Annotated in this window: 54 protein-coding genes and 1 pseudogene (1 of these 55 cut by a window edge); 26 read left to right on the top strand and 29 right to left on the bottom strand. The window is 64.2% G+C overall.

Going from position 1 to position 55,849, the window contains the following annotated elements:
• The 3 genes and pseudogenes from FFS12_RS16735 to FFS12_RS16745 form a co-directional block, all read left to right on the top strand.
• Nucleotides 1-1,111, top strand: a pseudogene (locus FFS12_RS16735) (calcium-binding protein); the annotation flags it as partial.
• 369 nt (nt 1,112-1,480) lie between these two features.
• The gene (locus FFS12_RS16740; RefSeq protein WP_171011907.1) at nt 1,481-1,993 is read left to right on the top strand and encodes an Lrp/AsnC family transcriptional regulator; all 513 of its coding nucleotides are present in this window, start codon (nt 1,481-1,483) and stop codon (nt 1,991-1,993) included.
• 231 nt (nt 1,994-2,224) lie between these two features.
• Nucleotides 2,225-2,428: a DUF2788 domain-containing protein gene (locus FFS12_RS16745; protein WP_137888466.1), complete on the top strand. Its 204-nt coding sequence runs from the start codon at nt 2,225-2,227 to the stop codon at nt 2,426-2,428.
• 109 nt (nt 2,429-2,537) lie between these two features.
• On the opposite strand, the gene FFS12_RS16750 is transcribed toward FFS12_RS16745, so the two are convergent.
• A complete protein-coding gene (locus tag FFS12_RS16750) occupies nt 2,538-3,107 on the bottom strand; it encodes a pseudouridine synthase (RefSeq protein ID WP_171011908.1) in 570 nt (189 codons plus the stop codon).
• Nucleotides 3,108-3,266: 159 nt separating this feature from the next.
• Between FFS12_RS16750 and FFS12_RS16755 the strand changes: the two genes are divergently transcribed.
• Nucleotides 3,267-4,304, top strand: coding sequence for an MBL fold metallo-hydrolase (locus tag FFS12_RS16755; protein WP_137888470.1), 1,038 nt, complete (start codon nt 3,267-3,269; stop codon nt 4,302-4,304).
• 80 nt (nt 4,305-4,384) lie between these two features.
• Here the strand turns inward: FFS12_RS16755 and amn are convergent, their stop codons facing one another.
• The 5 genes from amn to FFS12_RS16780 all read right to left on the bottom strand — a co-directional run bounded on the left by amn (nt 4,385) and on the right by FFS12_RS16780 (nt 11,394).
• Nucleotides 4,385-5,857: an AMP nucleosidase gene (amn, locus tag FFS12_RS16760; protein WP_372239476.1), complete on the bottom strand. Its 1,473-nt coding sequence runs from the start codon at nt 5,855-5,857 to the stop codon at nt 4,385-4,387.
• A gap of 137 nt (nt 5,858-5,994) precedes the next feature.
• On the bottom strand, nt 5,995-6,342 hold the full coding sequence (locus FFS12_RS16765) for a DUF3703 domain-containing protein (RefSeq protein WP_137888475.1): 348 nt from the start codon (nt 6,340-6,342) through the stop codon (nt 5,995-5,997).
• A gap of 164 nt (nt 6,343-6,506) precedes the next feature.
• On the bottom strand, nt 6,507-8,156 hold the full coding sequence (locus FFS12_RS16770) for an acyl-CoA dehydrogenase family protein (RefSeq protein ID WP_137888477.1): 1,650 nt from the start codon (nt 8,154-8,156) through the stop codon (nt 6,507-6,509).
• Nucleotides 8,153-8,794: a TetR/AcrR family transcriptional regulator gene (locus tag FFS12_RS16775; protein ID WP_137888479.1), complete on the bottom strand. Its 642-nt coding sequence runs from the start codon at nt 8,792-8,794 to the stop codon at nt 8,153-8,155. Before FFS12_RS16775 ends, FFS12_RS16770 begins: the two co-directional genes overlap by 4 nt.
• A 209-nt stretch (nt 8,795-9,003) precedes the next feature.
• Nucleotides 9,004-11,394, bottom strand: a complete 2,391-nt coding sequence (locus tag FFS12_RS16780) for a hybrid sensor histidine kinase/response regulator (protein WP_137888481.1) — start codon at nt 11,392-11,394, stop codon at nt 9,004-9,006.
• A 320-nt stretch (nt 11,395-11,714) separates the two neighbouring features.
• Between FFS12_RS16780 and FFS12_RS16785 the strand changes: the two genes are divergently transcribed.
• From FFS12_RS16785 to FFS12_RS16800, 4 genes are all read left to right on the top strand, one after another.
• Entirely contained in the window at nt 11,715-12,512 is a 798-nt protein-coding gene (locus FFS12_RS16785; protein WP_137888483.1) for a hydroxymethylpyrimidine/phosphomethylpyrimidine kinase, read from the top strand.
• Entirely contained in the window at nt 12,509-13,153 is a 645-nt protein-coding gene (gene thiE, locus FFS12_RS16790; protein WP_137888485.1) for a thiamine phosphate synthase, read from the top strand. The genes FFS12_RS16785 and thiE overlap by 4 nt, the downstream gene beginning before the upstream one ends.
• Nucleotides 13,154-13,213: 60 nt before the next feature.
• Nucleotides 13,214-14,497 (top strand): glutamate-1-semialdehyde 2,1-aminomutase, encoded by a 1,284-nt coding sequence (gene hemL, locus FFS12_RS16795; RefSeq protein ID WP_137888487.1) that lies wholly within the window; start codon nt 13,214-13,216, stop codon nt 14,495-14,497.
• A gap of 219 nt (nt 14,498-14,716) precedes the next feature.
• Nucleotides 14,717-15,265, top strand: a complete 549-nt coding sequence (locus tag FFS12_RS16800; protein WP_137888489.1) for a tetratricopeptide repeat protein — start codon at nt 14,717-14,719, stop codon at nt 15,263-15,265.
• Between the two features lie 58 nt (nt 15,266-15,323).
• Here the strand turns inward: FFS12_RS16800 and FFS12_RS16805 are convergent, their stop codons facing one another.
• A complete protein-coding gene (locus tag FFS12_RS16805) occupies nt 15,324-15,647 on the bottom strand; it encodes a DUF1820 family protein (RefSeq protein WP_119952446.1) in 324 nt (107 codons plus the stop codon).
• Nucleotides 15,648-15,776: 129 nt separating this feature from the next.
• Here FFS12_RS16805 and miaB point away from each other — a divergent pair, with 129 nt between their 5' ends.
• The 5 genes from miaB (at nt 15,777) to lnt (ending at nt 21,200) form a co-directional block, all read left to right on the top strand.
• A complete protein-coding gene (gene miaB, locus FFS12_RS16810) occupies nt 15,777-17,132 on the top strand; it encodes a tRNA (N6-isopentenyl adenosine(37)-C2)-methylthiotransferase MiaB (RefSeq protein WP_137888491.1) in 1,356 nt (451 codons plus the stop codon).
• An 88-nt stretch (nt 17,133-17,220) separates the two neighbouring features.
• On the top strand, nt 17,221-18,231 hold the full coding sequence (locus FFS12_RS16815; protein WP_137888493.1) for a PhoH family protein: 1,011 nt from the start codon (nt 17,221-17,223) through the stop codon (nt 18,229-18,231).
• Complete coding sequence (gene ybeY / locus FFS12_RS16820; RefSeq protein ID WP_137888495.1) at nt 18,224-18,679, top strand: rRNA maturation RNase YbeY; 456 nt, start codon at nt 18,224-18,226, stop codon at nt 18,677-18,679. The genes FFS12_RS16815 and ybeY overlap by 8 nt, the downstream gene beginning before the upstream one ends.
• Nucleotides 18,680-18,723: 44 nt before the next feature.
• Nucleotides 18,724-19,563, top strand: a complete 840-nt coding sequence (locus FFS12_RS16825) for an HlyC/CorC family transporter (RefSeq protein WP_137888497.1) — start codon at nt 18,724-18,726, stop codon at nt 19,561-19,563.
• A gap of 116 nt (nt 19,564-19,679) precedes the next feature.
• Nucleotides 19,680-21,200 (top strand): apolipoprotein N-acyltransferase, encoded by a 1,521-nt coding sequence (gene lnt, locus FFS12_RS16830; protein WP_137888499.1) that lies wholly within the window; start codon nt 19,680-19,682, stop codon nt 21,198-21,200.
• A 139-nt stretch (nt 21,201-21,339) separates the two neighbouring features.
• Here lnt and FFS12_RS16835 read toward each other — a convergent pair whose 3' ends face one another.
• Nucleotides 21,340-22,101, bottom strand: coding sequence for a YdcF family protein (locus tag FFS12_RS16835; RefSeq protein ID WP_137888501.1), 762 nt, complete (start codon nt 22,099-22,101; stop codon nt 21,340-21,342).
• 25 nt (nt 22,102-22,126) lie between these two features.
• On the bottom strand, nt 22,127-22,561 hold the full coding sequence (locus FFS12_RS16840; protein ID WP_137888503.1) for a hypothetical protein: 435 nt from the start codon (nt 22,559-22,561) through the stop codon (nt 22,127-22,129).
• Nucleotides 22,562-22,764: 203 nt separating this feature from the next.
• Here FFS12_RS16840 and leuS point away from each other — a divergent pair, with 203 nt between their 5' ends.
• The 5 genes from leuS (at nt 22,765) to FFS12_RS16865 (ending at nt 28,779) form a co-directional block, all read left to right on the top strand.
• Nucleotides 22,765-25,371, top strand: a complete 2,607-nt coding sequence (gene leuS, locus FFS12_RS16845) for a leucine--tRNA ligase (RefSeq protein WP_137888505.1) — start codon at nt 22,765-22,767, stop codon at nt 25,369-25,371.
• A gap of 99 nt (nt 25,372-25,470) precedes the next feature.
• Nucleotides 25,471-26,082 (top strand): LPS assembly lipoprotein LptE, encoded by a 612-nt coding sequence (gene lptE / locus FFS12_RS16850; RefSeq protein WP_137888507.1) that lies wholly within the window; start codon nt 25,471-25,473, stop codon nt 26,080-26,082.
• Between the two features lie 42 nt (nt 26,083-26,124).
• Nucleotides 26,125-27,162, top strand: coding sequence for a DNA polymerase III subunit delta (gene holA, locus FFS12_RS16855; RefSeq protein ID WP_137888508.1), 1,038 nt, complete (start codon nt 26,125-26,127; stop codon nt 27,160-27,162).
• 92 nt (nt 27,163-27,254) lie between these two features.
• A complete protein-coding gene (arfA, locus tag FFS12_RS16860; protein ID WP_119952457.1) occupies nt 27,255-27,416 on the top strand; it encodes an alternative ribosome rescue factor ArfA in 162 nt (53 codons plus the stop codon).
• 61 nt (nt 27,417-27,477) lie between these two features.
• Entirely contained in the window at nt 27,478-28,779 is a 1,302-nt protein-coding gene (locus tag FFS12_RS16865) for a lytic murein transglycosylase (RefSeq protein ID WP_137888510.1), read from the top strand.
• 72 nt (nt 28,780-28,851) lie between these two features.
• Here the strand turns inward: FFS12_RS16865 and lipA are convergent, their stop codons facing one another.
• The 12 genes from lipA to FFS12_RS16925 form a co-directional block, all read right to left on the bottom strand.
• Nucleotides 28,852-29,829, bottom strand: coding sequence for a lipoyl synthase (gene lipA / locus FFS12_RS16870; RefSeq protein WP_137888513.1), 978 nt, complete (start codon nt 29,827-29,829; stop codon nt 28,852-28,854).
• Nucleotides 29,826-30,479 carry a lipoyl(octanoyl) transferase LipB gene (lipB, locus tag FFS12_RS16875; protein WP_137888515.1) on the bottom strand — a complete coding sequence of 218 codons (654 nt, stop codon included), beginning with the start codon at nt 30,477-30,479 and terminating at the stop codon, nt 29,826-29,828. Before lipB ends, lipA begins: the two co-directional genes overlap by 4 nt.
• Nucleotides 30,479-30,751, bottom strand: a complete 273-nt coding sequence (locus tag FFS12_RS16880) for a DUF493 domain-containing protein (protein ID WP_137888517.1) — start codon at nt 30,749-30,751, stop codon at nt 30,479-30,481. The genes lipB and FFS12_RS16880 overlap by 1 nt, the downstream gene beginning before the upstream one ends.
• Nucleotides 30,752-30,843: 92 nt before the next feature.
• On the bottom strand, nt 30,844-32,004 hold the full coding sequence (locus tag FFS12_RS16885; RefSeq protein ID WP_137888519.1) for a D-alanyl-D-alanine carboxypeptidase family protein: 1,161 nt from the start codon (nt 32,002-32,004) through the stop codon (nt 30,844-30,846).
• Nucleotides 32,005-32,167: 163 nt separating this feature from the next.
• Nucleotides 32,168-33,187, bottom strand: a complete 1,020-nt coding sequence (locus FFS12_RS16890) for a septal ring lytic transglycosylase RlpA family protein (RefSeq protein ID WP_137888521.1) — start codon at nt 33,185-33,187, stop codon at nt 32,168-32,170.
• Entirely contained in the window at nt 33,187-34,197 is a 1,011-nt protein-coding gene (mltB, locus tag FFS12_RS16895; RefSeq protein ID WP_137888523.1) for a lytic murein transglycosylase B, read from the bottom strand. The genes FFS12_RS16890 and mltB overlap by 1 nt, the downstream gene beginning before the upstream one ends.
• 29 nt (nt 34,198-34,226) lie before the next feature.
• Nucleotides 34,227-35,330 (bottom strand): rod shape-determining protein RodA, encoded by a 1,104-nt coding sequence (gene rodA, locus FFS12_RS16900; protein ID WP_171011909.1) that lies wholly within the window; start codon nt 35,328-35,330, stop codon nt 34,227-34,229.
• Nucleotides 35,331-35,368: 38 nt separating this feature from the next.
• Complete coding sequence (gene mrdA, locus FFS12_RS16905; protein ID WP_137888528.1) at nt 35,369-37,258, bottom strand: penicillin-binding protein 2; 1,890 nt, start codon at nt 37,256-37,258, stop codon at nt 35,369-35,371.
• 16 nt (nt 37,259-37,274) lie between these two features.
• On the bottom strand, nt 37,275-37,742 hold the full coding sequence (rlmH, locus tag FFS12_RS16910; RefSeq protein WP_137820118.1) for a 23S rRNA (pseudouridine(1915)-N(3))-methyltransferase RlmH: 468 nt from the start codon (nt 37,740-37,742) through the stop codon (nt 37,275-37,277).
• Nucleotides 37,743-37,766: 24 nt separating this feature from the next.
• Nucleotides 37,767-38,126 (bottom strand): ribosome silencing factor, encoded by a 360-nt coding sequence (gene rsfS, locus FFS12_RS16915; protein ID WP_137820147.1) that lies wholly within the window; start codon nt 38,124-38,126, stop codon nt 37,767-37,769.
• A 52-nt stretch (nt 38,127-38,178) separates the two neighbouring features.
• A complete protein-coding gene (nadD, locus tag FFS12_RS16920) occupies nt 38,179-38,823 on the bottom strand; it encodes a nicotinate-nucleotide adenylyltransferase (RefSeq protein ID WP_137888530.1) in 645 nt (214 codons plus the stop codon).
• Complete coding sequence (locus tag FFS12_RS16925) at nt 38,823-40,088, bottom strand: glutamate-5-semialdehyde dehydrogenase (RefSeq protein WP_137888532.1); 1,266 nt, start codon at nt 40,086-40,088, stop codon at nt 38,823-38,825. Before FFS12_RS16925 ends, nadD begins: the two co-directional genes overlap by 1 nt.
• A 313-nt stretch (nt 40,089-40,401) precedes the next feature.
• Here FFS12_RS16925 and FFS12_RS16930 point away from each other — a divergent pair, with 313 nt between their 5' ends.
• A complete protein-coding gene (locus tag FFS12_RS16930) occupies nt 40,402-41,631 on the top strand; it encodes an alpha/beta fold hydrolase (protein ID WP_137888534.1) in 1,230 nt (409 codons plus the stop codon).
• A 95-nt stretch (nt 41,632-41,726) separates the two neighbouring features.
• Here FFS12_RS16930 and FFS12_RS16935 read toward each other — a convergent pair whose 3' ends face one another.
• Entirely contained in the window at nt 41,727-42,581 is an 855-nt protein-coding gene (locus tag FFS12_RS16935) for a class I SAM-dependent methyltransferase (RefSeq protein WP_137888536.1), read from the bottom strand.
• A 63-nt stretch (nt 42,582-42,644) separates the two neighbouring features.
• On the opposite strand from FFS12_RS16935, the gene FFS12_RS16940 reads away from it, so the two are divergent.
• Both FFS12_RS16940 and FFS12_RS16945 read left to right on the top strand, forming a co-directional pair.
• Entirely contained in the window at nt 42,645-43,391 is a 747-nt protein-coding gene (locus FFS12_RS16940) for a DNA-3-methyladenine glycosylase (protein ID WP_137888538.1), read from the top strand.
• On the top strand, nt 43,388-44,704 hold the full coding sequence (locus FFS12_RS16945; RefSeq protein ID WP_137888540.1) for a bifunctional DedA family/phosphatase PAP2 family protein: 1,317 nt from the start codon (nt 43,388-43,390) through the stop codon (nt 44,702-44,704). Before FFS12_RS16940 ends, FFS12_RS16945 begins: the two co-directional genes overlap by 4 nt.
• A gap of 29 nt (nt 44,705-44,733) precedes the next feature.
• Here the strand turns inward: FFS12_RS16945 and FFS12_RS16950 are convergent, their stop codons facing one another.
• The 3 genes from FFS12_RS16950 to FFS12_RS16960 form a co-directional block, all read right to left on the bottom strand.
• Complete coding sequence (locus tag FFS12_RS16950) at nt 44,734-45,324, bottom strand: LON peptidase substrate-binding domain-containing protein (protein ID WP_137888542.1); 591 nt, start codon at nt 45,322-45,324, stop codon at nt 44,734-44,736.
• A 70-nt stretch (nt 45,325-45,394) separates the two neighbouring features.
• Nucleotides 45,395-46,111, bottom strand: coding sequence for an LrgB family protein (locus tag FFS12_RS16955; protein ID WP_137888544.1), 717 nt, complete (start codon nt 46,109-46,111; stop codon nt 45,395-45,397).
• Nucleotides 46,108-46,470: a CidA/LrgA family protein gene (locus FFS12_RS16960; RefSeq protein WP_137888546.1), complete on the bottom strand. Its 363-nt coding sequence runs from the start codon at nt 46,468-46,470 to the stop codon at nt 46,108-46,110. The genes FFS12_RS16955 and FFS12_RS16960 overlap by 4 nt, the downstream gene beginning before the upstream one ends.
• A 294-nt stretch (nt 46,471-46,764) precedes the next feature.
• On the opposite strand from FFS12_RS16960, the gene FFS12_RS16965 reads away from it, so the two are divergent.
• The 5 genes from FFS12_RS16965 to FFS12_RS16985 all read left to right on the top strand — a co-directional run bounded on the left by FFS12_RS16965 (nt 46,765) and on the right by FFS12_RS16985 (nt 50,938).
• Entirely contained in the window at nt 46,765-47,220 is a 456-nt protein-coding gene (locus FFS12_RS16965; protein WP_137888548.1) for a MaoC family dehydratase, read from the top strand.
• A 150-nt stretch (nt 47,221-47,370) separates the two neighbouring features.
• On the top strand, nt 47,371-49,113 hold the full coding sequence (locus FFS12_RS16970; protein WP_137888550.1) for a C13 family peptidase: 1,743 nt from the start codon (nt 47,371-47,373) through the stop codon (nt 49,111-49,113).
• A gap of 31 nt (nt 49,114-49,144) precedes the next feature.
• Nucleotides 49,145-49,786: an oxidoreductase gene (locus FFS12_RS16975; protein ID WP_137888552.1), complete on the top strand. Its 642-nt coding sequence runs from the start codon at nt 49,145-49,147 to the stop codon at nt 49,784-49,786.
• Nucleotides 49,787-49,878: 92 nt separating this feature from the next.
• Nucleotides 49,879-50,196: a DUF5629 family protein gene (locus FFS12_RS16980; protein WP_137888554.1), complete on the top strand. Its 318-nt coding sequence runs from the start codon at nt 49,879-49,881 to the stop codon at nt 50,194-50,196.
• 130 nt (nt 50,197-50,326) lie between these two features.
• Entirely contained in the window at nt 50,327-50,938 is a 612-nt protein-coding gene (locus tag FFS12_RS16985) for a class I SAM-dependent methyltransferase (RefSeq protein WP_137888556.1), read from the top strand.
• An 87-nt stretch (nt 50,939-51,025) separates the two neighbouring features.
• Here FFS12_RS16985 and FFS12_RS16990 read toward each other — a convergent pair whose 3' ends face one another.
• The 4 genes from FFS12_RS16990 to FFS12_RS17005 form a co-directional block, all read right to left on the bottom strand.
• The gene (locus FFS12_RS16990; RefSeq protein ID WP_137888558.1) at nt 51,026-51,313 is read right to left on the bottom strand and encodes a YceK/YidQ family lipoprotein; all 288 of its coding nucleotides are present in this window, start codon (nt 51,311-51,313) and stop codon (nt 51,026-51,028) included.
• A complete protein-coding gene (ubiX, locus tag FFS12_RS16995) occupies nt 51,306-51,935 on the bottom strand; it encodes a flavin prenyltransferase UbiX (RefSeq protein ID WP_137820102.1) in 630 nt (209 codons plus the stop codon). Before ubiX ends, FFS12_RS16990 begins: the two co-directional genes overlap by 8 nt.
• 256 nt (nt 51,936-52,191) lie before the next feature.
• Nucleotides 52,192-53,544 (bottom strand): UDP-N-acetylmuramate:L-alanyl-gamma-D-glutamyl-meso-diaminopimelate ligase, encoded by a 1,353-nt coding sequence (mpl, locus tag FFS12_RS17000; RefSeq protein ID WP_137888560.1) that lies wholly within the window; start codon nt 53,542-53,544, stop codon nt 52,192-52,194.
• A 398-nt stretch (nt 53,545-53,942) separates the two neighbouring features.
• Nucleotides 53,943-55,849, bottom strand: the 3' portion of a protein-coding gene (locus tag FFS12_RS17005; RefSeq protein WP_137888562.1) for a sigma-54-dependent Fis family transcriptional regulator. Its footprint extends 19 nt past the window's final position; the window shows 1,907 of its 1,926 coding nt (coding positions 20-1,926); the start codon falls outside the window, past its right edge — the gene reads right to left on this strand; it ends in the stop codon at nt 53,943-53,945.

The raw sequence follows: 55,849 nt of genomic DNA on the forward strand, positions 1-55,849 counted from the left end.
GGCCAACACGCTGAACGGCGGCGCCGGCATCGACACCCTGATCGGCGGCCTGGGCAATGACACCTATGTCGTCGACAACACCGCCGACGTGATCAGCGAAACCAGCACCCTGACCACCGAGATTGACAGCGTGCAATCGTCGGCGACCTTTACCCTTGGCGCCAACCTGGAGAATCTGACGCTAACCGGTGCCGCCGTTATCAACGGCACTGGCAACACGCTGGCCAATACCCTGACCGGCAACAGCGCGGCCAACGTCCTGAGTGGTGGCACCGGCATCGACACCCTGATCGGCGGCCTGGGCAACGACACCTATGTCGTCGACAACGCCGCCGACGTGATCAGCGAAACCAGCACCCTGAGCACCGAGATCGATAGCGTATCGTCCTCGGTGAACTGGACCCTCGGCGCCAACCTGGAGAAGCTGACGCTGACCGGTGCCACCGTTATCAACGGCACCGGCAACACGCTGGCCAATACCCTGACCGGCAACAGCGCGGCCAACGTCCTGGATGGTGGCGTCGGCATCGACACCCTGATCGGCGGCCTGGGCAATGACACCTATGTCGTCGACAACGCCGCCGACGTGATCAGCGAAACCAGCGCCGTGAGCACCGAGATCGATAGCGTGCAATCGTCGGTTAGCTGGACCCTCGGCGGCAACCTGGAGAACCTGACGCTAACTGGCACTACAGCCATCGATGGCACCGGTAACGGCCTTAACAACACGATTATCGGCAACTCGGCCGCTAACGTGCTGACGGGCGGCGGCGGCCTCGACAAGCTCACCGGCGGCAGCGGCGCCGACCGCTTCGACTTCAACGCATTCAGCGAGATGGGCGTGAGTACCCTGCGCGATGTCATCAACGACTTCAAAACTGTTGAGGCGGACAAGATCGACCTGTCGACCCTGGATGCCAACCTGGTAACCACCGGGGACCAGGCCTTCACCTTCATTGGCTCGACGGCATTCAACGCGACCGACGCCACCGGCCAGGTGCGCTTTGCCAATGGCATCTTGTACGGCAGCAATGATGCTGACGCGACGGCCGAGTTTGAAATCCAACTGATAGGCGTGACGACACTAGGCACGACCGATCTGATTGCTTAACTAAGGCCTTCTAAAGCGCCCTTATCCCGCCCCATGCAGGATAAGGGCAATCTTAGGCCGTTAAGGCAAATCAGGACTTGTAGTAGAAAAAGAAAAAGGGAGGTCAGCTGACCTCCCTTTTTCTTTTTCTACTTTCCCGGCAAAGCTCTTGCCGCTTTTCTCGCCGGCCTGGTTGGGCCATGCGGACCCGGGGGCCGCTGCGATCCGGTGGGATCGGCGGCTTCGACACGCCTGATTGGGCGGGCCGGGTGGACGCAAGGTCCGGGCCGTGAAACTGAGGTAAAGCTTAGGCCTATTGGTGCAGCAGCGGATTGCTAAAACTGCTCAAAAAGCACTTACTTGCGCAATCTTTAACTATCAAAGCACTATATGCCGCATATCGATAACAGCAGAGTGGCCGCCATGAACAAACTTGATCGTTACGACCTCAATATCTTGGCTGAACTGCAACGCGACGCGCGCATCTCCAACCAGGAGCTGGCCGAACGCATCGGCCTCTCGCCCTCGCCCTGTTCGCGGCGGGTCAAGCAACTGGAGGACGACGGCTATATCCTCCGCCAGGTGGCGCTGCTGGATCGCAAGAAGCTCGGCCTGACGCTCACCGCCTACGTGCATATCGGCATGGATCGGCACACGCCGGAGCGTTTCGAGCATTTCGAGTCGGTGATCAACCAATGCCCGGAAGTGCTCGAATGCAGCCTGGTGACCGGCATGGATGCGGATTACCAGCTCAAGGTGGTGGTGCCGGATATGGATCACTACCAGAAATTCCTGCTCGGCCAGCTGACCCGCATCGAGGGGGTGTCCAGCGTGCGCTCGAGCTTTGTGCTCAACCAGGTGATCTCCAGCACCCAACTGCCGCTGCAGCACTTGCGCAGCTAACCAACCAGAGGCCCTGTGACGTAAGCGCGCAGGCCGACGAAGTCCCGGCGACGGCAGGGCGGCATCGCGTATAATTGCCGCCGTTTTGCAGCACCCCCGCGTGGCCCCGCCATAAGAGCTAACGCTCACACAACAACAGCCAGGCTGCTCTATATAAGAGAGGCCTGCTCGCCCGCCCCGCCGTTGCCAGCCCGAAGCTGGCGTTGTCTATGCGTATTGCTGGAGGTCGCGATGGAACCGGAAATGGTTGAAGAGTGGATGATGATCATCCTGGTCGGCGGCCTGGTGGCCTTTATGGCGTTTATCGTCTGGGATCTGGCAAAGAAGTCCAAAGCCGGCCGCTACGGCACCATGGTGTTGTTTCTCGCCCTGGGCCTCGGGGTGCTCGGCTTTGTGATCAAGACCTTTGTCATCGCCGGCATGGAAGGCATGTAGGCTGCGGCCGCATCCGCACTTATCGTAGGCTGGGTAGAGTCCATAGGACGAAACCCAGCACCCGATTAGCTGAATTTCGCTACGCGCTACCCAGCCTACCTCGGCCGCCTCAATCCAGCCACGCCGGTACCGCCTTCCACTCACCCAAGCCCAGGCCATCCAGGCTCCAGGGGCCGATACGCACCCGCACCAGGCGCAAAGTTGGCAGGCCGACTGCCGCCGTCATACGCCGCACCTGGCGGTTGCGCCCCTCACGGATCACCAGTTCCAGCCAGGCGGTCGGCACGCTTTTGCGAAAGCGCACCGGCGGGTTACGCGCCCGCAGTTGCGGCTCAGCCAACTGCCGGGCTTCGGCCGGCAGGGTCGGGCCATCGTTCAGCTCGACTCCGTCACGCAGGCGCTGTAGCTGCTCCGCCGTCGGCTCGCCCTCCACCTGTACCCAGTAAGTCTTGGCCAGCTTGTGCTTGGGGTCGGCGATCCGCGCCTGCAATTGGCCGTCATTGGTCAGCAGCAACAGACCCTCGCTGTCGCGGTCCAGGCGCCCGGCCGGGTAGATGCCGGGCAGCGGGATGAAATCCTTCAGGGTTGCGCGGCCTTCGCCGTCACTGAACTGGGTCAGCACGTCGAAGGGTTTGTTGAACAGGATCAACTGCGGCTCCGCCGGCGGCGCTTTGGCCACCCGGCGTGGGGCGGCGGGCTTGCCCTGGGGTTTCGCGGCAGGATGACGAGGGGCGGAACGCGGTGGACGGGCCATGATTACAAAAGGTGTCGGGGCACAGGCAAAAGTGAGCGGCCATGCTAGGTTGAGCAGCATCCTCACGGCAAGAGTAAAGCCGCCATGCCCCGTACCTTGCGACCGACTTGGTTGCTCAACCTGCTGACGCTGCTCGGCTGCAACGGCACAGCCCATCGAGGCCCGGCGTCCGACCATTTCGACGGTGCACGCTTTCACAACCTCGAACCCACGCCGCATAAAAGCTTTGCCAGCTTTATGAAGTGGCAACTCAACAGCCCGCGGACCAAGTGGATCGAGCAACCCGGACCCGCCGTGCCGCCCGCGGTGCAGGAACGGGTAACCGGCGCGGAGTTGCACGTCACCTATATCAACCACGCCACCTTGCTGATCCAGCAGCACGGGCTGAACATCCTCACCGACCCGGTCTGGTCCAAGCGGGTCAGCCCGTTCAGCTTTATCGGTCCGAAGCGCCACCACCCGCCGGGGCTGAGCCTGGATCAGTTGCCGCCGATCGACCTGATTCTGGTCAGCCACAACCATTACGACCACCTGGATCTGCATAGCCTGCGCCAGTTGGCCAAACGCTTCCCCGGCGCCAAAGTGGTGAGCGGCCTGGGCAATGGCGGGCTGATCCGCCAAACCGGTTTCACCGAGGTGGTCGAAGTGGATTGGTGGCAGTCGCTACCCCTGAACCCCGAGCTGACGCTGCATGCGGTGCCGGTGCAGCACTGGTCGGCGCGCACGCGCGCCGATACGAACCAGACGCTGTGGCTGGGCTTCGTCCTGCAATCGGCGCAGGGGCCGCTGTTATTCCCCGGTGATAGCGGTCTCGGCCCGGAATTCCAGCTGATTCGTCAGCGCTTCGGCCCGTTGCGTTTCGCCGCGCTGCCGATTGGAGCCTACGCGCCGCGCTGGTTTATGCGCGACCATCACATGAACCCGGATGACGCGGTGCAGGCTCACCGGCAGTTGGCCGCGCAGAACAGCATGGCCATCCACTTCGGCACCTTCCACTTGACCGACGAGGGCCAGTTCGCCCCGCCAGCCGAACTGGCCAAGGCGCTCGCGCAGTGGCAAGTAGCGCCGAGCGACTTCCGCGTGCCGACGCCCGGCGAGCAATGGCGGGTGCCGCCGTTGTAGGCGCGGGCCATGCCCGCGAATGCGCAAGCGGCGAAACCCGCCGAAGCATCGCGGCCATGGCCCGCTCCTACAGGGGCCAATTAGCGGAACGGTGGCTCGTCGAAGCTGCGCAGCTTGCGCGAATGCAGTGAGTTGAGCTGGTTACGCAGCAGCTCCAGGGCGGCGATGCCGATATGCAAATGTTGGGTCACCGCCCGCTCATAGAACGCCCCGGCCGCGCCGGGCAGTTTGATTTCGCTGTGCAGCGGCTTGTCCGACACGCACAGCAAGGTCCCGTAGGGCACCCGCAAGCGATAGCCCTGGGCGGCGATGGTGCCGCTCTCCATGTCCACCGCCACCGCCCGCGCCAGGTTGATCAACGGCCGCTCCTGGGCCCAGCGCAGCTCCCAGTTACGGTCGTCGTAGGTCAGCACGGTGCCGGTGCGCAGGCGCCGTTTCAGCGCCTCGCCACGCTCGCCGGTGATGGTCGCCGCGGCTTCCTGCAAGGCCATCTGCACCTCGGCCAGGGCCGGAATCGGGATGTTCGGCGGCACCACCCGATCGAGGATGCCGTCGCGGCGCATATAGGCGTGGGCCAACACATAGTCGCCGATGGTCTGCGATTGGCGCAGGCCGCCGCAGTGGCCGATCATCAGCCAGCAGTGCGGGCGCAGCACGGCCAAATGGTCGGTGATGTTCTTCGCGTTGGACGGGCCGACGCCGATATTGACCAGGGTCACGCCATGCCCGTCGGTGGCGATCAGGTGGTAGGCCGGCATCTGATAGCGGTGCCAGACCACGCCATCGATGATCGCCTGCGCCTCATCGTTATCCATGCCACGCTCGATGAGCACATTGCCGGGCAGCACCATGCGCACGAAGCGTGGGTCTTCATTCAGCAGAGTCAGGCCGTGGCGAATGAACTGGTCGACGTAACGGTGGTAGTTGGTCAGCAAAATCCACGGCTGCACATGCCGCCAGTCGCTGCCGGTGTAATGCACCAGCCGGCGCAGGGAGAAGTCCACCCGCGCCGCATCGAACAGCGCCAGCGGCAAGGGGTCGATGCTTTCCCAGTCGTAGAGACCGTCGGCGATGCCATCCGAGGCCGCCGACAGATCGGTGCTGGGGAACACCCGCGCCAACTCCGCCGCCGTCACTCCGGAGCCGGCGAGCTCATCGCCCTGCTCCACCACATAGGGATAGGGGATGTTCTGCTGGCTCACGCCGACCTCGACCTGCACGGTGAAATCGCTCATCAGCGGGCGCAATTGCTCCAGCAGATAGTTACGAAACGCCCCCGGATGGGTGACGGTGACGCTATAGGTGCCCGGCACCTGCACCTTGGCGTAGGCGCGCACGGTAGTCGGCACCTCGCCCTGGCACAGGTAGGTCAGGCGCAGTTCCGGGTAACGGAACAGGCTGTGCTGGCTGGCGTCGGGTTTGATGCGATCTTTCAGGTAATTCTTGAGGGCTTGGCTCAGCCCGCTGGTGGCCCGCTCGTGCAGGGCGGCGAGCCGGTCTACCGCCTCTTCGGCGGTATGGGCGACAACAAAGGCTTCGGTGTTGCTGGTCACGGTGGGCATTCCTGTCTGATCACGCAGATTTCTATCTTGCCTGCATCGTCGGCAAAGGCATACCCGCATGCCTGACCTATGTAGGAGCGCGCACCGCGAGCGATTGGGCCTCGATTGATCGCGAGCAGAGCTCGCTCCTATAAAAGCTCGACCGGCTTTTGCAGAACCTTACGCAAATCCTCCGGCAACGGCTGCGCAGTCAGCGGCCCGACCCGGCGGGTGCCCGGATTGCCCAGGGGATAGAGGCCCAATAGCGAGCCCAGACTGCCGGGCAGACGCAGCAGCTGGGCGGCGACTTCCGCCCAGTCGCGCTGGCGCCAGGCCCAGCCGAGTAGCCAGAGATGGCTGGCGAGGTGCTCGCTAAAGCCGGGCTGGCCGAGGATATGGGCGCGCTCCAGATGACGCAGCTCGCGGCCGGCATCGCCCCGCGCGCGCCACAACTGGGCGAGCAGGCGCTCGTGATGAAAGGCTTGTTGACGGGTCATAAGGACACCTCCTGAAAGTCGCAGGCGCCATGCTGCAAGCCTGGGGCGGCCCCGAGGTCAAGCGCCCTCTCCCCAACCGCTCGCAGGGCGGACATGCCGCCGCTCGGCTTATCCGCCGACAGGGCCCCAGGCGGACAAGGCTTTGCCCTGTCCACCCTGCGGGTCTAGACCAAGTGCGGGGTCGCCCGCGCCACCAGCGCCGCGACCTCCACGCCGCGCGGCAGGGTGCCGTAGACCCGCCCGCCAGAGCCCAGGCGGCTGGCGATAAAGGCATCGGACACCACGGCATTACCGGCCTCCAGCAGTAGCTTGGCCTGCAAGGCGACAGCCACGTCCTCGGTCAACTGGCGCGCGCGGTATTGGATATCGTCGGTGTCGCGGAAGGCCGCGTGCAACTGGTCGATATGCGCCTGCAAACGGGCATCGCCATGCCCGTCGCCCAACTCGACAAACAAGGCGTCGAGCACGCCGGGCTCTTTCGACAGGACGCGCAGCACGTCCAGGCACTGCACGTTGCCCGAACCTTCCCAGGTGGAGTTGACCGGCGCCTCACGGTACAACCGTGGCAGGATGCTGTCCTCGACATAGCCGGCGCCGCCCAGGCACTCCGCCGCCTCGTTGATCATCGCCGGGGCGCGTTTGCAGATCCAATACTTGCCGACCGCGGTGACCAGGCGGGCGAACTTGTCTTCTTGATCAAGGTGGGCATGGTCCAGGGCCCGGCCCATGCGCATCGTCAGGGCCAGCGCCGCCTCGCTTTCCAGGGCCAGATCGGCCAGCACGTTCTGCATCAGCGGCAGCTCATTGAGAACCCGACCGCCGACCTTGCGATAGGCGCAGTGGTGCGCGGCCTGGGTCAGCGCCTGGCGCATCAGGGCGCTGGAGCCGACCATGCAGTCGAAGCGGGTCAGCGCCACCATCTCGATGATGGTCGGCACTCCGCGCCCTTCCTCGCCGATCATCCAGGCCAGCGCGCCGCGATATTCGACCTCGCTGGAGGCATTCGACCAGTTGCCCAGCTTGTTCTTCAGGCGCTGGATATAGAACTCGTTGCGCGTGCCGTCCGGCCGATGCCGTGGCAGCAGGAAGCAGCTCAGGCCCTTGTCGGTCTGCGCCAGGGTCAGGAAGGCATCGCACATCGGCGCCGAACAGAACCACTTGTGCCCGACCAGCTCATAGGCCTGGCCTGGCCCGGGCATGCCGAGCGGATGGGCGTGCGTGGTGTTGGCGCGCACATCGGTGCCGCCCTGCTTCTCGGTCATCGCCATGCCGATGGTGGCGCCGCTCTTCTGCTCGATCGGCAGGTTGCGCGGGTCGTACTGGGTCGAAAGGATCTTCGGCAGCCACTGCTCGGCGATCTCCGGCTGCAACTTGAGCGCCGGTACGCTGGCGTAGGTCATGGTCAGCGGGCAGCCGCTGCCGGCCTCGGCCTGGCTATGCAGGTAGCTCAGGCCGGCGCGGGCCACCTGGGCGCCGGCACGGGGATCGGTCCAGGGCAGCGACGGCAGACCGTGCTCGATGGCGGTACGCATCAGCTCGTGGTAAGCCGGGTGGAACTCCACCAGGTCGATGCGATGGCCGTAGCGATCGTGGCTCTTGAACACCGGCTTGTTCTCGTTGGCGAGAAAACCGGCGGCCATCAGCGGCCCGCCGGCCAAGGCGCCATAGGTGTCCAGGCGCTGCTCGGCCCAGCCGCCCTGGTAGCGGCGTACCCACTCCTGCAGCGGCAGGTCGACACGGTAGAGATTGGCACCCTCCAGCGACGGCACCTGGTTGAACACTTCATGGGTTTCGGCGAACTGATGCAGGCTCATGGCAAAGATTCCTCGGCGCCCACGGCGCGCAGACAGAAGGTGACTAAGGCCTGGCTAACCGCCGCCAGTTCCAACATGGGTCGGCCGGCCTCACGCGCCGCACGGGCCGGCGGCGAGAGCGGACCCACCAGCGCTTCGGCAATGGCGCCGACCAGGCAGGCGGCGCTCAGGGCGAGGGGTTGTACGCGGAACGCGCCCACCCGCACGCCCTCCTCCAGCAGCTCGACGAACAGTTCGGCATAGGCCTCGCGGTACAGCAAGCGCTGCTCGTCCACCTCGGGGTCGACCGGCTCGGCGATCAGGGCGAAGGCCAAGCGCCGGCTGTGCCAGGCGCGCGCGGCGAACTGCCGGAGGCCCTCGGCCAAGCGCTGGTCTGGCGCACCGGGGCCGCGTAGCACCGCAGCCAGAGTGTCGACCTCATGCTGGCTGGCGCGGGCGAAGACTTCCGCCGCCAACTCGCCCTTGCCACGAAAGTGCCGGTACAGACTGCCGGTCGCAATGCCGACATCCTCGGCCAGCGCCTGCATGGTCAGGGCGGCGAACCCACCCTCGGCCACCCGTTTCAGGGCGCAGTCGAGAATGCGTTCGCGCAGTTCCAGGTCACGGTCGAGACGGGCGGTAGTCAGGCGATAGGCCATGGTCTGAATTCAGATTCATTGATGAATTCAGTGAATCACGATTCAGAGCTTGGCTAAAGTGGGATATCGGTCAAAACAGCCGCGAAAAGTCCGCAGACGAAGAGGCTCGCCAGCCAAGCTCAGACTAGAGGTCTGTACGACCAACTCATTAACTCATCCGAGCGCAGAGTCCGTTCGCTGGGTTTCGCCTCGCTCTACCCAGCCTACGCCTACGGCGGGCTAGGCGCGGCCTGGCAGAGCAGCCAGTCATGCAGCAGCGCTTGCAACGCCTCGAACTTCACCGGCTTGGCCAGGTAATCGCTCATCCCGGCCGCCAGACAACGTTCGCGGTCGCCACTATGGCTATGCGCGGTAATCGCCAACACCGGCAGCTCCCTGCAGCCCGGCAACCCGCGCAGCGCGCGGCAGGTGGCGAAACCGTCCATCACCGGCATCTGGCAATCCAGCAGCACCGCATCCACCGGTTCGCGGCGCAGCAGTTCGAGGGCCTCGGCGCCATTGTCCGCGCAGCGCACCCGGTAGCCGAGCTTCAGCAGCATGCCGCGCATCACCAACTGGTTGATGCCGTTGTCCTCGACCACCAAGACCGTGCACTGCTCGGGATGGCGCAGCGCTTGGCCCATGGCCCGGCGCGGCAACACCGGCTGCGGGCCGGGCGCCGCCAGGAACAGCGGCACTCGCAACTGGAAGCAACTGCCCTGGCCCAACTGCGACTGGTGGCTCAAGCTGCCGCCGAGCAGCCCGACCAACTGCCGGCAGATCGCCAAGCCGACGCCCAGGCCGCCGTACTCGCGAGTCATCGAGCCATCCAATTGATGGAAGCGCTGATACAGCGCGCCATCCACCGGGGTGCTGAAACCGATGCCGCTGTCGATCACCGCGACGCTCAGCGTCAGGCCATCCTTGGCCACCTCGGCGCAGTCGACGCGCAAGGTGATGGCCCCGCGGGGGGTGAATTTGATCGCGTTATCCAACAGGTAGCCGAGGCTCTGGGTCAGCTTGCCGGCGTCGCCTTCCAGGGTGTCGGGCAGGCTATCGTCCAACTCCAGGGTAAAACGCAGGCCCTGGTCCTCGGCACGCGGGGCGAATTGCGCACGCAGGCCGTCGAACAGCCCGCGCAGGCTGAACGGCTCACGGCAGGGGTAGAGTTTGCCGGCTTGCAGCTCGGTGAGGGCGAGGATGTCGTTGACCATTCGCATCATGTCGCGCGACGAGGTCGTGGCGGTCTTCTGGTATTGCTCCAACTCGACATCCATCGGCACCGTCTGCATCAATTCCAGCGAACCGATCACGCCGTTCATCGGCGTGCGCAGCTCGTGGGTGACGGTGGCGAGAAACTCATCCTTCAGGCGGTTGCTGTCGGCCAACTCCAGGTTCAGCGCCTCCAACTTACGCCCAGACTCATAGAGAATCCGCGCGCGCTCTTCCTTCATCGAGTTGATGCGGTCGGCCAGGGCCAGCGACAACAGCCCCACCTCAAGCGCGGAGCCAATCTGGCTGACGTACATGGTGAGAAAGACGTTGGGCAGATAGCCCAGCACCATCAAGCTGTTGACTATGCCGCCGAGCAGAAAGGTGCTCCAGGCGATGATGAAATAACGCGCCACCCGCATGCCACGCCGCCAGGCCAGCAAGCCGGCGGTGAACACCACCACGGTAAACAGCAGCGCCACAGAGGTCGCCAGACGCAGGGAAAAGCCATAACTGGCGGTGAGCGCCAGCAGCATCACCAGTGCCCCCAGCGCCATCATCCCGAGCAGACTGCGATCGACCCACGGACTGTGCTCCGCAGTATGCAGAAAGCTGCGGGCGAACTGACAGCCGAACAAGGCCGCCGAACCGATCAGGAAGGGTGTGGAGACATTCGCCCACCAGGGACTATTCGGCCAGAAATACTCGATACCGGCACCGTTGACCGATACCTGGTAAAGCCCAAAGGAGGCGATGTAGAAGATGTAATAGAGGTAACTGGTGTCGCGCACGCTCAGGTAGATGAACAGGTTGTAAATCAGCATCACCAGCAGCACGCCGTAGATGATGCCCAGCACATAGATGCGCGCCGGCTGCTCTTCCAGGTAGGCCGTCGGCGACCAGAGCTTCAGCGGCGCCTGGAGCGAACCCTGGCTCTGCAGACGCAGGTAGACGCGCTGCGGCTGATTCGGCTGCAGGCTGAGCTCGAACAGGTAGTTGTTCTGCTTGATCTGCCGGCTGGCAAACGGCAGCGCATCGCCGGTGCGCTGGGCCAGCTGGAAGCCGCCCCGGCCATCCGCCTGATAGAGTTCCAGATGATCGAGCGGCGGGTAGGCCAGCTCCAGCAGCCACGGCTGCTGACCGACCAAGGTTTGCGGGCGATAGGCCAGATCCAGGCGCAGCCAGAACACCGAACGCGAATAACCGGCGTTGAGTACCGGCCTATCGTGCCGACGGAAGCTGGCCTGCAGGGCTGGCGAGGTGATGTCCTCGATGCTGGCGTCGCCGCGCACATCCTCGAACAGGTCCATTTCCTGGCCCAGCACTAGGCTGCGGGTGTGCTCGTCGAACTCGACTGCGCCAGCCACCGCCGAGCACAGACAGAGGAGTAAAAAAAAGCCGTAGCGCATGCTGCCCCGCAAAGGCTTTGTCGGGCCGCGCCGGGGAGTTCCACCGCCCCTGAATGACGCCGCCGCGCAGAGCCTGGCTATTCGAATGGGGCTCACTCTAGCACAGCCGCCCGTCGGAAAAAGCCGCTCGCCATCAGGCACTTAGGCCCGCCCTCCGGCGCCTGCACGGCTACTGGCACTGTGCCTGGCCAGACGCACGGTTATGCGCCGAACACTGCCGTGTCGAACGCAGCACGGAGGGCGTCTCAGCCGGCATCGGCTCATCGACGAAGCGGCCAATCCGGGCGCAAAAAAGGTGATTAGTGATAAGCTCGCGCACCATGACTATCTATAGCTCCCGTCCCGTTGTTCTCTGCCTCTCCGGCCATGACCCCAGTGGTGGCGCCGGCCTGCAGGCCGATATCGAAGCCCTGCTCGCTCAGGGTTGCCACGCCGCGCCGGCGGTCACCGCGCTGACTGTGCAAGACACGGTCAACGTCCGCGACTTTCGCGTGCTCGACCGCGCCTGGGTGCTCGCCCAAGCCCAGGCGGTGATTGCCGACCTGCCGGTGGCGGCGGTCAAGCTGGGCATGCTTGGCTCCATCGAGATGGTCGAGACCGTACTGGAGATCATGCAAGCACTGCCTGGCGTACCGCTGGTCTGCGATCCGGTGCTGCGGGCCGGCGGCGGCGGCGCACTGGGTAAGGATGAAGTCGGCTACGCCATGCGCGAGCGCCTGCTGCCCCTGGCGACCATCGCCACGCCGAACCTGCCGGAAGCGCGGATCCTCGCCGAGCTGCCAAACGGCACGGCGGATCAGTGCGCGGAAAAACTCCTGCCCTACTGCCAGCACCTGTTGATCACCGGCGGCCATGGCGACGAGCAGCAAGTGCATAACCGCCTGTACTCGCGGGACGGCAGCCGCCACACCTTCACCTGCCAGCGCCTGCCCGGCAGCTATCACGGCTCCGGTTGCACCCTGGCCAGCACCCTGGCCGGCCGCTTGGCGCTGGGGGAAAACCTGGCCAGCGCCGTGCAGTCGGCACTGGCCTACACCTGGCGCACCCTGCGCGATGCCGAGCAACTCGGCCACGGCCAGTTCGTCCCACGCCGCCTGCCGTTGGATTTCTGTTCATGAGCCCGCAACCGACGAAGCTGCGCGGCCTGTACGCCATCACCGACAGCCAACTGCTGGCCGGTGGCAAGCTGCTGCCCTATGTCGAAGCCGCGCTGGACGGCGGCGCGCGCCTGTTGCAATACCGCGACAAGTCCACCGACCAAGCGCGCCGCTTGCGTGAGGCCGAGGCGTTGCGCAGCCTCTGTGAGCGTTACGGCGCCAGCCTGCTGATCAATGACGACGCCGAGCTGGCCGCGCGTCTGGGCGTCGGCGTCCACCTCGGCCAGGGCGACGGCTCACTCGCCGCAGGCCGCGCCCTGCTCGGTCGCCAAGCGATCATCGGCGCCACCTGCCACGCCCAGTTGGAGCTGGCCGAACAAGCCGTCCGCGAAGGTGCCAGCTATGTGGCCTTCGGCCGCTTCTTCAACTCCAACACCAAACCCGGCGCCCCCGCCGCCACCCTCGAGCTGCTGCAGCAGGCCCGTGCCCGCTTGAGCCTGCCGATCGTCGCCATCGGTGGCGTCACCCTGGAAACCGCACCGCAGCTGATAGCCCACGGCGCCAGCATGCTGGCAGTGATCCACGCGCTGTTCAGCGCCGAGAACGCCCAGGACGTCGCACGCCGCGCCCGCGCCTTCAGCGATCTGTTCGCAACTACCTGATAGCCAGTTACGGTGGCTTACGCTGCGCTAATCCACCCTACGTTTTTCGAGAGGTCCAGCATGTCCCGTTCCGAAACCCTGTTCGCCAACGCGCAAAAGCACATCCCCGGCGGCGTCAATTCGCCGGTGCGCGCCTTCAAAAGCGTGGGCGGCACCCCGCTGTTCTTCAAACACGCGATCGGCGCCTATGTGACGGACGAAGACAATAAACAGTATGTCGACTACGTCGGTTCCTGGGGCCCGATGATCCTCGGCCACAGCCACCCGGACGTGCTCGATGCGGTGCGTCAGCAGCTGGAACACGGCCTCTCCTACGGCGCGCCGACCGCGCTGGAAGTCGACATGGCGGATCTGGTCTGTTCGATCGTGCCATCGATGGAGCTGGTGCGCATGGTCAGCTCCGGCACCGAGGCGACCATGAGCGCCATTCGGCTGGCCCGCGGTTTCACCGGTCGTGACAGCATCATCAAGTTCGAAGGCTGCTACCACGGGCATTCCGACAGCCTGCTGGTCAAGGCCGGCTCCGGCGCCCTGACCCAGGGTGTACCGAGCTCTGCTGGCGTACCGGCGGCCTTCGCCAAACACACCCTGACCCTACCGTTCAACGATATCGGCGCCGTCGAGAAGCTGCTCGCCGAGGTCGGCAACGAAGTGGCGTGCATCATCGTCGAGCCGGTGGCCGGCAATATGAACTGCGTGCCACCAGCTCTAGGCTTCCTGGAAGGCCTGCGCGAGCAGTGCGATAAACACGGCGTAGTACTGATTTTCGACGAAGTGATGACCGGATTCCGCGTCGCCCTCGGCGGCGCCCAGGCTCACTACGGAGTGACGCCGGATCTCTCCACCTTCGGCAAGATCATCGGCGGCGGCATGCCGGTCGGCTGCTTCGGCGGCAAACGCGAGATCATGTCGCACATCGCCCCGCTCGGCCCGGTGTACCAGGCCGGCACGCTGTCCGGCAACCCGCTGGCCATGGCTGCCGGCCTGACCACCCTGAAGCTAATCAGCCGCCCGGGCTTCCATGCCGAACTGAGCGACTACACCCGCCGCCTGCTCGCCGGCCTGCAACAGCGCGCCGATGCCGCCGGCATCCCGTTCGTCACCACCCAGGCAGGTGGCATGTTCGGCCTGTATTTCAGCGGCGCCGACGATATCGTCACCTTTGAAGACGTGATGACCAGCGATAGCGAGCGCTTCAAGCGCTTCTTCCACCTGATGCTGGAGGGCGGCGTCTATCTAGCGCCAAGCGCATATGAAGCCGGCTTCACCTCCATCGCCCATGGCGACAAGGAACTGCAAATCACCCTGGCCGCCGCCGAGCGCGCCTTCGCGGCTTTGCGCTAGTTGCAATACCGCAGCACTGTCCACCGGCGCGCTGGTGCTGGCCTGTTTGGCTGGCTCTTGCTGGCACTCCCAGGCCCACTCCCGCGCCCCGATAGAAAAGCCGGAAAAGCCCGTAAAGACTTTGTAAGGATGGCTCCGCTTATTTCATAATGTGATGGCCGACGCGTTTCGTCGGCCGAGCATCTTGCTCGTACTGCTTTTTGAGGCGTGTCGATTTCCATGAACCGCACCGGCCGCACCCTCACCCTGGGCTGCCTGTTGCTCCTTCTCCCACTGCTCGCATCTGCCGGCGGTAACTCCTTGCTGATTCCGGCGACGAGCCGCTGCTCGCTCAACACCCTGCCCGAAGACCTGCCGCAAGCCCTGGCCGCCTGCCAACAGGCCGCCCAAACCGGCGACCCTGAGGCGGAGTTCGAGCTCGGCGAGTTCTATTACGACGGTAAGCGTACCCCGCGCGATCTGGCGCAAGCGCTGAACTGGTTCGAGCAAGCCTCACTGCAAGGCCATGCGCAGGCGCAATACCGCTTGGGGGTGATGTTCTTCCGCGGCGAAGGCGTGCCGGCCAACAATGTGCAGGCCTATATAGTGCTGAAGATGGCCGCCGTGAATGGCGCCGAAGATGCGCTGGACACCGCCGATCAGGTCGCCGCGCAGATGCCACGCGAGCAGCTGGAGATCGCCACCCAGGTGCTTGGGCAGATATTCCGCAATTACCTGCTGGAACTGCAGACCGCTGAAGGCGGCTCGCCGTTCGCGCCGTTGCCGTAATTCGTAGGCTGGGTAGAGTCCGCAGGACAAAACCCAGCCTAGAGACACCTGAAGCGGCTTACTTATCCGGCATCGGCATCGGGAAGGGCATGATATTGCTCACGCCGCGCGCTTCGCTGATCTTCGGCGTACCCAGACGCTCGACTTCGTCGATCCGCACAATCGCGTGCATCGGCACGAAACTGCGCACCACGCCCTCGAACTGCGCCTTGAGCTTCTCTTCGCTGGGATCGACCACCACCTGCGTGCGCTCACCGAAGACGAACTCCTCCACCTCCAGGAAGCCCCACAGATCACTTTGATAGATCTGCTTGGCGTACATCTCGTACACCTGGCCTTGGTTGAGGAAGATCACCTTGTAGATAGGTTCACGCTTGCTCATGGATGGCAGATAACCACGGAAGGAATTAAGGGGGCGAAATCATAGCATAGCCTCCGGGCAGGCAATGCTAGGAAGCCTGCGACTCGCCCACTATAATGCGCGGTTCTTCGAACCACCCGACGACCGCGCATGACCAAGAAGCTTTATATCGAAACCCACGGCTGCCAAATGAACGAGTACGACAGCTCGCGCATGGTCGATCTGTTGGGTGAACATCAAGCCCTGGAAGTCACTGCGCGCGCAGAAGACGCCGACGTCATCCTGCTCAACACCTGCTCGATCCGCGAGCGCGCCCAGGATCGGGTCTACTCGCAACTCGGCCGCTGGCGCGAACTGAAGCTGGCCAAGCCGGACATGGTGATCGCCGTCGGTGGCTGCGTGGCCAGCCAGGAAGGCGCAGCGATCCGCGATCGCGCGCCCTATGTCGACGTGGTGTTCGGCCCGCAAACCCTGCACCGCCTGCCGGAGATGATCGATGCCGCGCGCAGTACCCGCTTGCCGCAAGTGGATGTGTCGTTCCCGGAAATCGAGAAATTCGACCGCCTGCCCGAGCCCCGTATCGACGGCCCCAGTGCCTTCGTCTCGATCATGGAAGGTTGCAGCAAGTACTGCACCTTCTGCGTGGTGCCCTATACCCGTGGTGAAGAAGTCAGCCGACCGTTCGACGCTGTGCTGGCCGAAGTCATTCACCTGGCCGAGCACGGTGTACGCGAAGTCACCCTGCTCGGGCAGAACGTCAACGGCTTCCGGGGGGCGACCCATGACGGCCGCACTGCCGACTTGGCCGAGCTGATCCGGGTGATCGCGGCGATCGACGGGATCGACCGCATCCGCTACACCACCTCGCACCCGCTGGAGTTCTCCGACAGCCTGATCCAGGCCCACGCCGAGGTTCCAGAGCTGGTCAAGCACCTGCATTTGCCGGTGCAGGCCGGCTCCGACCGCATCCTCGCGGCGATGAAACGCAACCACACCGTGCTCGAGTACAAGTCGAAGATCCGCAGACTCAAGGCCGCCTGCCCGGGCATCAGCATTACCTCGGACTTCATCGTCGGCTTCCCCGGCGAGACTGAGAAAGACTTCGAGCACACCCTGCAGTTGATCGCCGACATCGGCTTCGACTTCTCCTACTCCTTCGTCTATAGCGCGCGCCCGGGTACACCGGCGGCCGACCTGCCGAACGAGATTCCCGCCGAAGTCAATCGCGAACGCCTGGCGCGCCTGCAGCACTTGCTGAACCAGCAAGGCTATGAGATCAGCCGACGGATGGTCGGCAGCATCCAGCGCATCCTGGTCAGCGACTACTCGAAGAAAGACCCAGGCTGGCTCACCGGCCGCACCGAGAATAATCGGATCGTCAACTTCCGCTGCGACAATCCACGCCTGATCGGCCAGTTCGCCGACGTGCAGATCGATGAGGCCATGCCCCACTCCCTGCGTGGCAGTTTGCTGGCAGAGCACGCCGCAAAACCGAGCCAAGATTAAAGCCGTAGTCGCCCGAGCTTTCACCCTCGCGCGCCCGGGGTTATCCTTCGATTTATCACCCCTGCCGACTGGCGGCTAACACACGACCTTGAACGCACCCATAGAACCGCATCGTTTCATCCTCGAACCCTTTGAGGCTCGCCGCTTCGCCAATCTCTGCGGGCAATTCGACGAGCACCTGCGCTTGATCGAGCAACGCCTGGCCATCGAAATCCGCAACCGCGGTAATCAATTCGAGCTGATTGGCCCTGCCGAACACACCCACTCCGCCGAGCAGCTGCTGCGTCGGCTGTACCGCGAAACCAACGCGACCCAGCTGTCGCCGGATCTGGTGCACCTGTTCCTGCAGGAGTCCGGCATCGAAGAGCTGAACAACCCGCGAGCCGAGGCCAGCGTCACCCTGCGTACCCGCAAGGGCATCATTCGCCCACGCGGCACCAACCAGCAGCGCTACGTCAAAGCGATCCTCAACCACGACATCAACTTTGGCGTCGGCCCGGCCGGTACCGGCAAGACCTATCTGGCCGTCGCCTGCGCGGTGGATGCGCTGGAGCGCGAACAGGTACGCCGCATCCTGCTGGTGCGCCCGGCGGTGGAAGCGGGCGAGAAACTCGGTTTCCTCCCGGGCGACCTGGCGCAGAAGATCGACCCCTACCTGCGTCCGCTGTACGACGCGCTGTACGAAATGCTCGGCTTCGAACAAGTCGCCAAGCTGATCGAGAGGCAGGTGATCGAACTCGCGCCGCTGGCTTATATGCGCGGCCGCACGCTGAACAACAGCTTCATCATCCTCGACGAGGGCCAGAACACCACGTTGGAACAGATGAAGATGTTCCTCACCCGCATCGGTTTTGGCTCCACCGCGGTCATCACCGGCGATATCACCCAGGTCGACCTGCCGCGTGGCACCAAGTCAGGGCTGACCCATGTGATCGATGTGTTACGTGACGTGCCCGGCCTCTCCTTCACCCACTTCAAGTCCAAGGACGTAGTCCGCCACCCGCTGGTGCAGCGCATCGTCGAAGCCTACGAGCACCACGAGAACCGCATGCACGGCAAGCTCGACGACGAATTCGACGCGGATGGCGACAATGCTTGAGCTAGACCTGCAAAACGCCAGCGCCGCCAGGAGCCCCAGCGAGGCCGAATTCCGCCACTGGTGCGAACTGGCCCTGCGCCAGCGCAGCGCCGACTCCGAGCTGACCATCCGCCTGGTCGATGAACCCGAAGCCCGCGAGCTGAACCACAGCTACCGACACAAGGACTACGCCACCAACGTACTGTCGTTCCCGGCCGATGTCCCCGACGAACTGCTGGATATCCCGCTGCTCGGCGATCTGGTGATTTGCGTGCCCGTGGTCGCCCGCGAAGCGGCCGAGCAAGGCAAAACGCTGGAGGCCCACTGGGCGCACCTGGTGATTCACGGCTGCCTGCATCTGCTCGGCTACGACCACATCGAAGATGAAGAGGCCGCCGAGATGGAAGGCTTGGAACAACAATTGCTCGCCGAACTGGGTCACCCCGACCCTTACGCCGGCGACGAATAGCCTGACCTCCGTCAGGCACCCGAAAGGAACACTGAGAAACCAGCATGAGCGAAGACCGATCGAGCAACGGGCAAAAATCCTGGTTGGGGAAAATCACCCAGGCCTTTGCCCACGAGCCGAAAAACCGCCAAGAACTGCTGTCGCTGCTGCGCGAAGCCCATCAAAACAAACTACTCGACAGTGAAGCGCTGGCCATAGTCGAAGGTGCGATTCAGGTCGCCGACCTGCAGGTCCGCGACATCATGGTCCCGCGCTCGCAGATGATCAGCATCAAGGCCAGCCAGACCCCCCGGGAGTTTCTCCCGGCGATCATCGAGTCTGCCCACTCGCGCTATCCGGTGATTGGCGAAAGCCTTGACGACGTCATCGGCGTGCTGCTGGCCAAAGACCTCTTGCCGCTGGTGCTGCACGACGACAACCACACGTTCAACATCAAGGATCTGCTGCGCCCGGCCACCTTCGTGCCGGAGTCCAAGCGCCTCAATGTGCTGCTGCGAGAGTTCCGCGCCAACCACAACCACATGGCCATCGTCATCGACGAATACGGCGGCGTGGCAGGCCTGGTGACCATCGAGGACGTGCTGGAACAGATAGTCGGCGACATCGAGGACGAGCACGACGTCGAGGAAGACAGCTACATCAAACCGCTGCCCAGCGGCGACTTCCTGATCAAGGCCCTGACGCCGATCGACAGCTTCAACGAGTCCTTCTCCAGCCAGTTCTCCGATGACGAGTTCGATACCGTCGGCGGCCTGGTGATGAGTGCGTTCGGCCATCTGCCCAAGCGCAACGAGGTGACCGAGATCGGCGACTACCGTTTCCGCGTACTGAGCGCCGACAGCCGCCGCATTCACTTGCTGCGCTTGACGCCGATGTCGCGCTGAACACCTGAACACCCCCTCGTCCACCGGGAGAGGGAAGCACAGCCTGTCACCCGCGCCTCTGCCGACCTGGCAGATAACCCCGTTTGGCGCTTTTACCCCAAGCCCAAGGATTGAGCATGAATTGGATCACCCGCCCGGGCTGGCCCGGCAACTTGCTGGCGACGCTGGCCGGCGCCCTGACCACCCTGGCACTCGCGCCCTTCGATATCTGGCCGCTGGCGCTGCTGTCCATCGCCCTGTTCTACCTCGGCTTGCGCGACCTCGGTCCACGTCAGGCGCTGTGGCGCGGCTGGTGCTATGGCTTCGGCCTGTTCGTCGCCGGCACCAGCTGGATCTACGTCAGCATTCACGACTACGGCGCCGCCTCGGCGCCGCTGGCGGCCTTCTTGACCCTGTTATTTTGTGCCGGTGTGGCGCTGTTCTTCGCCTTGCCCGGCTGGCTATGGGCGCGCTGGTTGCGCCGCAACGAGGCGCCGCTGGCCGACGCCCTGGCGTTCGCCGCCCTGTGGCTGGCCCAGGAGGCCTTCCGTGGCTGGTTTCTCACGGGTTTCCCCTGGCTCTACGCCGGCTACAGCCAACTGCACGGCCCACTCGCCGGGCTCGCCCCGGTGGGCGGTATGTGGCTGGTGTCGTTCGTCCTGGCACTGACGGCCGCCCTGCTGGTCAACCTGTCGCACTTGCGTACTCGCAAGCTGTTTCTCGCCATCGGCCTGGTGCTGCTGGTTGCGCCCTGGGTCGCCGGCCTCGGTCTGAAGGGCCAAGCCTGGACCGAACCCGCCGGCGCGCCCCTGAAAGTGGCGGCGATGCAGGGCAATGTCGCGCAACAGATGAAATGGGACCCCGAACAACTCAACGCCCAACTGGCCCTGTACCGCGACCTGAGCTTCGGCGCGCAGCCGGTCGACCTGATCGTCTGGCCGGAAACCGCCGTTCCCGTGCTCAAGGAGTTCGCCGAAGGCTATCTTGGCGTCATGGCGCGCTTTGCCAACGAGCGTCAGGCCGCGCTGATCACCGGGGTACCGATCCGCCAGATCGATGAGCAGGGTGCGAAACGCTACTACAACGGCATCAGCGTCATCGGCCAGGGCCACGGCACTTATCTGAAACAGAAGCTGGTGCCGTTTGGCGAATACGTGCCCCTGCAAGATCTGCTGCGCGGCTTGATCGCCTTTTTCGATCTGCCGATGTCCGACTTCGCCCGCGGCTCAGCCGATCAGCCGTTGCTCGAGGCCAAGGGTTACCAGATCGCCCCCTATATCTGCTACGAAGTGGTCTACCCGGAGTTCGCTGCCAGCCTCGCCGCGCAAAGCCAGATCCTCCTGACCGTCAGCAACGACACCTGGTTCGGCACCTCCATCGGCCCCTTGCAACACCTGCAGATGGCACAAATGCGCGCCCTGGAGGCCGGCCGTTGGATGATCCGCGCCACCAACAATGGGGTGACCGGCCTGATCGACCCGTTCGGCAAGCTGGCCGTGCAGATTCCGCAGTTCCAGCGCGGCGTGCTGTACGGTGAAGTGGTGCCGATGCAAAATCTGACGCCCTATCTCAAATGGCGCGCCTGGCCGCTAGTGATCCTCTGCGGCCTGCTGTTTGGCTGGGCCTTACTGGCCAGCCGGATGGCGAAAACCCTCTAAGAAGCTGTTCACGATCTAGTCGTAGGCTGGGTAGAGCGCAGCGACAAAACGGCAGGAAAGCCGTTTTGCACAGCTTTAGCTGCCCGCAGGGCGAGGTGCATGGATGCACCTCGTGAAACCCAGCCTACAACGCTACTCGTCAGCGATAAGCCAAGGGGTAAGCGAACAAGCCGAGCGCCTCGTTCAACAGCATGCCGCTCTGCCAAATTGCCTTGCTCTCCGGCAGCCAGCCGCCCAGCGGGCGAGCATTCGGCACGCCGATAAAACCTACCGGCGCCGCTATCACCGCGAAACCCACCCGTTCGAAACTCCAGCGTGAGCGCGGCATATGCCCGGCCTGGGTGACCAGCACGATCCGCTTGATCCCCGCGTCCCGCAACATTTCGGCGCTGTAACTGGCGTTTTCCCAAGTCGTGCGGCTCAGCCCCTCCAACCAGCGCACGCTGACGCCGAAGTCGCGAGCCAATACCTGCGCCATCAACGCCGCCTCACTGGGCGGCTGGCCGTAATGCAGGCCGCCGCTGACCAGCACCGGCAAGCCTGCCGCCTTGGCCAGGCGCGCCGCATAGCGCAAACGCTCCAGCGTCAGCGCACTGGGCTGATCGCCGCCCCAGGCCGGGTCGGCCTGTTCGCGCCCGCCACCCAGCACCACGATGGCATCGGCACGCTGCGCCAACCCGGCCCATTCGACCTCGGCCAACGCCGGCTCGCGCTCCAACGCGCGCGCCGCCCACTCCACGCTGATCGGCAAACTCATCAGCCAGAGCCCAGCGAAACCCAGCACGAAGCAGGCTGCCGCCGCACGCGGGGAGCGGCGACGCAGCCACCAGCCGACGAGCAGCAGCAACAGCAAAGCGCCCGGCGGCAGAAGCAGTTGTTTGAGAATGTAGCGTAGCGGCATCGAGCACCTCCCAGGTGCCCGCAGCCTAACGGGGATTACCGGCGCGGAAAAGCTGTGAACCACAAGTGAGGCAGGCCTGCACACCCTCCCCCGGCTGCCAATGCGCAGTCGTGCCACAGAGGGCGCAGAGTAATTTTTGCCGACGCTTGAACAGCGCTTTCGGTTTGCCCTCCAGCTTATTGCTGGCACGACCGGGTTTAGTCCAGCGCAGCGGCGTGTGTTCGAGCAGCGCCAACTCCTCGGCGGCGGCATGCCAGCCGCGCAACCAATGCAGATCGCGATCCAGGTACGCGCGAATCAACTCCAGTTCCGCCGGGCTCAGCCCGCGCAACTCCAACTCACGCGGCGGCTCCTTATGCAGGCGAGTGGCACTATCGGCCTCATCCAGCGCCAAAGCGAGGCGTTGCAGCAACCGCTCATACAGCCCACCTCGCGCATCTGCTCGCCGCAATTCGCCCATCCACTCACCTCGCGCAAGGCACGCCCCACTTCACCCCCTACTGAAAGCTTAGCGTCACGCCTTCAACCGGCTACGCGCCGCGACCAACGGCGGGCCGAGGCCAGCCCACGTGACACCCAGCATAATCAAGGTTTCCCACGGCCAAGGGCGCTCATGTATGCTACGACGTTTCCTGTAAGCCCCCTTTTTCAGCCTAAGTAGCCATGCACGAACTCTATCAGCCCCGTGAAATCGAAGCCGCCGCGCAAACCTACTGGGACGAGCAAAAGTCCTTTGTAGTCAGTGAACAACCAGGCAAAGACACCTTCTATTGCCTGTCGATGTTCCCCTACCCCAGCGGCAAGCTGCACATGGGGCATGTGCGCAACTACACCATCGGTGACGTGATCGCCCGCTACCAGCGCATGCAAGGCAAGAACGTGCTGCAGCCGATGGGGTGGGACGCCTTCGGCATGCCGGCGGAAAACGCCGCGATGAAGAACAACGTCGCGCCGGCCAAGTGGACCTACGAAAACATCGCCTACATGAAGACCCAGCTGAAGAGCCTGGGCCTGGCTATCGACTGGTCGCGCGAAGTCACCACCTGCAAACCGGACTACTACCGCTGGGAACAATGGCTGTTCACCAAGCTGTTCGAAAAAGGCGTGATCTACCGCAAGAACGGCACCGTCAACTGGGACCCAGTCGACCAGACCGTGCTGGCCAACGAACAAGTCATCGACGGCCGCGGCTGGCGTTCCGGCGCCCTGGTCGAGAAGCGCGAGATCCCGATGTACTACTTCAAGATCACCGCCTACGCGGATGAGCTCTTGAGCAGCCTGGACGAGTTGGATGGCTGGCCGGAACAGGTCAAGACCATGCAGCGCAACTGGATCGGCAAATCCCGCGGCATGGAAGTCTGCTTCCCTTACGACCAGGCGTCGATCGGCACGGCAGGCGTCTTGAAAGTCTTCACCACCCGCCCGGACACCTTGCTCGGCGCGACCTATGTCGCCGTCGCCGCCGAACACCCGCTGGCGACGCTTGCCGCCAAGGGCAATGCCGAGCTGCAAGCCTTCATCGACGAATGCAAACGCGGTGGCGTGGCCGAAGCCGATATCGCCACCCAGGAAAAGAAAGGCCTGCCGACTCCGCTGTTCGTCGAACACCCGCTGACCGGCGCCAAGCTGCCGGTGTGGGTCGCCAACTACGTGCTGATGAATTACGGCGAAGGCGCGGTGATGGCCGTGCCGGCCCACGACGAGCGCGACTTCGAGTTCGCCCACAAATACCAGCTGCCGATCAAGGCGGTGATCCGCACCAGCGCCGGCGAGCAAACCCCGGCGCCCTGGCAAGACGCCTATGGCGAGCACGGTCAACTGATCAACTCCGGCGAATTCGACGGCCTGGACTTCGCCGGCGCCTTCGACGCCCTCGAAGTCGCCCTGCTGAAGAAAGACCTCGGCCAAGCGCGCACCCAGTTCCGTCTGCGCGACTGGGGCATCAGCCGTCAGCGCTACTGGGGCTGCCCGATCCCGATCATCCACTGCGCCAACTGTGGTGACGTGCCGGTGCCGGAAGAGCAACTGCCGGTGGTCCTGCCGGAAGATGTAGTGCCGGATGGCGCTGGCAGCCCGCTGGCGCGGATGCCCGAGTTCTATAGCTGCGCCTGCCCGCAATGCGGCGCGCCGGCCAAGCGTGAAACCGACACCATGGACACCTTCGTCGAGTCCTCCTGGTACTACGCGCGCTACGCCTCGCCGCAGTACAGCGACGGCATGGTCGACCCGGCTGTGGCCAACCACTGGCTGCCGGTGGATCAGTACATCGGTGGTATCGAACACGCCATCCTGCACCTGCTCTACGCGCGCTTCTTCCACAAACTGATGCGCGATGAAGGGCTGGTCAGCTCCAACGAGCCGTTCAAGAACCTGCTCACCCAAGGCATGGTGATCGCGGAGACCTACTACCGCCTGGAAGCCAACGGCGCCAAGACCTGGTTCAACCCGGCCGACGTGGAAATCGAACGCGATGCCAAGGCCAAAATCATCGGCGCCAAGCTGAAAAGCGACGGCCTGCCGGTGGAAATCGGCGGCACCGAGAAGATGGCCAAGTCGAAGAACAACGGCGTCGACCCGCAGTCGATGATCGATGCGTACGGTGCCGACACCTGCCGGCTGTTCATGATGTTCGCCTCGCCGCCCGACATGAGCCTGGAGTGGTCGGATTCCGGCGTCGAAGGCTCGCACCGCTTCCTGCGCCGCGTCTGGCGCCTCGCCCAAGCTCAGGTTAGCCAGGGCCTGCCGGGCAGCCTGGAGCAAGCCCAGTTGAGCGATGGGCAAAAAGACGTGCGCCGCGCCATCCACCTGGCGATCAAGCAAGCCAGCCAGGATATTGGTCAGCACCACAAGTTCAACACCGCCATCGCCGCGGTGATGACCCTGATGAACGTGCTGGAAAAAGCGCCGCAAGCCTCCACGCAGGATCGCGCGCTGCTGCAGGAAGGCCTGGAAACGGTGGCCCTGCTGCTGGCTCCGATCACCCCGCATATCTGCCACGACCTGTGGCTGGAACTCGGCCATGACGGCGCGATCATCGACGCCAACTGGCCAGTACTGGACGAGTCCGCGCTGGTGCAGGACAACCTGCAACTGGTGGTCCAGGTCAACGGCAAGCTGCGCGGGCACATCGAAGTACCCGCCAGCGCTTCGCGCGAAGAGGTCGAGGCCGCTGCACGGGTGAACGAGAACGTGCTGCGCTTTACCGACGGCCTGACGATTCGCAAGGTCATAGTAGTGCCGGGCAAGCTGGTCAATATCGTCGCGAGCTGATTAAGCTCTGCAGCAGTCGGGCAGACTGCTGCAGAGAGCCTATCGAGGTGTCGCTGAGCCTTAGGCTGCAACGATGCAAATGCTTTAAGGGGAAACAAGATGATCAAACGGAATCTGTTGGTAGTGGGTCTGGCGGCACTGCTGAGTGCCTGTGGCTTCCAGTTGCGCGGCACTGGCGATACTCAGTTCGCCCTCAAGGCGCTTAACCTCACTGCCCGCAATGCCTATGGCACCACCGTCAAAGAAGTGCGTCAGGTGCTGGAAAGCAACGACGTCAAAGTCTATCCCGGCGCCCCTTACACCCTGGTTTTGGCGAAAGAAGCCGAAAACCTCCGCACCGCCAGCTACACCAGCAGCGCCCGCAGCGCAGAATATGAGCTGACCATGACCCTCGACTACGAGCTGCGTGGCGCCCAAAACCTGCTGCTGATGAGCAACCAGCTGGAAGTGCAGAACATCTACATCCAGGACGAAAACAACCTGATCGGTTCCGACCAGGAAGCCGCGCAAGTGCGCCAAGAAATGCGCCGAGAGCTGGTCCAGCAATTGGCGCAACGCCTGCAGCAGATCAGCCCAGACCAGCTCGACCAACTGCAGCAAACCGCCGAAGCCAAGGCCAAGGCCGAAGCCGAGGCGCTGGAAGCCGCACGCCAGACGGAACAAACCCAGCCGCAGCAATCGCCGCTGCAACTACCGATCAAGATTCAGTAAGCCGCGCGGGGCCGCCACTGCGGCCCCCGCTGTTTCCCGCCGATGAAACTCAACGCAGCCCAACTCGCCAAACACCTCCAGGGCCCCCTGGCGCCGGTGTATGTGGTCAGTGGTGACGACCCCTTGCTCTGCCAGGAAGCCGCCGACGCCATCCGCGCGGCGACCCGCAGCCAGGGTTTCTCTGAACGCCAGGTGTTCAACGCCGAAGCCAACTTCGACTGGGGCACGCTGCTGCAAGCCGGCGCCAGCCTCTCGCTGTTCGCCGATAAGCGCCTGCTGGAACTGCGCCTGCCCTCCGGCAAGCCCGGTGACAAGGGCACTGCCGCCCTGCTGGAATACCTCGCCCGCCCAGCGGAAGACGCGCTGTTGCTGATCAGCTTGCCGAAACTGGATGGCAGCGCGCAGAAAACCAAGTGGGCCAAGGCGCTGATCGACGGCCAACAGGCGCAATTCATCCAGATCTGGCCAGTCGAGGTCCAGCAGCTACCCCAGTGGATTCGCCAGCGCCTGGCGCAGGCCGGCCTGGCCGCCAGCCAGGCGGCGGTGGAGCTGATCGCCGCGCGCGTCGAAGGCAACCTGCTGGCCGCGGCTCAGGAAATCGAGAAGCTCAAACTGCTCGCCGAAGGTGGCCAGATCGACGCCAACACCGTACAAGCGGCGGTAGCCGACAGTGCGCGCTTCGACGTCTTCGGCCTGATCGACGCCGCACTCAACGGCGAGGCCGCGCACGCCCTGCGCACCCTCGAAGGCCTGCGTGGTGAAGGCGTGGAGACCGCCGTGATTCTCTGGGCGCTGGCCCGCGAACTGCGCCTGCTGGCCAACCTGGCGCAGCAATACAGCCAAGGCGTGCCCCTGGACAAAGCCTTCAGCCAAGCCCGCCCACCGGTCTGGGACAAACGCCGGCCGTTGGTCAGCAAGGCCCTGCAACGGCACTCCGCGGCACGCTGGGCCAGACTGCTGCTGGACGCGCAGCGCATCGATGCGCAGATCAAGGGTCAGGCAGCCGGCGACCCGTGGATCGACCTGAGCCGCCTGACCCTGACGATCGCCGGCCAACGCCTGTCGCTGCCGTCGGAGTGACCTGCCGGCACGGACGTAGCCCTGGACATTTTTTATACCAAGCCCGATGATCCGCGCGCCTGCACTGTGCAGCGCCCACAAGAGGATCGGCCATGGCCAAACACTCCAAGCACGGCCCGAACAAGGCCAAGTCCCTGGTAGCGCAACCGCTGTTCCGCTGTCGCCAGGAAAAGCCCAGCAAGGGCAAAGGTAGCTACCGCCGCGAAGCCTCCCCGTCTCACCACTGGGAGGCTTCGGTCTTTCTGGCGGCCTGAAAACCCGACACAGCCCCTTCATGTTAAGGTTGCCGCTGGCAAAAAAGCTGTGAGAGCACCGATGCTGAACCTGTCCCCGCGCGGCCTTGCCTGCGCCGCCCTGAGCCTCAACCTAAGCCTATTAGCCGCTTGCGCCGAAGCGCCAACGCAAACGTCCGCGCACTCTAAACCCGCCACCAGTGTAAGCAGCCAAGCCACGCCCAGCACACAGTCGAGCCTGCCGACCGCCACCCTGAGTTTTGCCGACTGGCGTAACCGGTTGCGCGACGAGGCCCTGGCCGCCGGCATCAGCCCGGCGCTATTCGACCGCGCCTTTGCCGGCGTCACCCTGGATCCGGCGGTACTCGCCGCCGACAGCAGTCAGCCGGAATTCACCCGACCGATCTGGGCATACCTGGACGGTGCCGTATCTGCCAGCCGGATCGCCCGCGGCCAGGCTCAGCAGGCGCAACAAGGCGCGACGCTCGAGCGCATCGAGCAGCGCTATGGCGTGCAAGCCGAAACCTTGGTGGCCATCTGGGGCATGGAGAGCGGTTACGGTAGCAATATCGGCAACAATAGCGTGATCCGCTCGCTCGCCACCCTGGCTTACGAAGGCCGCCGCCAAGGGTTCTGGCGCGACCAGCTGCTGGCCGCACTGCAGATTCTCGAACATGGCGACATCAGCCCCGAACGGCTGATCGGCTCCTGGGCAGGCGCCATGGGCCAAACGCAATTCATGCCGACCACCTATAACCAGCACGCGGTGGACTTCGATGGCGACGGTCGCCGCGACCTGTGGAGCTCGCCAGCCGACGCCTTGGCTTCCGCCGCTCACTACCTGCAAGCCTCTGGCTGGCGACATGGGCAACCCTGGGGCTTTGAAGTGCGGCTGCCGAGCGGCTTCGACTATGCCCTGGCCGACCCGGAACAGCGCCTGAACCTGGCCGAATGGGCCGCCCTTGGAGTGCAGCCGCTAAACGGCGCGACTGCACCGGCGCTGGCCGGCGAGTCGGCCACCCTGCTGCTGCCCACCGGCCATCGCGGCCCGGCCTTTCTGCTGATGAATAACTTTCGCAGCATTCTCAAGTACAACAACTCCTCGTCCTACGCGCTGGCAGTCGGCCTACTGTCCGACGGGATCCGCGGCGCCAACAGTCAAGTCGTCGCGGCTTGGCCGCGCAACGATCCACAACTGGGGCGTAGCGAGCGCATCGAATTGCAGGAACTGCTGGCTACCCACGGCTTCAACCCCGGTGCGGCCGACGGGATCATTGGCGCAAATACGCGCAAAGCCGTGCAGGCCTATCAGCAGACCTTGAAGCTGCCGGCCGATGGTTACCCGAGCCATGAGCTGCTCGATGCGTTGCGTTCGCGCCCCTAACAACCTGGGCATGACGCGGCAAACAAAAAGGGCGGCCCACTGGGTCGCCCTTTTTGTTTAGCCGTAACGCGCTTAGCTGTTCTTCGCGCCATGCGCCTGTTGATCGGCATGGTACGAAGAGCGCACCAGCGGGCCGGAAGCGACGTTCTTGAAGCCCATCTTGGTGCCTTCCTCGGCAAACCAGGCGAAGGTGTCCGGGTGCACGAAACGTTGCACGGCCAAGTGGCTACGCGACGGTTGCAGGTACTGGCCGAGGGTGAGCATGTCGATATCGTGCTCACGCATGCGCTGCATGACCTCGATCACCTCCTCGTCGGTCTCACCGAGGCCGAGCATCAAGCCGGACTTGGTCGGTACCTGCGGGACCATTTGCTTGAATTTTTGCAGCAGGTCCAGCGACCACTCGAAATCCGAGCCCGGACGCGCGGCCTTGTACAGGCGCGGTACGGTCTCCAGGTTGTGGTTGAACACATCCGGCGGCTCATTGGCGGTGATCGCCAAGGCGACGTCCATGCGGCCGCGGTAATCCGGCACCAGGGTTTCCAGCTGCACGCCTGGCGACAGCTTGCGGATCTCGCGCAGGCAGTCGACAAAGTGTTGAGCGCCGCCGTCGCGCAGGTCGTCGCGGTCCACCGAGGTGATTACCACGTACTTCAGGCGTAGGTCGGCGATGGCCACCGCCAGGTTCATCGGCTCGTCGACGTCCAACGGCTTCGGGCGGCCGTGGCCAACGTCGCAGAACGGGCAGCGGCGGGTGCAGATGTCGCCCATGATCATGAAGGTCGCAGTGCCACCGGAGAAACATTCGCCGAGGTTCGGGCAGGAGGCCTCTTCGCAGACACTGTGCAGCTTGTGCTTGCGCAACAGCTGCTTGATCCGATCGACCTCGGGGGAGATCGGCATGCGCACACGAATCCAGTCGGGTTTGCGTGGCAGCTCATCGGTCGGAATGATCTTCACCGGAATCCGCGCGACCTTTTCCGCGCCGCGCAGCTTGACCCCAGCTTCCACTTTCACCGGGCCTTTGCCCGTCAACTCTAGCGTGTTCATAGCGATTCAATTCCGCCCGTCAGGGTCGTCTGTTCAGCGTAGTCGAGGTGTTTGACGAGCTGCGCACGCAGCCGGGCACTTACCTCGGCAAATTCTATTGGACCAACCAGATCACGCAGCTGGGTCATCGCCATCCCGGCATAGCCACAGGGGTTGATCCGCCCGAACGGCTCCAAATCCATATCCACATTCAGCGCCAGGCCATGAAAGGAGCGACCGTTGCGGATCCGCAGGCCCAACGAGGCGATTTTCGCACCGTCCACATAAACCCCCGGCGCATCGGCTTTGGCTACCGCACTGACCCCATAACTGGCGAGCAGATCGATCAGGCTCGACTCGATGCGACTGACCAGCTCACGCACGCCGATATCCAGGCGGCGCACATCCAGCAATAGATAACCGACCAACTGGCCGGGACCGTGATAGGTCACCTGCCCGCCACGATCGACCTTGACCACCGGGATGTCGCCGGGGAACAGCACATGCTCGGCCTTACCGGCCTGCCCCTGGGTAAACACCGGCGGATGCTGCAGCAGCCAGATTTCGTCCGGCGTTAGCGGCCCACGCGCATCGGTAAAGTGTTGCATGGCGTGCCAGGTCGGCTCATAGGGCACCTGGCCGAGCTCGCGAAAGCCCAGGCTCGGCGGCATCAAAGCACCATATGCACGCGCCCGGTGGCACGCAGATCGCTATTGATGGCTTGCAGTTGGTCGACACCGGTGGCGGTGATCAGCAGTTGCACGGTCTGATAACGGCCATTGCGGCTATCGCGCAGCACCAGGGTGCCGGCGTCGAGATCGGGGGCGTGGCGGCCAAGGATTTCGATGACCAGATCGACAAAACCCTCGCCCGCATCGCCGATCACCTTGATCGGGTAGCGCTCGCAGGGGAATTCGATGGTTACAGCTTTAGCGTCAGTCATGATTTCAACTAAATAGTCTCGGCGAACTCGTGATTCGCAAGGGCCGCAGCCCACCCTGCTCTTATGAAGACCGGGCGGGCACTTGCCACAGGTCAGTTAAACAACCCGTAGAAGAACAGCCGAATGCTATCCCACACGCGGCGGAAGAAGCCACCTTCGTCGACCGCTTCGAGGGCGATCAGGTCGGCGCTATGCACCACGCTATCGCCCAGTTTGACCTCGATCTTGCCGATCACATCGCCTTGCTTGATCGGCGCAACCAGTTGCGGAGCCATGCTCATGCTGGCTGCCAGCTTCTTCAGCTGGCCCTTCGGCAGGGTCAGGGTCAGATCCTGGGCCAGGCCGGCCTTGACCTGACGAACGGCGCCTTTCCACACCGGCGCCTGCGCCAGTTCGGCACCCTTCTGGTAGAAGGTCTGGGTCTCGAAGAAGCGGAAGCCGTAGGTCAGCAACTTCTGGGTTTCCGCCGCCCGGGCCTGCTCGCTGGCAGTGCCGAACACCACGGAGATCAGGCGCATGCCGTCACGCACGGCCGAGGACACCAGGCAGTAGCCCGCCTCATCGGTATGGCCGGTTTTCAGCCCGTCAACGGTCTTGTCGCGCCACAGCAGCAGGTTGCGGTTGGGCTGTTTGATGTTGTTCCAGAAGAACTCTTTCTGCGAGTAGATCGCGTAGTGCGCCGGGTCTTCGTAGATGATCGCGCGGGCCAGACGCGCCATGTCATGCGCCGTGGAGTAATGCTCGGGGTCGGGCAGGCCCGTGGCGTTCATGAAGTGGCTGCCGCTCATCTCGAGCTTTTGCGCAGTGGTGTTCATCATGTCGGCGAACGCGTCTTCGCTACCGGCGATGTGCTCGGCGATGGCCACGCTGGCGTCGTTACCGGACTGAATGATGATGCCGTGCAGCAGGTCACTGACCGATACTTGGGTACCAACCTGGATGAACATCCGCGAACCACCGGTACGCCAGGCGTTTTCGCTGACAGTCACCAGATCGCTCTCGCCAATCTGGCCGCGGCGAATCTCCAGAGTCGCCATGTAGGCGGTCATCAACTTGGTCAGACTGGCCGGCGGCAAACGCTGATCGCCATTGCTCTCAACCAACACGTTGCCGCTAGCGGCATCCATCAGCACATAAGCCTTAGCCGCCAGTTGCGGTGGCGCCGGAATCACCTGCTCGGCCGCCCAGGCCGCGGGCATGACGATCAACAGGAGAAGTAGGCTCAAGCGTTGCGTAAAGGTGGTGATGTTCATCCGTCTCTCGAAGTTTCGCTAATAAAGGTCTCGCAGCAGGCGCTCTCGAAAACGCTCCCGGCGTTTTTCCTACCTCCCCCATCCCTGGAGTCGCCAGCGCCTTTGCTGCATTTCCCACATCCCTGTGGGTCACAGGCCCTTGTGGGCAAATCGGTCGAAGCCGCTACTCCGGCTTCACTAAGGTCGGCTGGCCCAGCTTAGCCAGCCGCACGCTGTCTTGCAGTTGCTCGGCTTCACCCTGCGTGTTGACCGGCCCCAGCCGCACTCGATGCAGGGTCTGTTGGTTGCGCACCACCGAGCTGATAAACACCGGCGCACTCACCGTCTCGCTCAGCTTGGCTCTGAGCAGCTCGGCAGCGTCCGGATTGGCGAAGGCGCCCACTTGGAGATACAGGCCAGAGGCTCCGACTGAAGCGTTTTTTTTTGCGTCGATCTGCACCGGCAGGACGGCCGCGGCATGCTGCTGGGGCGGCGGACTGTACTGCTCGACAGGCTGGGCGATGGGCTGGGCGATGGCTTGCACCGCCGGCTGCGGTTGGGCCTGGGCCTGGGCCTGGGCCATTTGCGGCTGGGCCAACACCATCGGCACCGGCCGGCCTTGCTGCGCCCACCACTCGTGCGGGTCGATGCCCTCGACCTTGACCCGCGCGGTGCCGACTTCGGCATAGCCGAGTTTCTTCGCCGCGGCAAAGGACAGGTCGATGATCCGGTCGGAATAGAACGGCCCGCGGTCGTTGACCCGCAGGATCACGCTCTTGCCGTTGTCCAGGTTGGTCACACGCACATAGCTGGGCAGCGGCAGGGTCTTGTGCGCCGCGCTCATGCCGTAGAGATCGTATTTCTCGCCGTTGGCCGTGGCCTGGCCGTGGAACTTGGTGCCATACCAGGACGCGGTACCGCTGGCCTGATAGCGCCGCGCATCGGGCATCGGGTAATAGGTCTTGCCCAGCACCGTGTAGGGGTTGGCCTTGTAGGCACCGTGATGCGGCATCGGCACGGCGTCGGGAATCCGCGACACATCGACATCCCACCAGGGCGCGCCGTCCTTGTGCGGGCGGGCAAAGTCGCCCGGCCCGGAAGGAGCCCCCGACTGCCCCGCTGGCGGGGCATGACTGGTGGAGCAACTGGCCAGCAACAGCGCCAAAGCGCCATACGCCGCCAGCTTAGTCGGCAGTGCCTGCATTACTTAGTGCCCCGTGCCTGGACCAGCAAGTCGGACAGCTGATGCACGGCCATGGCATACATCGCGCTGCGGTTATAGCGGGTGATCACATAAAAGTTCGGCAGGCCCAGCCAATACTCGGGGCCCGCCTCGCCTTCGAGCCGGAAAGCGGTGACCGCCAGATCGTCACGCAACGCCTCATGGCTGGCCCAGCCCAGCGCCCGCAACTGGCCGACCGTCTTGACCGGATCCAGCCCCTGGGTCAACCCCTCGTCCGCCTGCTCGCCATTGACCTGCGCGGTACTCACCACCGGCTCGCCGGTCACCCAGCCGTGACGTTTAAAGTAGCTGGCAACACTGCCAATCGCATCCTCCGGATTATTCCAGATGTTGATCTGGCCATCGCCGTCGAAGTCCACCGCATAGGCGCGGAAGCTACTCGGCATGAATTGCGGCAGGCCCATGGCGCCCGCGTAGGAGCCTTTCAGGGTCAGCGGATCGACCTGTTGCTCGCGCGCCAGCAAGAGGAACTGCTTGAGCTCCTTGCGGAAGAATTCGGCCCGCGGTGGGTAATCGAAGCCCAGCGTCGACAGGGCGTCAATCACCCGGTAGCTGCCGGTGTTGCCACCGTAGAAGGTTTCCACCCCGATGATCGCGACTATCACCTGCGCCGGCACCCCATACTCCTGTTCGGCCCGCGCCAACGCCGCTTCGTGCTGGCGCCAGAAGTCCACCCCGCGAGCGATCCGCGAGTCGGTGATAAAGATCGGCCGGTAGTCTTTCCAGGGTTTGACCTTCTCCGCCGGGCGCGAAATGGCGTCGAGGATCGTCTGCTTGCGCTCGACTTCGCGAAACAGGCTGACCAGTTGTTCACCGGCAAACCCGTAGTCGCGGGTCATCTCCGCGACGAACTCGGCGACCTGCGGCGAACCCTCATAATCAGCGGCCAGCGCCTGCTGGGCGAAACCACAGAGGCCAGCGAGGCCGACCCAATGTGCCGTGCGAGTAGCCCAGCGACGCAAACCTAGCATTAAATCCCTCACCCCAATCCTTAACCCACTCAAACTTGGGCAATCCACTTACGATGCGTGTGGATGGCCATTAACACCCCAAACCCTGACATCAGCGTCACCAGCGAAGTTCCGCCGTAACTAATGAAAGGCAGCGGCACCCCTACCACCGGCAACAGGCCACTGACCATGCCGATGTTGACGAATACATAAACGAAGAAGGTCATCGTCAGGCTGCCGGCCATCAGCTTACCGAACAGCGTCTGCGCCTGGACAGTAATAACCAACCCACGGGCAATCAGCAGCGAGTAAACCAGCAGCAATAAACAGATGCCGACCAGACCGAACTCTTCACCGAGGACCGCAATGATAAAGTCCGTATGGCTTTCCGGCAAAAAATCCAGGTGCGACTGGGTGCCGAGCAGCCAACCCTTGCCAAACACGCCGCCCGAACCGATCGCCGCCTTCGACTGAATGATGTTCCAGCCGGTACCCAGCGGGTCGCTTTCCGGGTCGAGAAAGGTCAGCACCCGCTGCTTCTGATAGGCGTGCATGACGAAGAACCACATGGCCACGGCGACCGGCACCACCGCCGCCGCCGCGCCGAGAATCCAGCGCCACTGCAGGCCCGCCATAAACAGCACGAACGCCCCCGAAGCGAGGATCAGCAACGAGGTGCCCAGATCCGGCTGGCGGACGACCAACACAACCGGCACACCGATCAGCGCCAAGCTGATCAGCAGATGTTTCAGGCCCGGCGGCAAGCTGCGTTTGGCCAGGTACCAGGCGATAGTCGCCGGCATCAGGATCTTCATGAATTCCGCCGGTTGGAAGCGGATCACCCCGGGAATATTGATCCAGCGCGTGGCGCCCATGGCGTTATGGCCCATCACCTCGACCAGCACCAGCAAACCGACGCCGAACACATAGCCCAGCGGCACCCAGCGCGCCAAGAAGCGTGGCTCGAACTGGGCGATCACGCACATCGCCAATAGGCCAAGGCCGAACGAGCTGGCCTGCTTGATCAACAGATCCCAGTTTTTACCGCTGGCGGAATACAGCACGAACAGGCTGCCGGCGGCCAACACCAGCAGCAGCAAGAGCAACAGACCGTCGATGTGCAGGCGCTGCAGCAGGCTGGCACGCCGGCGCATCACGTCATCGTTGGACAGGGTGCGGTCGAAATTACTATTCATAGGTGCGGAGCCTCGGCACTCAGGGGCGGCGCGTACTCCGCTTTCAACTGACCGTTTTCACCCAGCAGCCAGGCGTCCATCACCTGCTTGACCACCGGCGCGGCGACACCCGAGCCGGACTCACCGTTCTCGACCATCACCGCCACCGCAATCTTCGGGTTGTCTGCCGGGGCGAAACCAATAAACAACGCATGGTCGCGATGCCGTTCCTGCACCTTGGAGCGGTCGTATTTCTCGCCCTGCTTGATCGCCACCACCTGCGCCGTGCCGCTCTTGCCGGCAATCCGGTAAGCCGCCGTATCGCCGACCTTGCGCGCGGTGCCGCGCGGGCCGTGCATCACCATCTGCATACCGTTGCTGACCTGCTGCCAGATGCCCGGATCACGCAGCACTATGTCCGGCAGCGGATTGGGATCGACCGGCGGCAGCCCTTCGATGGTTTTCGCCAAATGCGGGCGAATCCATTTGCCATGGTTGGCGACCAAGGCGGTGGCCTGAGCCAATTGCAGCGGCGTGGCCTGCATATAACCCTGGCCAATCCCCAGAATCAGGGTTTCACCCGGGTACCAGGCCTGGCGATAACGCGCACGCTTCCAGTCACGCGACGGCATCAGCCCGCTGGACTCCTCGAACATATCCAACGAAACGCGCTGGCCAATACCGAAGCGGCTCATATAAGTGTGCAGTCGATCGATGCCGAGCTTATGCGCGAGGTCGTAAAAGTAGGTGTCATTGGAGCGCATGATGGCCATCTCCAAGTTCACCGAGCCGTCACCGGTGCGGTTCCAGTTGCGGTATTTATGCTCGTAATTGGGTAGCTGATAGAAGCCTGGGTCATACACCCGCGAGGCCGGGGTTACCACCCCGCTGTCCAGCCCGGCGACCGCGACCATCGGCTTGATCGTCGAACCCGGCGGGTACAGACCGCGCAGCACCCGGTTGAACAGCGGCCGATCGATCGAGTCGCGCAGCTCCGAATAAGCCTTGAAGCCGATGCCGGTGACGAACAGATTGGGATCGAAGCTCGGCTGACTGACCATCGCCAGCACCTCGCCAGTGGCCGGATCGAGTGCCACCACCGAGCCGCGCCGGCCACCCAGCGCCGCCTCCGCGGCTTCCTGCAGACGGATATCGAGGGTCAGGATCACATCCGCACCGGGAACCGGGTCGGTACGTTTGAGCACCCGCAACACCCGACCGCGGGCGTTGGTCTCGACCTCTTCATAGCCCACCTGGCCATGCAACCGTTCTTCGTAGAAGCGCTCGATCCCGGTCTTGCCGATGTGGTGGGTGCCGCTGTAGTTGACCGGGTCGAGTTTCTTCAACTCGGCTTCGTTGATCCGCCCGACATAGCCCACCGAATGGGCGAAGTGCTCCTTCTGCGGGTAATGGCGCACCAACTGGGCCACCACCTCGACGCCAGGCAAGCGGAACTGATTCACCGCGATGCGGGCGATCTGCTCCTCGCTCAACTCGAACAGGATAGGTACCGGCTCGAACGGGCGCCGGCCCTGCTTCATCCGCCGCTCGAACAGCGCCCGATCCTCCTGGGTCAGCTCCAGCGCCTCGACTATGACATCCAGCACCTGCTGCCAGTCACCGGCCCGCTCGCGGGTCATGCTCAGACTAAAGCTCGGCCGGTTGTCGGCGATGATCACCCCATTGCGGTCGAAGATCAGCCCACGGGTCGGCGGAATCGGCTGGACGTGAACGCGGTTATTCTCCGACAGCGTCGAGTGGTAGTCGTACTGAACCACCTGCAGGTAATACAGGCGCGCGATCAACACACAGACCAAGAACAGGACGGCGCCAGCGCCTACCACCACGCGTTTGCGAACTTGGCGGGCGTCCTTCTCGTGGTCCTTCAGGCGAATCGGCTGCGGCATCGGCGACTACTGGCGACTACTTGTGATAGGGGTGACCGGACAGCACAGTCCAGGCGCGATAAATCTGTTCGCCGATCAAGATGCGCACCAACGGATGCGGCAAGGTCAGCGGCGACAGCGACCAGCGCTGCTCGCTGCGGGCCTGCACCTCGGGCGCCAGCCCTTCGGGGCCGCCAACCATCAGGTTGACGGTGCGCGCATCCAGGCGCCAGCGATCCAACTCGACCGCCAACTGCTCGGTACTCCACGGGCGCCCTTCCACCTCTAAGGTGACTATCCGCTCGCCCGGCTGCACCTTCGCCAGCATGGCTTCGCCCTCCTGACGGATCAGGCGGGCCACGTCGGCATTCTTGCCACGGGTATTCAAGGGGATCTCCACCAGCTCCAGCGGCAGCTCGGCGGGTAGACGCTTGGCATATTCCTGCCAACCCTCTTCCACCCAACGCGGCATCCGCGAACCAACGGCGATCAGACGTAGACGCATACCAGGCTCTACCGAGAGTCAGCCTTACTCTTGCCCCGGCGTGTGGTGGGCGCGGCTCTGCTCGGCCCCTTGCCACAGGCGTTCGAGGTCGTAGAACTGGCGGGTGGCGACCTGCATCACGTGCACCACCACATCGCCCAGGTCAAGCAGCGCCCATTCGCCGGTATCCAGGCCTTCGCTGCCGAGTGGGCGTACGCCCTTTTCCTTGACCTTTTCCAGCACGTTGTCCACCAGGGACTTCACATGGCGGCTGGAGGTACCGCTGGCGATCACCATAAAGTCGGTGACGCTGGTTTTCTCGCGCACATCGATGGTGGTGATGTCCTGGGCCTTGATGTCTTCCAGGGCGGCGATGGCCAGCTTGACCAGGTCTTCGCTGGCCAGTGCGGGGTTGTGCAGTTCTTTGTTCTTCATAGATGACTCGTTTATCTCGTGTTCAGTTCGGCGCGCGGTACAGCCCGCGCGCATGGATATAGGCCAGTACCGCGTCGGGCACCAGAAAACGCACCGACTTTCCGCTGGCCAGCAGACTCCGGATCTGGCTAGCGGACACCGCTAACGGCGTCTGCCAAACGAATGCAATCTGTCCGCTCGGCCCACTCAGGGTCTGCGGGTCACTGACACTGCGGGCCGCCAGCAAGTCGCGCAGCGCTTCCGGCGCCTCGTTGTCGGCATCCGGGCGTTGCAACACCAGGATATGGCAGTGTTCGAGCAGTTCTTCCCAGCGATGCCAGGTCGGCAGCCCACAAAAGGCATCCCAACCCAGCAGCAGAAACAGTTGATCCGCGGCCGCCAGCTCGGCCCGCAGGGACTCCAGGGTGTCGATGCTGTAGGACGGCTTGTCGCGTTTTAGCTCGCGATCATCCACCCTCAGCAGCGGCACGCCGGCTACCGCCTGTTCGACCATCGCCAACCGATCGGCGGCGGACACCTGCGGCGTATCGCGGTGTGGCGGACGTGCGCTGGGGATCAGGCGCAGTTCGTCGAAACCGAGCTGCTCCGCCACTTCCAGCGCGCCGCGCAGGTGGCCGATATGGATCGGATCGAAGGTGCCACCGAATACGCCGATGCGTTTAGTCATCAAGTACGCACGTGACCGTCACCAAAGACGACGTACTTCTCGCTGGTGAGCCCCTCCAGGCCGACCGGACCGCGAGCGTGCAGCTTGTCGGTGGAAATGCCGATTTCCGCGCCGAGGCCGTATTCGAAGCCATCGGCGAAACGGGTCGAGGCGTTGACCATCACCGACGCCGAATCCACTTCGGTGAGAAAGCGCCGCGCATCGGTGAAATTCTCACTGACGATGGCGTCGGTGTGCTGCGAACCATAAGTGTTGATGTGCTCGATGGCCTGAGTCAGATCGTCGACGATGCGGATCGACAGAATCGGCGCAGTGTACTCGGTGCGCCAGTCTTCCTCGGTAGCTTCCAGCACATCGCTGCCGAGCAGCTTGCGGGTACGCGGGCAGCCGCGCAGTTCCACGCCCTTGTCGCGGTAGATGACGGCCAGCGGTGGCAGCACGCGGGACGCGATACCCGCATGCACCAGAAGGGTTTCCATGGTGTTGCACGGCGCATAGCGCTGGGTCTTGGCGTTGTCGGCGATGCGGATAGCCTTGTCGAGATCGGCGGCGATATCGATATAGACGTGGCAGATGCCATCCAGATGCTTGATCACCGGGACCTTGGCATCGCGGCTGATACGCTCGATCAGGCTCTTGCCGCCACGCGGCACGATCACGTCGACGAACTCCGGCATGCTGATCAGAGCGCCGACAGCGGCGCGGTCGGTGGTTTCCACCACCTGCACCACTTCGGCTGGCAGGTCGGCTTCGGCCAGGCCCTGCTGAATGCAGGCGGCAATTGCCCGATTGGAATGAATGGCTTCCGAGCCACCGCGCAGGATGGCGGCATTCCCGGATTTCAGGCACAGGCTGGCGGCATCGATGGTCACGTTCGGCCGCGACTCATAAATGATGCCGATCACCCCCAGCGGCACCCGCATCTTGCCGACCTGGATACCGGACGGCATATAACGCATGTCGCGGATTTCACCGATCGGGTCCGGAAGTTTGGCGACCTGACGCAGGCCCTCGATCATCTCGTCGACACGCGCCGGGGTCAGGGCCAGGCGGTCCAGCAGCGCGGGCTCCAGGCCATTGGCACGAGCAGCAGCCAGGTCTTGATCGTTGGCGGCGGCCAATTCGGCGCGCGCGGCATCCAGGGCATCGGCGGCGGCCAGCAGGGCGCGATTCTTCTGCGCGGTGCTGGCGCGAGCCACTACGCGTGAGGCTTGGCGCGCGGCGCGGCCCAAGCGGGTCATATAGTCGAGCACGGACTCGGTCATGGTCTCGGTGATCTGGCAATGAGGAAAGCGGCTGATTATAGCGGCGCAGCCGCCCCACGCCCAGCGGCGTCGGGCGGGTGGTAAACAGCGCGTCCCTTCGCCGCCTGCGGTAACGCCAATAACTGCTGCCGCCAGGGCCGAGCGGCGAGACGGTGACACCCAGGGCCCAGCGCCGCCCGAAGGTTGGGTAAACAAAAGCCTCGCCGATGTTTACCTTCAAGCTAGCGCCAATCGACCAGACCGGTTTGTCGCATAAACATCTGCCGCATACCCGTTTACCGAATAAAAGCAAGAAGATGCCGGAGTGCTCGCCATGCGTTACCGCACCGACTACAGCGCCACGCTGCTCAGTAGCGCCAGCGAGACCCTCGAGCTGGGCCATTGGCGCCTGCACTACCAGGCCTATGCGACTCGCGCCGACGACCCGCGCGCGCCGGTGCTGCTGCTCGGCGGCGCCTTTCAAAGCTTTCGCTCCTTCACCGGCGAAGTCGGCGAACTGCTCGCCGACCACCCGGTGATCCTCCTCGACCTGCCCAGCCAGGGTTGCAACCTGCAACTGGCGCCGGAGCTTGGCCTGGAGGAGCTGGCCGACCTGATCGCCGCCTTCGCCGCCGAACTGCAACTGCCGCCGCTGATGCCGATCGGCCTGTCCTATGGCTCGGCGCTGGCGGCGCTGTTTGCCGTGCGCCATCCGCAGCGCTGCGCGCGCCTGCTGCTGGCCGGGATCACCGCCTTTGGCCGACCCGGCGCGCGCCGCCTGCTGGAGGAAGGTCTGGCCCTGCTGGCCGAAGGCCAGACCGCCGCCTTTGCCCAAGGCGCGCTGACCGGACTGCTGAACCCGCTGCGCCTCAACGCAACCGGGGTTTCGCCGGTATTTCGCAAGGCCCTGCTGCGGCAGATGCAGCGACTTTCGTCGACCGAGGTGGAGCGCTATCGGCAAAACAGCCTGCGCCTGCTGGGTTTTCCGGGTTTTGCGCAACACCCGGCGTGCCCGACGCTGGTGCTCGCCGGCGAACACGATCACTTCACCCAGCCCTGGGAACACGCCAGCTTCGCGGCGGCCTGCGCCGATGCCGACTGTGCGCTGATCCACGACGCCGATCACCTCGCCCAGTTCGAACGGCGCAGCGCCTGTGCCGGTCTCTATGGCCCTTTTCTGCGCGGCGAGCCGCTGCCGCCGGTCAGCCCCGGCAGCACCCGTTTGGCCCGCAGCCAGCTGTTGCAGCTGGAGAAACGCCATGAAGCCCGTCGCCCCCCGCTTAATCGGCGCGCCCGCCTGACTCACGCCGAGGCTGGCGAGTGGGCCGTCGAGGTAGCCGAGCTGGGCTTCTTCGGTGGCCTGTTGCAGGGTGACTTACCGGCCGCGCCGCCGCTGCGGGGCTGGCAACTGCAGCTGCCCGGGCTGCCGGCACTGCCGCTATTGCCGCTACGCCTTAGCGCGAATGGCTTGGCGCTGGTCTTTTCGCATACCGACGCGCAGGCCAGTGCAGCGCTGGCGGCACTGGTCAGCCAGCCCGCCCTACCAGCCGCGGCCTGCGCGTAGGGCGGTCTCGGAGCGCAGCGACAGCCCGCCAACCGCCCGGCGTACTGCCTGCGGCGAGTACGCCCTACACCCTAAGCTCGTCGCTCAAGTGCACTTCACAGCCGCGCTTCGATCACCCGCACCAGGCTCGGCAGCGCCAGCGGCGGCAGGCCAAGGGCGGCGCCATGCACACCGGGATCGAGCACCTGGGTCGCGCGAAACCCGCAGCCGCTAAAGGCCGCGACGATTTCCTCGGCGTTGCGGTAGTGCAGCGGATAGTTGCCGCGCGTCAGCCGGCCGACCAGGCCAACGCCCCAGCGCAACTGCCGGTAACGCGGGTGTTCGCGCAAGTCCGGATAGAGTTCGGTGAGGTAGCTCGCCTGCGGGAACTGCTTGAGCTGCTCGGCCAGGCGCGTCCAAAACGCTTCGATCAGCGGCCGCTCGAAGTAATTGACCAAGCCCTCGGTAATCACCAGCACCGGCTCGTTGTGATCCAGCCCGGCGAACAACGCCGCCAGGCTCTGCGCGCCCTGCTCGGCGAGGATATTCACCGACTGCACCCGATGCCGACCGCTCAACCAACCCTGGCCATGCAGCAGCAGGCGCTTGCGCGCGGCCATCGCCGGCAAATCCGCCTCCAGGTAACGCAGCTCAGGGTAGCGCTGGCAGAAGCGCTGACCACGGGGCGACAGCCCACAGGCGATCTCCACCACCTGGCGCACGCCGCCCTGCTCGATGGCCGCGGTCAAGCGCGCGTCGATCAGCAAATGGCGTTGCAACAGGAAGTTCTCGATATCCAGGCCGAAACCGACCCGCGCGCCCCAGGTGATCGGCCTCAGCAGGGCATGCACCCAGCGCCCGAAGCTGGTGGCGAACGCCGGCTCGGCCAACTGGTGGCGATACCAGACATAGCCGGTGTAATGCGCACTGGGGCTGATATGGGCGCTGTCGGCACGGGCACGTTCAGACATGGTTCAGGCTCTTATTGTTATGATCGCGCCAGCCTATGCCCTGCCACCGACCTATGACAGCCCATGCCTGCCGATCCCACCCTTAGTTTGCTGCGCCCCGGCGCCCTACCCTGGCCCGCTGCCCGCCCGCTGCCCGACAGCTTCTTCGACCGCGACGCGCAGACGCTGGCCCGCGAGCTGCTTGGCAAGGTCATCCGCCACCGCATCGGCGAGCTTTGGCTGGCGGCGCGGATCATCGAGACCGAGGCGTACTACTGCGCGGAAAAAGGCAGCCATGCCTCGCTCGGCTACACCGAGAAACGCCGCGCGCTGTTTCTCGCTGGCGGACACATCTATATGTATTACGCCCGCGGCGGCGACTCGCTGAACTTCAGCGCCCAGGGGGCCGGCAATGCGGTGCTGATCAAATCGGCTTACCCCTTTCTCGATGCCCGTAGCGGCCCCGACAGCCTGGCGCAGATGCAGCGCAACAACCCCGACGCGCAAGGCCGGCCGCGCCCGCTAAACAAGCTCTGCGCCGGCCAGACACTGCTGTGCAAAGCCCTCGGCCTCAAGGTGCCGGCCTGGGACGCACAGCGCTTCGACTGGCAGCGGCTCTTCGTCGAAGATGTCGGCGAGACGCCCGAACAGATTATCCAGGCCACCCGCCTGGGCATACCGAGCGGGCGCGACGAGCATTTGCGCTACCGTTTCGTCGACGCCGCCTACGCCCGCCACTGCACGCGCAACCCGCTGCGCCGCGGCCAAGTCGAGCAACGCGACTTTTATCTGCTCAATCAGCACCTGCTCAATCAGGAGTCGAACCCATGAGCGAGTGGCTCAACAGCCTGACCGGCTGGCTAAGCGCCCACCCGGAATGGCTCGCCCTGAGCATCTTCCTGGTGGCCTGCGTCGAGTGCCTGGCCATCGCCGGCATCGTCGTACCGGGCACCGTGCTGCTGTTCGCCATCGCCGTACTGGCCGGCAGCGGCGCCCTGGGTCTGGGGGAAACCCTGCTGCTGGCCTACACCGGCGGGCTGCTCGGCGACGCCCTGTCCTATGCCTTGGGGCGCCGCTTCCATCAGAACATCCGCCGCCTGCCGGGGCTACGCCACCACCCGGAATGGCTCATCGGTGCCGAGCACTACTTCCAGCGCTATGGCGTGGCCAGCCTGCTGGTCGGCCGCTATATCGGCCCGCTGCGACCGATGTTGCCGATGGTCGCGGGCATGCTCGACATGCCGCTCGGCCGCTTTATCGCGGTCAGCCTGATCGCCGCCGCCGGCTGGTCGGTCGCCTACCTGCTGCCCGGCTGGGCCACCGGCGCCGCCATGCGCTTGCCGTTGCCGGAAGGCTTCTGGGGCGAGGCCGCCGTGGTGGCGCTCGGCCTGGCGCTGCTCCTCGCGCTGAGCATTCACAGCAGCCTGCGCAATCAGCGCCGGGCCACGGCGCTGGCGGCCGGGTTGAGCCTGTCGCTTCTGCTCGCGCTGTTCATCGGCTGGCCGCGCCTGGCGCAACTCGATCAGGGCCTGATGACGCTGGTGCAGGAGCAGCGCCACCCAGGCCTGGATAACCTGATGGTGTTGATTACCCGCCTTGGCGACTTCAAGACCCAGCTAAGCGTCGGCCTATTGCTGGGCCTGCTACTGCTGCTGACCCGGCAATGGCGCGCGCTGCTGTTCGTCGGCGGCACCCTGCTCGGCAGCGCCTTGGCCAATCAGAGCCTGAAGCTGCTGCTCGCCCGCGCCCGCCCGGAAGTCCTGCTCGAGCCACTGCACAGCTTCAGCCTGCCCAGCGGCCATAGTTCCGCCTCTTTCGCGTTTTTTCTGGTGCTGGGGGTCTTGGCCGGTCGCGGCCAGCCGGCACGCCTGCGGCTAACCTGGCTGCTGCTGGCAAGTCTGCCGGCGCTGGCGATCGCGCTGTCACGGGTGTACCTGGGCGCGCACTGGCCGACCGACATCATCGCCGGCGCGCTGCTGGCGACCGGCGTCTGTGCGCTGAGCCTGACCCTGACGCAGTGGAAAACGCCGCTGGCGGCGCTGTCGCCGCGCGTCTGGTGGTTGATCCTGCCGGCCTGCCTGGGGCTACTCGGCGCCTTTGCCACTTGGGCACTGCCGGCAGCGCTGTTGCAGTACCGCTATTGAGCTCGAGCGATTCGTTTACCTATCGGTATCTACGCAATCATCTCGCCCTGCAGCCGATCCAGCAGCCGCTGAATATGCGCTAGGCGTTGTTGCGGATCGGCCAGCACCAGCAGCTCCAGCTTCTGCTTCGTGGTAAAGGGCAATAGATACGCCAGCTGATAGGCCAATGCCTGCTGCCCCGTCACCAGCCCGCCCATACCCAACTCGGCGACCATCGGGTGTTCGGCCAGGGCGCTTAATAACGCGGCCAAATCGGCGTGCTCGGGCAACAACGGGCCCTCGTCGGCCTCGGCTAGCCAGTCGATATCGGCCATGGTCAGTTGATCGCGCTGCACCTCGGCGCGGTTAACCTTGAAGCGCCGCGCACCTTCGACCCGAATCCCCAGCAAACCATTCGGGCGCTGCTGCCAATCGCGGATCAGCGCCTCACAGCCGACCGCCGCGAAGCGCCCGGCAGCATGGCCGACCTCTTCACCTTCGAGGATGCAGACCACGCCAAAACCTTCGCCGCGCTTCATGCAGGCGCTAAGCATGTCCAGGTAGCGCGCCTCGAAAATTTGCAAATCGAGCACGCTACCCGGAAATAACACCGCATTCAGGGGAAACAACGGTAACTTCATCAAACGCTCCTTCTTCCGCGGCCCGCTCGCGCCTACCCGCCAGCCCCACCGGCGCAACACTGCCGGGGCATCACGCCAGCAAAGCTACCACCAAGGGTAGCAACACCGCCGTGGCCACCCCCATCAGACTCATCGCCAACGCGGCAAAGGCGCCACACTCTTCGCTCTCCTGCAGCGCCCGCGAGGTGCCGACCGCATGCGCCGTCAGGCCCAGGGCCATGCCTTGCGCGGCGTGATGGTGCACGCCGAAGCGGCGTAGCAACTCCGGGCCGAGAATCGCGCCCAGCACCCCGGTGATCAGCACGAACACCGCGGCCAGGGCGGCGATGCCGCCGATCTGATCCGCCACCAGCATGGCAATGGGTGAAGTCACCGACTTCGGCAATAGGCTCATCAACATCCTCTGCTCGGCGCCAAACAGCCAGGCCAGCGCCACACCCAATGCGGTCGCCACCAGCCCGCCGACCACCAGGGTCAGCACGGTTGGCCAGAACAATTGCCGAATCCGCCGCAGGTTGAGAAACAGCGGCACCGCCAGCGCCACAGTCGCAGGGCCGAGGAAGATGGTCAGCACCTTGGCGCTTTCCCGGTACTCGGCATAGCTCAGACCGCAGGCCAGCAACACGCCGATCACCGCGAGCATCGAGACCAGCACCGGCTGCAGCAACACCCAGCGGGTTTTCTCATAGGCGCTCAGCGCCAGTTGATAAGCGCCGAGGGTCACCCCGACCCCGAACAGCGGATGGTGGATCAGCGCCTGCCAGGCGCCATACCAGTCGAGGCTCATGCATCCTCCCGCCGGCGCGCTTGACGCTCGATCAGCTTCTGCATCAGCCAACCGGCGAAGACCAAGGACAACAGCAGCGACAAGCTCAGCGCCCCCGCCACCGCCCAGAAGTCCGCGGCAATCGCCTTGGCATACACCATGACGCCCACCGCTGCGGGCACCAACAACAGCGACAGATAGCGCAGCAAGCTGGTGGCCGCCAGCGTCAAGGGCTCGCTCACCTCGCCACGCAGCATCAGGAACACCAGCAGCAACAGCAGGCCGATGATCGGCCCGGGCAGCATGGACAAGAGCAACACATTGAGCGCGGTGCCGAGCAATTGGAACAGCACCAGCCAGGTCAGGCCGCGTAGCAGCATGGGAGTCTCCGATTCAGATCACAGCGAGCCATTCAACAGCACGGCGGCGCAGGGCTAGGCGGCCAGACCTCCCTCTGCGGGGATCGCCGGCAGCGGGCTTAGCCCTCTCAGTTTGCGCCAAAGAATCGCGCTGCGGCGCGTAAGCCCGGCCATTATAAGCATGCTAAGCAAACCGCTATAACCCACCATTCGGCCTAGCGATACAGGCTTGACCCCATGCACGACGCATGATGATCTAGGCCCCATGAGGATTTAATTCAAAAAACAACTAAACCCGTCCTTCAAGGAGGATCTATGCCGTTCGTACCCGTTGCAGAACTCAAGGACTATGTTGGCAAGGAACTGGGCCGTTCCGCTTGGCTGACCATCGACCAAGAGCGCATCAATCAATTCGCCGAATGCACCGGCGACCACCAGTTCATTCACGTCGACCCGGAGAAGGCCAAGCTGACCCCGTTCGGCACCACCATCGCCCATGGCTTCCTCTCACTGTCGCTGGTGCCGATGCTGATGGAAAAGATCATGATCATGCCGCAGGGCCTGAAAATGGCGGTCAACTATGGCCTGGACAGCGTGCGTTTCATCCAGCCGGTCAAGGTCGATTCCAAGGTGCGGCTGATCGTCAACCTGACCGACGCCAATGAGAAAAATCCCGGCCAATGGCTGCTCAAAGCCAAGGTCGTGTTGGAGATCGAAGGCCAGGAGAAACCGGCCTATATCGCCGAACCGCTGACCCTCTGTTTCGTCTGAGAACCTGTTCACGATCTGAGTCATAACGGTCACAACGGGGCGCCTGCAGCGCCCCGTTTTCGTTTCCATGTTATGAGCGCGCCGCACGCGCACCAGCGCCTTTACGGCATACTTCAGCGACTCCCAAGCCCGACAGGCTCCTCGACTCGGATGTCCCGCATGCGCCGCCTATTTCTTGCCCCCCTGGCCCCACTGACCCTCGCGCTATTGCTCGCCGCCTGCGGTGAGGGCGAGCCGCTGACCCCGCCGAATGCCGTGCTGCCGGACGGCGGCCGTTATCGTGGCGACGTGGTCGACGGTCTGTTGCAGGGTCCAGGCCGAGTGGATTACGCCAATGGCAGCTGGTTCCAAGGCCGGTTCAAGGACGGCCAACCGGAAGGCCTCGGCAAATGGCAGGGGCCGAGCGGCGAGTCCTACGTCGGCGAGTTTCACCAGGGCCTGTTCGATGGCCAAGGCAAGCTCACCTACAGCGACGGCAGCACCTACGAGGGCGGCTTCAAGCAGGCCCGCATGGACGGCGAAGGCACCCTCAAGCAAGGCGGCCTGAGTTACCGCGGCGAGTTCAAGCAGGATCACTACCACGGCCTCGGCAAACTCGAACGGGCCGACGGCAGCAGCTTCCAGGGCCGCTTCGTGCAGAGCCAGCCCAACGGCGAAGGCCTGCGTATCGATGACAGCGGCAACCAGTTCAGCGGTAACTTCGAGCAGGGCCAACTGAACGGCACGGGCAGCTACAAAAGCAGCGCCGGAGACCTCTACAGCGGCGGCTTTCGCAACGACCAGTTCCATGGCAAGGGCCGCTACGAGAGTGCCGATGGCGACGTCTGGCTGGGCCAGTTCGCCGAGGATGCGCTGAGCGGCCGAGGCGAATACCACGGCGCCGACGGCAGCCACTACGAAGGGATGTTCCGCAACTGGGGTTACCACGGCGAAGGCCGCCTGACACTCGCCGACGGCAGCGTCTATCAAGGCCACTTTGCCTCCGGCAGTTACGCTGGCCGCGGCAGTCTGACCCTGGCCGACGGCACTGTGCAGGCGGGTATCTGGCAGCAGGGACTGCGCGTGCGTGATAGCCAGGGCCAAGCCCTGCCCGACCCCCTGGAGATTGGCCTGCTGGAACAAGGCCACCTGCTTGAGCAGGCCATCGCCGCGCTTCCCGCCTCCACCCCGGCACTCGAACTCTACAGCCTGACGCTCGCCGGTGACGGCAAGCAGAGCGTGTTTCTGCGCGAGGCCGACTACGTCAGCCAACTGCTCGGCGAGCGCTTCGGGGCGCGCGGCCAGATCACCCTGGCCAACCACCGCGACCATCTCGCCGACCGCCCGCTGGCGACTCGTGAAAGCCTGACCCGCGCGGTGCGCGCACTCGCCGAACGCAGCGGCCCGGAAGACCTGACCTTCATCTACCTGACCAGTCACGGCTCGCGCAGCCATGAGCTGAGCCTCGATCAGCCACGCCTGCAACTGGCCGACCTGCCGGCCAGCGAACTGGCCGCGCTGCTGCAACCACTCAAGGATCGGCACAAGGTCGTGGTGATTTCCGCGTGTTTCTCCGGCGGCTTTATCCCGCCGCTGAAAGACGACAAGACCCTGGTGATGACCGCGGCGCGTAGCGATCGGGTGTCCTTCGGCTGCTCGGAAGAAAATGACTTCACCTATTTCGGCCGCGCCCTGTTCGCCGAAGCCTTGAGCCAAACCGACGATCTGCAACGGGCTTTCGGCCTGGCCAAAGCCAAGGTCGCCGAGCGCGAAAAAGCCGCTGGTTTCGAACCCTCCGAGCCACAGCTCTGGGCGCCGAAAGCGGTGCTGACACACTGGCGCAAGCTGCGTGAAAGCCAAGCCGAGCATGCACTCACCACGACCACTACCGACAAAACCGGCGTCAGCCACTAGACTCAGCGGTAACTACAGAGAGATACAATTCATGTACCTGACGCCCCAGCAGATTCTGCTCGCCGGTGCCACCGGCCTGACCGGCGAGCACCTGCTCGATCGTCTGCTCAACGAGCCGACGGTGACGCGCGTGCTGGCGCCGACCCGCCGGCCGCTGGCTGAGCATCCACGCCTGGATAACCCGTTGGGCGAGCTGCAGACCTTGCTGCCACTGCTGACCGGTCGACTGGATATTGCCTTCTGCTGCCTAGGCACCACGCTGAAACAGGCCGGCTCGCAGGAAGCCTTCCGTGCGGTCGATCACGACCTGGTGCTGGCGGTCAGCCAGCGTGCCCGCGCCCTCGGCGCCCGACATTTCCTAGTGATCAGCGCCCTGGGGGCCGACGCCAACTCCCCAGTATTCTACAACCGCGTCAAAGGCGAGCTGGAAGAAGCCCTGAAGGCGCAGGACTGGCCGCAACTGACGATCGCCCGGCCGTCCCTGCTGCTTGGCCCCCGCAGCGAGTTCCGCCTTGGCGAACGCCTGGCCGCACCACTGATGCGCTGGGCCCCCGGCAAATACCGCGGCATCCAGGCCTGCACCCTGGCCCGCGCGCTCTGGCGCCTGGCCCTGGAGGAGCAGGACGGGGTGCGCGTGGTGGAGTCGGACGAGCTCAGAAAGCTCGGACGCTAAACGCACCCGTCACCGCCTCAAGCCTTCGAGACGCCGCCACAGCCCACCTGCTGCGCACGGCGTCAGTTAATTTTCAGATGAGATCCAGCACCATGAATACTCCCCCCGCCAACCTCCTCGCCGCTCTCGAAGCGGCCGACATGCTTGAGATTAACGGCCTGTACGCCTGGCAGTTCGAGCTAGTCCTGGACGCCCAGCCGAACGCCGAGCGTGCGCTGTTGATTGAGTGCATGGACGGGCGCACCCTGCGCAAATGGCAGTTCTCCCGAGCCGAACTGCTGGCCGCGACCTTCTCGCCGGCAACGCAGAGCTGGAACCTCACAGGCAGCAGCGGCGCGCACGAACTCAAGTGCCTGTCCGGGGTGACGGCCGACAACTCCGAGCAAGCCGAAGACCCTGAAGACGCTTAAGCAAGTTGGCCGCACCAGCGCCTGAATGACAAAGCCTGACTCAGCATCCGCCACTTTGACCGAATAGCCCGCAGCCGCTGGCGGCTGGGCTTGTTATGGTCATAGTTGCCGTCGACTAACGGAGTTACCTATGGGCCTGTACAGCCGTCACATCCTGCCGCACCTGATCGACTTCGCCTGCGGCATGGGCGCGGTGATGCAGGCCCGTTCGAAGATAGTCCCGCAGGCCCAGGGGCGGGTGCTGGAGATCGGCATTGGTAGCGGCCTGAATCTCGAGTTTTATGACCCGGCGAAAGTGAGCAGGATTATCGGCGTCGACCCGGCGGCCGAAATGCAGGCGCTGGCCCGCGAACGCGCGGCACGAATCGCCATTGCGGTCGAGATGATCCCGCTGGAGCTGGGACAGATCCAGGCCGCCGCTGCCAGCTTCGACAGCATCGTCTGCACCTTTACCCTGTGTACGATTCCGGATGCCGTGGCGGCACTGCAAGAGATGCGCCGAGTGCTCAAACCCGGCGGTCGCCTGCTGTTTTGCGAACATGGTTTGGCGCCGGATCTGCCGGTGGTGCGCTGGCAGAATCGGCTGACACCGCTGTGGAAACCGTTGGCCGGTGGCTGCCACTTAAACCGTGATATTCCGGCGCTGCTCAGCGCCGGCGGTTTTCATATCGGCGAGCTGGATACCCGCTACCTGAAAGGCCCCAAGCCAATGACCTATGTCTATTCCGGCTGGGCCGATTGATCGGATCTGGATCGTAGGGTGGATGACGCTTTGCTCATCCACCACCCGAAACCGAGCGGTGGATAGATATAACCTGATCCACCACCCCTAATACCCACCCGACACTCCCAGCTCGATACCCAGCGCCGCCGCCAGCGAAAGCGGCAGCAGCAGGGTGTCCAGCAACGCGCTGGCCGGCAGGTCGAGGCCGGCATACTTCGGCGCCTCGGCACCAAAACGATCCAGCGGGCAGCAGCCGCCATTCAGCGAGTACCAATCCAGGCGCGTCCCGGCATACACCAGCGGCGCGCCAGGCTTGGCCGCGTTCAAGGTGCGCGCGGTAGCACAACCGAGTAGGTTGCCCGCCAGCAGCAGAACGATCAGAAGTCTAATCATCACTGCTCAAATGGTGTTCGCCCCAGCGCGGCAGCATGTCCTGGGGGATGTTGAGGACGTTGAGGATCCGCGCAACCACGAAGTCGATCAGGTCATCGATGGTCTGCGGCTGATGGTAGAAGCCCGGCGCCGCCGGCAGGATCACCGCACCGAGGTTCGACAGCTTGAGCATGTTTTCCAGATGAATGCTGGAGAACGGTGCCTCGCGCGGCACCAGAATCAGTTGCCGGCGCTCTTTCAGCACCACATCCGCCGCACGCTCGATCAGGTTATTGCAGGCCCCCGTGGCGATGGCCGAGAGCGTGCCGGTCGAGCACGGCACTACCACCATCGCGCTGGGCGCACCGGAGCCGGAGGCCACTGGGGCCATCCAGTCTTCCTTGCCGTACACGCGAATCTGCCCCGCCGCCGCTCCGGTGTACTCGCTGAGGAACGCCTGCATCGCCTGCGGTTTAGTCGGCAGGGTCACGTCCGTCTCCGTGGCCAGCACCAACTGCGCCGCCTTGGAAATCAGGAAATGCACCTCGCGCTCTTCCTGGATCAGGCAGTCGAGCAGGCGCAGGCCGTACTGCGCCCCGGAGGCGCCGGTCATGGCCAGGGTGATACGTTCCGGACCACTCATGGAATTTGTCCTCAAAGCTGTTGCGCTTGCTTATGCTGCGTTAAAAACCTGCTCAAAATGCTCATTTACGCCTTGTAAACTCCGCTTTTGACTCGCTCCGCTCACCCTGCGGGCCAGCCTTCGGCTGTTACTCCGCTGCGCTCGCTACGTTGCGCAGGTTTTTGCCTTGTGACCCACATGGATGTGGGGAATGCAGCTAGCCCGCAGGAGCGGGCGTCGCACTAACCTGCACTCACGACGCTTTGAGAACAAATTCTTAATCCTCCAGGGCCGCGGCGAGTTTGCCGTGCAGGCCACCGAAACCACCGTTACTCATGATCACCACCTGAGTGCCCGGCTGCGCCTGGGCTTTGACTGCGGCGATGATCGCCTCCAGCGAATCACAGACCTGCGAGGGCACCGTGCAGGTCGCAGTGGTCGCCGCCAGATCCCAACCGAGGTTGGCCGGCGCGAACCAGAACACCTGATCGGCCTGCTTGACCGAGTCTGGCAGACCGTCGCGGTGCGCGCCGAGCTTCATCGAGTTGGAGCGCGGTTCGATGATCGCAATCAGCTTGGCGTCGCCCACCCGCTTGCGCAGGCCGTCGAGGGTGGTGGCAATCGCCGTCGGGTGATGGGCGAAGTCGTCATAGATGGTGATGCCGTTGACTTCGGCGACCTTCTCCATCCGCCGTTTGACGTTCTTGAACTCGCTCAGCGCGGCGATGCCTTGCCCCGGCAGCACGCCGACATGCCGTGCCGCAGCCAGGCAGGCCAAGGCGTTGGCGACGTTGTGCTGGCCGGTCAGTTGCCACTCGACCACGCCTTGCGGCGTGCCGGCGAAAATCACCTCGAAACGCGAACCGTCTTCGCTGAGCAGTTTGGCCTGCCATTGACCGGCCTCACCGGTGGTCTGCACCGGCGTCCAGCAGCCCATCTCGATCACCCGCTTGAGCGCGGTCTCGGCTTCTGGATAGACCACCAGGCCTTCGCTCGGGATGGTGCGTACCAGATGATGGAACTGTCGCTCGATGGCCGCCAGATCCGGGAAGATGTCCGCGTGGTCGAACTCCAGGTTATTCAGGATCGCGGTGCGCGGGCGGTAATGGACGAACTTCGAACGCTTGTCGAAGAAGGCGCTGTCGTACTCATCGGCCTCGACCACGAAGAACGGCGTGCTACCCAGGCGCGCGGACACGGCAAAATTCTGCGGCACTCCGCCGATCAAGAAGCCCGGGCTCATGCCGGCGTGTTCCAACACCCAGGCGAGCATGCTGCTGGTGGTGGTCTTGCCGTGTGTGCCGGCCACCGCCAACACCCAGCGCCCTTGCAGCACATGGTCGGCCAGCCACTGCGGACCGGAGACATAGGGCAAGCCCTGGTTCAGCACGTATTCGACCGCCGGATTACCGCGCGACAGGGCGTTGCCGACCACCACCAGGTCCGGCGCCGGCTGCAGTTGGGCCGGATCGTAACCCTGGGTCAGCTCGATGCCTTGCGCCTGCAACTGGGTGCTCATCGGCGGGTAAACGTTGGCATCGGAGCCGGTCACCCGATGGCCCAACTCTTTCGCGAGAACGGCCAGCGAGCCCATAAAGGTGCCGCAAATGCCGAGAATATGGATGTGCATGATTTACCTTGAGGGCGACCTCGAAAACGGGCTGCGCGGCCCGAAGAAACTGGCCGGCAGGTTACCGCACGCAAGCATAGGGGGGCCAGAGCGCTGTCACGGTAGGGGCGCCTGCAATCCCCCAATGTGCGGCTGCAACTGTAGTGAATAGTACCCGTTGTAGGCTGGGTAGAGCCCTGCGGGCGAAACCCAGCTAAATCGCTGCAAATGCTGGGTTTCGCTAACGCTCTACCCAGCCTACGGTCTAACTGCCCGCGGGATTCGGCTCTTCGTAGGAGCGGGCCATGCCCGCGAAAAGCGGCAACGCAAAAGCATCGCGGGCATGGCCCGCTCCTACAGGTTTGGCGTTTTTCCAATGCGCGCCCGGCAACAGCCAAATAAAGAGCTTCGTCGCGCACTCAGGCGTGCTGGCCTCGCGCTATGGCGTGTTTGCGCAGCTTGCGATACAGCGTATTGCGACTGATGCCCAGTTGCTCTGCCGCGCGCGTCATGTGCCAGCGCTGGGCTTCCAACGCCGCGAGCAGGGCCGCGCGTTCGGCATCCTCCAGCGGAGTGGCCGAGCTCGCCTCGGGCTCCGGCGCCAGCGGCAGGGCCTGACGGATTTCCAGCGGCAAATCCGTCAGGCGCACGCAGTCGTCTTCACAGAGCGCCGTCAGCGTGCGCAGCACGTTGCGCAACTGGCGGACGTTGCCGGGCCAGGCATAGTCGAGCAGGGCCTGACGGGCGCTGGGCTCCAGATAAATGTTCTGCCCGCGCGCCTCTTGCGCCAGCAGATGCTCGAGCAACTCCAACCGATCGGTGCGCGCGCGCAACGGTGGCAGATCGAGCACCAGCCCATTCAGCCGGTAGTACAGGTCTTCGCGGAAGGTGCCGGCCTGCACCCGCTCACCCAGCTCGCGGTGAGTCGCGCTGATGATGCGCACATTCACCTCTTGCGGCTCACCGCCGATCGGCACCACCAGACGATCTTCCAGCACCCGCAGCAAGCGGGTTTGCAGCGCCAGCGGCATATCGCCGATTTCGTCGAGGAACAAGGTGCCGCCATCGGCCTGCTGCAACTTGCCGCGCATGCCGTCCTTGCGCGCACCGGTGAAACTGCCGCCGCGATAGCCGAACAGCTCGCTCTCGATCAGCGTCTCGGGAATCGCCGCGCAGTTCAGCGCGACGAACGCCTTGTCGGCCCGTGAGCTGGCCTGGTGCACGGCCTTGGCGAAGGCCTCTTTACCGGAGCCGGTCTCGCCATTGATCAGCAACGGCACATCGCGCTCGAAGACGCGCAAGGCCCGGCGGAAATCGCTTTGCAGCGCCGCATCGCCCAGACACAGGGTCGACGCCGGCGCCGCCGCGGCCGGCGCAGCCAGAGTCGGCCGCGCGATCGGCAGCGGCACGCTGCGCGGCACACCCCGGAGCATGGCGAACAAGGCCCGGCCATTGCGCGCACGCAGCGGCCAGCTGGCACTCGGCTGCGGGCTGGCGCGGCCGAGCAGCTCATCCAGCCGACAATCGAAAACCCCCTCGACCGGCTGGCCGAGCAAGTCCGCCCGCGTACGGCTCAACAGATTCATCGCACTCTGGTTGACCGCGCTAATCCGCCCGTCGCCGTCGAACGCCAGCAGGCCTTCGCTGAACAGCCCGACGTACTCGGCCTGCAGGTGAAAGCGCAGCAGCCACTGCCCTTCGAAGCGCCGGAGGAAATAGCAGCTCTCGATCATCTTCGCCGACAGATTGACCAGCGCCATGGTGTGAAACTGGCTCTGCCGCGAGACGTCATGGCGCGCCGAGGAGACGTCCAGAACGGCCAGCAAATCGCCCTGGGAATCGAACACCGGGCTCGCCGAGCAGGTCAGCCCGGTGTGCCGGCCACGGAAATGTTCGTCCTGGTGAATCGTCAACGCTTGCCGCTCGACCAGGCAGGTGCCGATCCCATTGGTGCCCTCGCAGGCCTCGCTCCAATCGGCGCCGAGCCAGAGCCCGGCGCGCTCGAAGGTCTTGCGCTCGGCGGAGGCGGTGACGCTGTTGAGGATCACCCCGCGGGCGTCGGTCAGCAGTACCGCGTGACCGGAGCCGGAAAGCTGTTGATGCAGGCTGCTCATCTCGCCGCTGGCGATTTCCAGCACCTGCTGCAAGCGCTCGCGGCACTCGAGTACGCGGCCGTGTTCCAGCACCGTCGGCGCCATGCTCTGCGCCGGATCGAGGTGATAGTCCTCCAGGCAGCGCAGCCAGGAGCGGGCGATCGAGGGGTCGGCGGCCGGCCCGCTGGACTGGGCCTTGCCTTGCGCCACTGTCAGTACCTGCTGCAGGTGGC

The organism is Pseudomonas sp. 2FE, from assembly GCF_005503735.1.
Taxonomy (GTDB): Bacteria; Pseudomonadota; Gammaproteobacteria; order Pseudomonadales; family Pseudomonadaceae; genus Aquipseudomonas.

What these genes read in the sequence shown, in the direction of transcription:
- FFS12_RS16740 (WP_171011907.1), top strand. Translation starts at nt 1,481, where the DNA reads ATGCCGCATATCGATAACAGCAGAGTGGCCGCCATGAACAAACTTGAT.
- FFS12_RS16745 (WP_137888466.1), top strand. Translation starts at nt 2,225, where the DNA reads ATGGAACCGGAAATGGTTGAAGAGTGGATGATGATCATCCTGGTCGGC.
- FFS12_RS16755 (WP_137888470.1), top strand. Translation starts at nt 3,267, where the DNA reads ATGCCCCGTACCTTGCGACCGACTTGGTTGCTCAACCTGCTGACGCTG.
- FFS12_RS16765 (WP_137888475.1), bottom strand. Translation starts at nt 6,342, where the DNA reads ATGACCCGTCAACAAGCCTTTCATCACGAGCGCCTGCTCGCCCAGTTG.
- FFS12_RS16770 (WP_137888477.1), bottom strand. Translation starts at nt 8,156, where the DNA reads ATGAGCCTGCATCAGTTCGCCGAAACCCATGAAGTGTTCAACCAGGTG.
- FFS12_RS16775 (WP_137888479.1), bottom strand. Translation starts at nt 8,794, where the DNA reads ATGGCCTATCGCCTGACTACCGCCCGTCTCGACCGTGACCTGGAACTG.
- FFS12_RS16780 (WP_137888481.1), bottom strand. Translation starts at nt 11,394, where the DNA reads ATGCGCTACGGCTTTTTTTTACTCCTCTGTCTGTGCTCGGCGGTGGCT.
- FFS12_RS16785 (WP_137888483.1), top strand. Translation starts at nt 11,715, where the DNA reads ATGACTATCTATAGCTCCCGTCCCGTTGTTCTCTGCCTCTCCGGCCAT.
- thiE (WP_137888485.1), top strand. Translation starts at nt 12,509, where the DNA reads ATGAGCCCGCAACCGACGAAGCTGCGCGGCCTGTACGCCATCACCGAC.
- hemL (WP_137888487.1), top strand. Translation starts at nt 13,214, where the DNA reads ATGTCCCGTTCCGAAACCCTGTTCGCCAACGCGCAAAAGCACATCCCC.
- FFS12_RS16800 (WP_137888489.1), top strand. Translation starts at nt 14,717, where the DNA reads ATGAACCGCACCGGCCGCACCCTCACCCTGGGCTGCCTGTTGCTCCTT.
- FFS12_RS16805 (WP_119952446.1), bottom strand. Translation starts at nt 15,647, where the DNA reads ATGAGCAAGCGTGAACCTATCTACAAGGTGATCTTCCTCAACCAAGGC.
- miaB (WP_137888491.1), top strand. Translation starts at nt 15,777, where the DNA reads ATGACCAAGAAGCTTTATATCGAAACCCACGGCTGCCAAATGAACGAG.
- ybeY (WP_137888495.1), top strand. Translation starts at nt 18,224, where the DNA reads ATGCTTGAGCTAGACCTGCAAAACGCCAGCGCCGCCAGGAGCCCCAGC.
- FFS12_RS16825 (WP_137888497.1), top strand. Translation starts at nt 18,724, where the DNA reads ATGAGCGAAGACCGATCGAGCAACGGGCAAAAATCCTGGTTGGGGAAA.
- lnt (WP_137888499.1), top strand. Translation starts at nt 19,680, where the DNA reads ATGAATTGGATCACCCGCCCGGGCTGGCCCGGCAACTTGCTGGCGACG.
- FFS12_RS16835 (WP_137888501.1), bottom strand. Translation starts at nt 22,101, where the DNA reads ATGCCGCTACGCTACATTCTCAAACAACTGCTTCTGCCGCCGGGCGCT.
- FFS12_RS16840 (WP_137888503.1), bottom strand. Translation starts at nt 22,561, where the DNA reads ATGGGCGAATTGCGGCGAGCAGATGCGCGAGGTGGGCTGTATGAGCGG.
- leuS (WP_137888505.1), top strand. Translation starts at nt 22,765, where the DNA reads ATGCACGAACTCTATCAGCCCCGTGAAATCGAAGCCGCCGCGCAAACC.
- lptE (WP_137888507.1), top strand. Translation starts at nt 25,471, where the DNA reads ATGATCAAACGGAATCTGTTGGTAGTGGGTCTGGCGGCACTGCTGAGT.
- holA (WP_137888508.1), top strand. Translation starts at nt 26,125, where the DNA reads ATGAAACTCAACGCAGCCCAACTCGCCAAACACCTCCAGGGCCCCCTG.
- arfA (WP_119952457.1), top strand. Translation starts at nt 27,255, where the DNA reads ATGGCCAAACACTCCAAGCACGGCCCGAACAAGGCCAAGTCCCTGGTA.
- FFS12_RS16865 (WP_137888510.1), top strand. Translation starts at nt 27,478, where the DNA reads ATGCTGAACCTGTCCCCGCGCGGCCTTGCCTGCGCCGCCCTGAGCCTC.
- lipA (WP_137888513.1), bottom strand. Translation starts at nt 29,829, where the DNA reads ATGAACACGCTAGAGTTGACGGGCAAAGGCCCGGTGAAAGTGGAAGCT.
- lipB (WP_137888515.1), bottom strand. Translation starts at nt 30,479, where the DNA reads ATGCCGCCGAGCCTGGGCTTTCGCGAGCTCGGCCAGGTGCCCTATGAG.
- FFS12_RS16880 (WP_137888517.1), bottom strand. Translation starts at nt 30,751, where the DNA reads ATGACTGACGCTAAAGCTGTAACCATCGAATTCCCCTGCGAGCGCTAC.
- FFS12_RS16885 (WP_137888519.1), bottom strand. Translation starts at nt 32,004, where the DNA reads ATGAACATCACCACCTTTACGCAACGCTTGAGCCTACTTCTCCTGTTG.
- FFS12_RS16890 (WP_137888521.1), bottom strand. Translation starts at nt 33,187, where the DNA reads ATGCAGGCACTGCCGACTAAGCTGGCGGCGTATGGCGCTTTGGCGCTG.
- mltB (WP_137888523.1), bottom strand. Translation starts at nt 34,197, where the DNA reads ATGCTAGGTTTGCGTCGCTGGGCTACTCGCACGGCACATTGGGTCGGC.
- rodA (WP_171011909.1), bottom strand. Translation starts at nt 35,330, where the DNA reads ATGCGCCGGCGTGCCAGCCTGCTGCAGCGCCTGCACATCGACGGTCTG.
- mrdA (WP_137888528.1), bottom strand. Translation starts at nt 37,258, where the DNA reads ATGCCGCAGCCGATTCGCCTGAAGGACCACGAGAAGGACGCCCGCCAA.
- rlmH (WP_137820118.1), bottom strand. Translation starts at nt 37,742, where the DNA reads ATGCGTCTACGTCTGATCGCCGTTGGTTCGCGGATGCCGCGTTGGGTG.
- nadD (WP_137888530.1), bottom strand. Translation starts at nt 38,823, where the DNA reads ATGACTAAACGCATCGGCGTATTCGGTGGCACCTTCGATCCGATCCAT.
- FFS12_RS16925 (WP_137888532.1), bottom strand. Translation starts at nt 40,088, where the DNA reads ATGACCGAGTCCGTGCTCGACTATATGACCCGCTTGGGCCGCGCCGCG.
- FFS12_RS16930 (WP_137888534.1), top strand. Translation starts at nt 40,402, where the DNA reads ATGCGTTACCGCACCGACTACAGCGCCACGCTGCTCAGTAGCGCCAGC.
- FFS12_RS16935 (WP_137888536.1), bottom strand. Translation starts at nt 42,581, where the DNA reads ATGTCTGAACGTGCCCGTGCCGACAGCGCCCATATCAGCCCCAGTGCG.
- FFS12_RS16940 (WP_137888538.1), top strand. Translation starts at nt 42,645, where the DNA reads ATGCCTGCCGATCCCACCCTTAGTTTGCTGCGCCCCGGCGCCCTACCC.
- FFS12_RS16945 (WP_137888540.1), top strand. Translation starts at nt 43,388, where the DNA reads ATGAGCGAGTGGCTCAACAGCCTGACCGGCTGGCTAAGCGCCCACCCG.
- FFS12_RS16950 (WP_137888542.1), bottom strand. Translation starts at nt 45,324, where the DNA reads ATGAAGTTACCGTTGTTTCCCCTGAATGCGGTGTTATTTCCGGGTAGC.
- FFS12_RS16955 (WP_137888544.1), bottom strand. Translation starts at nt 46,111, where the DNA reads ATGAGCCTCGACTGGTATGGCGCCTGGCAGGCGCTGATCCACCATCCG.
- FFS12_RS16960 (WP_137888546.1), bottom strand. Translation starts at nt 46,470, where the DNA reads ATGCTGCTACGCGGCCTGACCTGGCTGGTGCTGTTCCAATTGCTCGGC.
- FFS12_RS16965 (WP_137888548.1), top strand. Translation starts at nt 46,765, where the DNA reads ATGCCGTTCGTACCCGTTGCAGAACTCAAGGACTATGTTGGCAAGGAA.
- FFS12_RS16970 (WP_137888550.1), top strand. Translation starts at nt 47,371, where the DNA reads ATGTCCCGCATGCGCCGCCTATTTCTTGCCCCCCTGGCCCCACTGACC.
- FFS12_RS16975 (WP_137888552.1), top strand. Translation starts at nt 49,145, where the DNA reads ATGTACCTGACGCCCCAGCAGATTCTGCTCGCCGGTGCCACCGGCCTG.
- FFS12_RS16980 (WP_137888554.1), top strand. Translation starts at nt 49,879, where the DNA reads ATGAATACTCCCCCCGCCAACCTCCTCGCCGCTCTCGAAGCGGCCGAC.
- FFS12_RS16985 (WP_137888556.1), top strand. Translation starts at nt 50,327, where the DNA reads ATGGGCCTGTACAGCCGTCACATCCTGCCGCACCTGATCGACTTCGCC.
- FFS12_RS16990 (WP_137888558.1), bottom strand. Translation starts at nt 51,313, where the DNA reads ATGATTAGACTTCTGATCGTTCTGCTGCTGGCGGGCAACCTACTCGGT.
- ubiX (WP_137820102.1), bottom strand. Translation starts at nt 51,935, where the DNA reads ATGAGTGGTCCGGAACGTATCACCCTGGCCATGACCGGCGCCTCCGGG.
- mpl (WP_137888560.1), bottom strand. Translation starts at nt 53,544, where the DNA reads ATGCACATCCATATTCTCGGCATTTGCGGCACCTTTATGGGCTCGCTG.